The organism is Robertmurraya sp. GLU-23 (assembly GCF_052983275.1).
On the sequence record NZ_JBRKCV010000003.1, the window covers coordinates 230,687 to 288,357 of the forward strand.

Genomic DNA, 57,671 nt, shown 5'->3' on the forward strand with positions numbered 1-57,671 from the left:
GAAGCCGTTAAAATAATGATTAAGACATTGAGCATATGAGCTTTTCACATGCTTTTTTCATGTTGCCAATTTGGGTGGGGTTTCTAATTTCAACATAGTGATAACTCATATGACAAACTCTTTGAAAGAAAAAAGTTTTCGACGGATGTTTTAAAAGGAAGGTATTGGTAATGCTGTGTTTCCTAGTTGTATCTTCAAATTTCGACAAGCCCTCTGGAAATTTAATGGCTAGTCTTACTTGACCAAGAGACAGTTTATGTAGATAATAAATATTGAATTTTCATAAAATTTCAGAAAAGTAAAAATTGTTAACGCTTTCACATAAAAGGAGGCAAGAAATGATCTTTTTTGGCTTACTTCTCATCTCTGTCGTTTGTTTGTTTTTTGCATTTAAAAAGAAAAGACCCTTCTTCTTAGTCATTCCATTCCTATCCATTTTCGTCTACTTCATCGTACAAATCATCCTAGTTCCTATGCCATTCATTGATACCATCAAATTTATCTTCAGCTTAAGCTAGTACGGTTGTTGACTTTTTCTCGCATAACTGGCGGGTAAAAGTTCATATACATTTTTTCGAATAGAAAGGAGGATATGTTTTACAAAAAACAGTTCATCTAGACACGCACAGGAACATCATTTTTCATGGGGGTGTAAGTGTGAAGAAAATTGAGAAAGAAGTAGCCGATCGTTATTTCCGAGAAAGAACTCGCAATATTATTATTTATTTTATCGTCTGGTTTCTCGTTTCTTTTGGGGTGGTCTTTTTTGCTGAGCCACTAAGTCAGTATTCCATTAATGGATTTCCACTCCATTATTTCATGGGAGCTCAAGGGGCAGTGATTACGTTTATCATTTTACTATTTGTTAATGCGAAGCTTAGTGACAATGTGGATAAAAAATACGGAATTGATGAGAGCAAAAATGAACAAATCAGTTCTGGAAAAGTGTTCGAGCATTAAAGGGGAATGCTCGGGGTCTAAAATAGAAAAAGACGAAATCAATCAATAGGGGGGAATACATTTGGATACACAATTCTTGGTCTCATTAACGATCATTTTAGCGACGTTTGCCCTGTATATCGGGATTGCCATTTATAATAAGGCGAAGGCAACCTCTGATTTCTATGTAGCCGGACGCGGGGTACCGCCTATTTTTAACGGAATGGCCATTGGGGCGGACTGGATGAGTGCAGCTTCATTCATTGGTATGGCGGGTACGATCATGCTACTCGGATACGATGGGCTTGCTTATATCATGGGCTGGACGGGCGGTTACTTATTGCTGACGTTCTTGCTTGCTCCTCAGCTACGTAAGTACGGTCGCTACACGGTTCCTGAATTTATCGGTGACCGCTTTGACAGCCATACGGCTCGAGTGATTGCGGCTGTCATTACAATTATTATTTCTTTTACGTATTCGATCGGTCAGCTGTCAGGCTCTGGGGTAGTTATCGGACGATTGTTTGAAATCGATGCGAAGCTTGGAACGATGATCGGGGTTGTGTTAATTGCCTTCTATGCGGCGTTCGGAGGAATGAAAGGGATTACATGGACGCAGGTAGCTCAGTATATTATTTTAATTATTGCCTACTTGATTCCAGTTATCTTTATGAGTTTACAAATTACGGGCAACCCAATGCCATGGCTATCTTACGGGGAACTTGTTGGAAAGATGGGTGAACTTGACCGGGAGCTCGGCATATCAGAATACTTTGCACCATTTACAAATGGAACGAAGTGGCAGTTCCTTGCTCTTATGTTTACGCTTATGGCTGGTACTGCTGGACTTCCACACGTCATCGTTCGTTTCTATACGGTATCAACGATGAAAGCGGCTCGTTGGTCTGGAGCTTGGGCATTGCTTTTCATTGGTTTATTATACTTATCGGCACCTGCTTATGCGGCGTTTTCACGTTTTATTTTAATGACAAAAGTGGCTGGTAGTAAAATTTCTGAGCTTCCGGAATGGACAAAAACATGGGTCGACACTGGAAAGCTTCAGGTGGCGGATGCTAATGGTGATGGCATTCTTCAGTGGAGTGAGCTTGTCATTTCGAATGATATCGTCGTTATGGCGACACCTGAAATTGCCAACCTAGGGGTATTCGTCATCGGTTTGGTAGCTGCTGGTGCGATGGCTGCGGCTTTATCAACAGCAGGTGGATTGATGATTGCGATCTCCTCTTCCTTTGCACATGATATTTATTACCGTGTGTTGAAGCCAAATTCGACAGAAAAGAAACGTTTATCTGTTGCTCGTTGGTCGATCGTTATTGCGACTTTATTTGCTGGGCTTATCGCTCTTAACCCGCCAGGAGCCATCACACAAATTGTGGCTTGGGCGTTTGCATTGGCAACAGGAACGTTCTTCCCAGCACTTGTTCTTGGGGTATGGTGGAAGCGTTCGAATGCAAAAGGAGTAATCGCTGGATTATTAGTCGGCTTGGGTGTGACGTTAACGTATATCTTTGCCGCAAAATACGGTGGATTTACGATTTTAGGCATTATTGATACAGGAGCGGGAGTGTTTGGAGCAGCTGCAGCGTTCCTAACGAATATTATTGTTTCTTTATCAACGGAAGCTCCATCTCAGAAAATCCAGGAGGAAGTAATCGACTTACGCTATCCAGAGCAGATGGTGTATAAGAATGGCGAGGTTTGGATGAACGATGGAACCAAACAACTATAATGAAACCATTTTAGAGGCTGTACGGTTTCACCCCTTTTTTCAAGGGGTGGATGTCCGTACGGCCCTTTCCCTTATCGAGCTTTGCGAGCAACGGATGTTTGAAAAGCACGAAACGATGCTGAAAAAGGAGGCTCAGCGTGACGGATTGCTCCTCATCTTATCGGGGATGGCTGAAGTGTATATAAAAAATGAGCACGGGACGCAGGAGGAAGTGCTAGAGATTGTTCAAAAAGGGGAGTTGATTGGTTTTTCAAGCTTGGCTGATTTCCTAGGTGTCTCCAAACCAGGCAAGGAGGCAGCGACTCAAGTGGAGGTACGAGCGATCGAGCCTTGCAATGCCCTTTACATCCCTTTTACCGTCATTGCCAAGAGGTGGGATGACCCCAATGTTCATGATTATTTATTAGCCCAGGTGAGTGTGCGGCTTAAGGATATTTATGCCTCGTTAGCGGAGCAGGTTCAGCTTGCACGTGATTTTGGAGAAAGAGATGCGTTTATGCTGCGCGTTCAAGATTTGATGACGGAACAAGTAGTGAGTGTTTCCCCGACAACAACGGTTCAAGAGGCAGCCCTTCTGATGTTTAAAGAGCGCACAAGCTCTGTGCTTGTAACGGAAAATGGGAGACTTGAAGGAATCATTACTGAACGAGATATGGTTGAGCGGGTAATTGCGGCAGGACGATCTTTGGATTGTGTCGCGCGCGATGTCATGACACCCCATCCGGTTACGATCTCACGTTTCTCCTATTATTATGATGCGTTATCTTTAATTCTTTTAAGGGGAATCAAGCATTTGCCAGTCGTAGAAGGCGAAAAACTCCTCGGCGTGGTTACGTTATCGGACTTATTACGGAAAAAGAACGAAAATGTGATGAAGACGATTCAAAAGATCGAGCAATGCACAGAAGAGACGATTGTTTCTGTGAAAAAGGCGATTTATGACATACTTGAAACGCTTATTAAAGACAAGATTCCTATGTTAAAAACGTTAGAGATAGTGACTCAGCTGTACGATCGACTAGTAAAAAGAGCGGTGGAGCTTGCCGTCGATAAGCTAAGGGAAGAGGTTCCCTGTCACTATGCTTTCTATCAAATGGGAAGTGCGGGCCGTGGGGAGCAGTTTATGCTCACGGATCAGGATCATTTTCTTGTTTATGAGAAGGAAGAGTACAAGGAGTATTTTTCAAGATTAGGCATGGAGATGACAAACATGCTTGAAAAGGCGGGTTATGCTCGCTGTATTGGTTTGATGATGTGTAGTGAGACGAGTTGGCGGGGGACCATCTCTGAGTGGCAGGAAAGAGTCAGAGGGTGGATGCTGCAAGCGACGAATGACCATCTCTTACTAGCGCAAAACTTCTTTTCGTATCGGTTTTTAACAGGATCTCATACGTTGAATGAGAGTTTTGAAGAAGGAATACGAGAGCTATTACAGCGCTCCAAAATCTTTTTGTATCGATTGTCTCAAGTGGAGAGAGAGCATGTGATACCGACTCTAGATCAACCGATACGGTCATTATTCAAGCTTGAGCGAAAGCAACTTGATATGAAAAAGGAAGTGTTATTTCCTTATCATCATAGCTTGCAAATTCTCACTCTTTTACATGGGGGAGTGTCTGGGACGTCTATAGACAAGATCGTCTTTTTAAAAGAGAAAGGGGTTCTTTCGGACGTGTTTGCTAACGATTTGAAGCAGGCGGTGGAAGAGGTATTGCGCCTGTATGTCACTCAGCGCTGGCAGCAGCAAGGAAGGACCCATATCGAGTTTGCTAGATTATCAACACGTGAAAAAGAAGAGCTTATTCTCAGTTTAAAATCATTAAAAGAGCTGCAAAGCCAAGTGTTTGCTAATTTTACTGTATAGAAGGAGGAAAGAGATGTTCTTTCTACGAAAATCACTCACTTGCCCGCTTCTATATCAGGAAATACCGTTATCCACTCCACTAGAAGAGCTGAAATTTGTCGTTTTTGACACGGAAACGACAGGGTTCGAAATAGCAACATCAGACAGATTGATAGAAATTGGGGCGGTTCTAGTAGACGGTTTTAAGGTTTGTGAGGCTTCAAGCTTTCAAACCTATGTGAATCCATCTCGACAAATTTCTCGGGAAATAACGGAATTGACGTCTATTTCTAATGAACAAGTGGCTGTTGCACCCTATGCATTTGAGGCCATTTCTGATTTCTTTTCGTATGTGAGAGAGAAGGAAACGGTGAGTTTGGTTGGGCATTATGTAAGCTTTGACACGCTTGTGTTGAAAAATGAATTGAAACGAGAAAAGATCGGGCTAAAGGGGACTTTTACGATTGATACACTTGATCTGATTGGGTTTCTTGCTCCGTCCTATGATATGCGCGACCTCGAGCGATATGCGCGTGCGTTTGGAACAAGAATTTATGAGCGGCATCATGCAGTAGGTGATGCGAAGACAACGGCGTATTTATTTGTGGAGCTTATCCAGCAATTTCGCGATCGCGGCTATCGTACGTGGGGGGAGCTTGTGAAGGCGACAGAGAGTCAAGCTCGGTTCTTGCAGCTGTAAGAGCATGGGGAAAACCCCATGCTCTTACGTTTAATCCGGTTGTATAGATACTAACGCACCATTTTTATAGGAAAGAATGTACTCTTTTCCTGATAGCTTTTGATAAGCCTCAGCCGTTCCATAAGACACTTTTAAGGGCAGTGATCCAGTGGCTGTTTGGAACTCGACGGTAAACTTGTCAATCGCACCAACTACTTTGGCTCTTGTCGTAACGGGTGTATCGGTAATCAGCAATTTTTGTCCGATTAAGATCATTTCTGTATTTAGGCCATTTTGTCCTTTTAACACATCAATGGACGTACCAAAGCGCTTGGCTAAGCCATAGATGGTATCCCCAGGGGCAACGGTATAAAACTTCGCAAGCTGCTTTGCTTTTTGTGAGATTTCCTTTTCCTTACTTGGAATCAGTAAATTTTGTCCGATTTTGATTGTATTCGATGATAGTTTGTTTGCTTTTTTAAGTTCTGAAATTGTTGTTCCGTATTTGACGGAAATTCGATATAACGTATCTCCGGAAACCACTTTGTGTGATTGAAAGGAAATCTCTTCGTAGTCCTCTTCTTCCCCAAGGTGAGTAGGAACCTCAAGTTTTTGCCCGATATAGATTTTGTCGGAAGCGAGCTTATTTTCCTTCATCAGCTCGTTTACGCTTACATTGTATTGTTTGGCAATGCGTGTAAGGGTATCACCCTTTTGAACGGTGTAGATGCCAGCTTCTGTTTCTGCTTTTGCTGACTTCATACCAGATCCAAATAAGGATGAAGCTGTAATCGCTGCGATCATGGTCACACCAGCAAGTTTACGACGGTTTGCCTTTGAAGCAGCTATTCTTTCATTTTGAATCCTTGTTTTTCTTGAATAGTCCATAATATCTCCCCAAAATGTAGTAATAAAACCATATTTATGTATAAATTCACCTCATTCTACGTAATATGTCTTTGGGTAGACAATAGGGATAACCTCTCTAAAATTTCGACAAAGTTCTTCAAACCTTTCACCTATTTTTCAAGAAACTGTGAGGGTTTTTGGCGTAATACGACCTACGCTTTTGGGTGGTATTTCCAGAATTTACGGCAACAGGGTCAAATTGACCGGTAAATGATAGTTGCTTGTCCTTTATATCGAATGGTCCTTTTTCCTTGTTTTTGACGATTTTGTAACATTTATTACGAAAAAAATGTGTGAAGATAGATCGTTTTTGTCCGATTTTTCAAAAAATTTTCAATAAGCCTTGTCCCTATTGTGTTTTTCGTGCATATATTCTCAACCAAGCTAATAAAATGGTTACAAACCTACAAAGAGAGTGTATGAGGTGAGGAGTCGTTTGCAAATGCGCGAGATTTAGTTCCATACATGTTTATTCCTTGTAACGTTTAGAAAGTGTCACACTTTCTGCCGCACACAAATGCTCAGAAGAAATTGCTTTTTGAAAATAATAATGGATGTTGTGCGGGTAACAGTACACCAAAAGCGGAAGCGGGTCTCATTTCACACTTCTCACATCCAATTTAGGGAGGGCGAGTGGTGTGCACGATTACATCAAAGAGAGAACTATCAAGATTGGAAAGTATATCGTGGAGACGAGAAAAACAGTTCGCGTAATCGCGAAGGAGTTTGGCGTGTCCAAAAGTACAGTCCATAAAGATCTAACCGAAAGACTACCCGAGATAAACCCAGAACTGGCAAACGAAGTGAAAGACATATTAGATTACCATAAATCGATCCGCCACCTGCGCGGGGGAGAAGCGACAAAAATGAAGTATAAGAAAGAAGAACTAGAAGGCGAGCCTGTTCAGTGATTTTTAAAACCTTCCATGAATGTATGGAGGGTTTTTATTTTGTTTGTGATGATCCGACGAGTGGTGCAGATAATACGTGTATTGACCCTGTTTTACATAGAAAAGGATAGTGAACTTTCGTATTCAAAAGTTTTTTTGACATTTTGTCTGTCTTTTTGACAAATTATTATTGTAATTTACCAATTTGTGATAAAATACTCTATTAGAGACATTAGGTTCGTAATAGGTAAGTCTCTTTTCCTACACACCGAGTTTTTAATAAGAATTTAACCCATGATATATATGAGAAGAGCACGAATACGATTGTTACCTTTCAAGGAGGAAATGAAAAGGATGTTTGCGAGAGATATTGGAATCGATTTAGGAACAGCTAACGTACTGATCCATGTGAAAGGCCGCGGCATTGTGTTAAATGAACCATCCGTTGTGGCTATAGATAAGAATACGAATCGTGTGCTTGCCGTTGGTGAAGAAGCGAGAAAGATGGTTGGACGTACACCAGGGAATATCGTTGCGATTCGCCCGCTTAAGGATGGAGTAATCGCTGACTTCGACGTAACAGAAGCGATGCTTAAGCACTTTATTAATAAGTTAAATGTGAAAGGCTTTCTATCTAAGCCACGCATTTTGATTTGCTGCCCAACCAACATTACAAGTGTGGAGCAAAAGGCAATTAAAGAGGCGGCTGAGAAGAGCGGCGGGAAGAAGGTATACTTAGAAGAGGAGCCAAAGGTAGCAGCGATTGGCGCTGGGATGGATATTTTTATGCCAAGCGGAAATATGGTTGTTGATATCGGGGGCGGAACAACAGACGTTGCTGTTCTTTCTATGGGTGATATCGTTACTTCTTCTTCTATTAAGATGGCTGGAGATAAGTTTGATAACGAAATTCTTCATTATATTAAGCGTCAATACAAATTATTGATCGGTGAGCGTACGGCAGAGAATATCAAAATCAATATCGGGACGGTTTTCCCAGGTTCTCGTTCAGAGGAAATGGAAATTCGCGGCCGTGACATGGTATCAGGACTTCCACGCACGATTACGGTTCGTTCAGAAGAAATCGAAGGAGCACTTCGCGAATCAGTGGCTGTTATTGTACAAGCCGCAAAATCTGTTCTTGAGAGAACACCACCAGAATTATCTGCGGACATCATTGACCGTGGAGTGATTTTAACAGGTGGAGGAGCACTACTACACGGCATCGACATGCTTCTTGCTGAAGAGCTGAAGGTTCCTGTATTAGTAGCAGAAAACCCAATGGACTGCGTAGCGATCGGAACAGGCATCATGCTTGATAACATCGATCGCCTACCACGCAGAAGACTAGGCTAAAACCAAACAAAAGGCACTTCCGACCGGAAGTGCCTTTCGTTTGACGTCTTAAGGTGTCATCTTAGGGTGTCTGTCACCCTTCGTGGACAAAACAACCCAATTTTCCACCTCAGGCGGACAGTCTGATCAGTGTCCACCCCAGACGGACAAAAGTGACCAATCTGTCTTTCTGTGGTGACAGACACCCTCCGTGGACAAAATGGGGTGATTTGTCTTTTGGTGGTGTCTGTCACCGAGGTTTCGAATTTCCTGAAAAAACATAATGTGCTTTTCGACATTTTTTTTTATAATAGAAAGTAAGTGTGGTTTTGAAATATATTCTGATATTTATATAGATAATTGAAAATGAAGAGGTGACAGGATGTTTAGAGGGTTTTATACGGCTGCGTCAGGTATGATCTCCCAACAGAGAAGAACAGAGATGTTCTCTAATAATATGGCGAATGCGAATACTCCAGGATTTAAGGCAGACCAGGCATCCATGCGTGCGTTTCCTGAGATGCTATTAAAACGTTATGATTCGCTATCCATTCCGACTGAAAAAGGGTTAAACCTTACGACCGGAACGACAATTGGTGCAATAAATACGGGTGTATATATGCAGGAAGCTGTTCCGAAGTTCATTCAAGGAGATTTACAAGCAACAGAGCAACGTACGGATATTGCACTAGTTGATGTGTATATGCCGGCAAATGCGCAAAATGGCCTAGCAGGATCGGTTTTTTATAGCGTACAAGGTGCAGATGGAACGGTAAAATACACTCGTAATGGTGACTTTACATTAGATGGACAAGGGTTTTTGACGACTTCTAGTGGCAACCTAGTCCTAAATGATCAGGGACAACCGATCCAGCTTTCAAGCGATCAGTTCAAAGTAACTGAAGATGGCCGTATCACCGGTACAAATGGAGAAACAGCCCGCCTAGGAGTAGGATTTGCTGAAAATCCACAGCGTATGATTAAAGAAGGCGATGGGTTATACCGCACAGAAGATGGCAATCCACTTGTCAATGCCTTTGACACAGATGGTATTCAGTTTAAACTGCAGCAAGGGTATTTAGAACGCTCTAACGTCGACGTGAGCCGTACGATGACAGATATGCTAACGGCATATCGTGCTTTTGAAGCCAACCAAAAGGTGCTTCAAGCGTATGATAAGAGCATGGACAAGGCAGCGAATGAAATCGGAAGAATTGGATAAGGAAGGAGGCACTCATTCATGAATCGTACGATGATTACAGCGACAAATACTTTATCCCAGCTTCAAAAGCAAATGGATATTATCTCTAATAATATGGCAAACGTTGATACAAATGGCTATAAAAGAAGAGAAGCTACCTTCACCGATCTATTGGTTCAAGAGTTTAACAACCAAGAGCGTGCGAATAAAGAAGTGAACCGACTGACTCCCAATGGTATCCGTCAAGGAACAGGAGCAAAGCTTGGACAGGCTCAACTCGTTATGACTCAGGGAGCACTTAAACAAACGGATCGTTCACTAGATACGGCTTTTACAAAAGAAGGGCAACTTTTTAAAGTACTTGTTCAAACCAATGGAGTAAATGAAGTTCAGTATACGAGAAATGGTGCGCTTTATTTATCGCCTCTTTCCGATACAGAAGTGATGCTTGTGAATGGCGATGGATTGCCAGTACTTGACGAAAATAATAATCCGATTACAATAAATGGTGAAGCCAAGGATTATAACATCGATGCGAATGGCCAGTTAACGGTAACGAAAACGGCAGGAGCGACAGAAGTGTTTAACCTTGGAGTAGTTCGTGTGAACAAACCACAATTCTTAGAGCAACGTGGTGGAAACTTACTTGGTCTTCCAGCAAATGTGGCTGAAGATGAAGTATTAACAGAGCTAAATGGAGGGCTACGAGCAGAAATCAGCCTTCAACAGGGAGCGCTCGAACAATCGAATGTGGACCTTTCAAAAGAAATGACTGAGCTAATCAATGTTCAGCGTGCATATCAATTTCAATCTCGCTCCGTGACACTTGCAGATCAGATGATGGGACTTGTGAACGGAATTCGTTAAAAGGGGAATCAACCATGGCTGTAAACAATAGTAACCAGGAAGCTGTTTCCTTACGCGAGCAGCGAAAAAAGGAACGCAGAGAAGAAAAGGAGAAAGCGCTGAAGGAAGGCCGAAAGCGAATTCGCGTTCGTCTGATTCCGATCTGGCTTCGGGTTATCATCGTTGCCATTCTATTTGTTGTAAGTACCGTATCAGGTGCAATGGTCGGATACAGCGTCATGGGTAATGGCAAAGCCAAGGATGTGTTTGACAAATCAACGTGGACGCATATCGTTGAATTGGTGAATAGTGATAAATAAGCAGAAAGCAGTCAAAAGTTTGACTGCTTTTTTTGTTTGCTTTTCCTACTGGCTTTCCGATACAATAGTATATATAAAACCTAGTATTAGTAGGAGGTACTAAATCTCATGTTGAATATAGAACAAATTAAAGAAATCATTCCGCACCGATACCCATTCTTGCTAGTGGATCGCATTTTAGAGCTTGAAGAAGGAAAGCGTGCAATCGGTATAAAAAATGTGACAGCGAACGAAGAGTTTTTCAACGGACATTTTCCTGAGTTTCCAGTTATGCCTGGGGTTCTCATTGTAGAAGCTCTTGCACAGGTGGGAGCGGTTGCGATGCTCGTTAAAGAAGAAAATAAAGGTCGTCTGGCATTTTTTGCAGGAATTGATAACTGTCGCTTTAAGCGCCAAGTTGTACCTGGTGATCAGCTTCGTTTAGAAGTCGAAATGACAAGAGTACGCGGCACCTTTGGAAAAGGCAAAGCGGTTGCTACGGTTGAGGGCGAACTTGTATGTGAAGTGGAAATTATGTTTGGTCTTGGTGATAAAAAGGAATAGATTAAATGAGGCCGAATCATAGGATTTGGTCTATTTTTTTGGAGGATATATGAAAAAGCTTTTGATCGTTTTAATGGTACTCTTAGCGGTGAGTTATTCTTTATTTCAAGTATCCAAATCTCGAAGCTTTCAATTTTTTGGAGGCATAGTCGAAAAAGTAGAGACGGAAGAAAAAGTCGTCGCATTAACCTTTGATGATGGGCCAGGGGTTCATACTGATGAGATTCTGTCCATTTTAGAAGAAGAAGGGATAAAAGCGACCTTTTATTTAACAGGAATAGAAATTGAAGAAAATATGGAAGAGGCAAAAAAGATTGTGCGGGACGGGCACGAAATAGGCAACCATACCTATTCTCACGAGCGAATGGTATTAAAATCACCAAGCTTTATAAAAAAAGAAATCGAATCGACGGATGAGTGGATTCGGGCAGCTGGGTACGAAGGCGAGATTACGTTTCGACCTCCTTTTGGGAAAAAGCTATTGTTCCTTCCCTATTATTTGAATAAACATGATCGACCAACAATTATGTGGAATAGGGAGCCAGAGAATGATCCAGACATTGCCGCCAATTCTGAAAAAATAACCGATGATATTGTGACGCATATGGAGCCTGGTTCGATTATTTTACTGCATGTGATGTACGAAAGTCGGAAAGAAAGCTTGAATTCGGTGGGGCCAACTATTGAAGCTTTGAAAAAGAAAGGATACACGTTTGTGACGGTTTCTGAGCTTTTACAGTATGAATGAAAAACTTCGATATTAGGAAACTCTAAGGAAAAAAGGAGTTTCTGATCATGAATTTGAGACAGCAATGGACAGTTAATGTGATCATGGTGATTGTCTCTTGGGCCACTTTGTTCTTTTTAGGAAAACAAAATATTAAGAGATTTATGCCTGCATCGATCTTTGCTTTAGCCTTTGAAGCCATTAATGTGTTATATGCAAAAAAGAAAAAATAGTGGGTCTTTTATAATAAACCTAAATCGTATGTAACTGGAGAAATGTCTTTTAATATTGGTCCGTTTATCGTGGCTTCTATGTGATATTAAGGTGGACATATGGAAATCTGGGAAAGTTTTTATTACTGAATGCAGGGATCAACGCCTTTTTTGCCTTTATTGTGATCCGGGTTTTAGACCGCTTAATGTAGCTAGGTTGAGAAAAATCAGTCAACCCCAATTTTTTCTTTACTTCTTTTTCAAATCGTTCTTTTTATATGGATTTCAATTTATGGTGGATAAGGTAAGGAAGTAAATGAAACGTCAACAAGCAATGCTCGTTGACGTTTTCTTATGAAGTAGAAGTTAATTTAGGTTTGGTCATCATTTTTTCACGGAATTCGCTTAATAGCTCTTCCCCGCTTAATCCTTGGTTAATCAGATCACTTAGCAGTAGCTCTGCGTAATTTTTCGATCTTTTTAAAAAGCCTTCAAATAAAACAGAAAGACGACCATCGATTTTTTTCACAGAAAGAACCCTAGTGGTGAAACTGGCAGGATCGTTTTCCTTTTTGGATATGACAACTTGCGCTGGTGTTTCTTTTTCCGATTCTAGAAGTTTCGTAAAAAAATCATGATAGTTAGCACCTACATACGCTTCAATTAACCATCTGTTTCTTTCGTCCTCTTTGTTGATAATTAGTCCGTCATGGAGAGTAATATCTAGTGCTTCACTGTCGTCAATGATTTGTAAAGAAATCAATTTGAACGTTTTCATTTTGATACCTCCCGAACAAGCTTTCCTAAATTATAACATATGCAGTGATGAAAGCGAATTCTGCTCCCTTTTGAAAAAATCTATGCGAAATGGTCAAGGAAAAACTCTATGAATAAGATATTAGCATGAGCGTATTTTTGAGGTGATTTCTTTGTATTTAGAGGGTGAAGAATTAAATGTGGTCGGGGCCAATTTATTGGCGATAGGGGCTTTCATTTCGGCCGTTGGGGAAACGGGGGCTCATCCAGTGGAAGAAATCAATAAGAAGCTCATACGTGACGGCAATGCGGTACAAGCGGTTGGAAATACCTTGCAAGGAGTTGGCCGGTTAAAGCTGATGGATGAGCCGGAGGAAGAGAAGAATGTCTTTGGGATGGTTGGTACTTTTGTTCAGGCAAGTGGAAATACGATTAATAGTTTGGCAACCAATATGGAAATAGAAAGTCCCTCACAAGAGAATACAAGGTTCAATTCATTAGGAAGCACGATTCAATCGATGGGGGCGGCGCTAGAAGCAACTGGTGTTGCTCAAGTCGGAGAAGGAACGGCACCAAACCTAGAGTTGGCTGGATTGAGTCTGATTACGTTAGGTACGATCCTCGATTCAATCGGTGTACTAACTCCGGAGGAAAAGGAGAAACAAAAACGATTCCTTCTTTTTACAGGAGGGTGGGTGGAATTTGTGGGTACAGTCCTTATTGCCTATGCGTTGAACAAATAGCTTTGTCGAAAAAAACTTTTGAAAAGGTGAAAATCGTAATTTGGAGGGGTATTTAGAGGATAAATTTACATTTTTGTCTAAGGAAATGACGAAAAGTTCATGGGAAATAAATAGGAAAATTGAACCATGACTATTTTACATAGGCATCCTTTTCCAATTATGATTAGAGCATCAATTGGAGAGGAGATGACAGATGATTAATCAAGTGACGTTGGTAGGGAGGTTGACGAAAGATCCAGATTTGAGAGTGACCCCAGAAGGAGTATATGTGTGCAATATCATCCTCGCAGTAAACCGACAATATCGAAACCAAAAAGGAGAGGTGGACACAGACTTTGTTCATTGTACCTTATGGCGAAAAACCGCCGAAAACACATCTGCCTTTTGTAAAAAAGGCTCCCTCATTGGCATTACCGGCAGAATCCAGACACGTAGCTATGATCAACAGGGGAAAAGAACGTATGTAACCGAAGTGGTCGCTGAAAACGTTCGATTTATCGGTCCGAGAAGAGAAGACGACCGGGCCGCAAAAATTCCACTTCCAACTCCTCCACCAGAAAGAGAGGTTGTTGCTCCTTGAAACAAATGAACGAACATGTAGTGGAACAGCTGATTGAACTCGTGGGTAAATCCCATGAACATATCTCTTTGTTACAAATGAGAATCGCTCAGTTAGAATGTGCGATACGAGAAACGCACTTAAGATACTAAAATAATCCTCATATTTTCTCCCTTAGATAGAATCAATGACCACCCCACTCCCCCTCACTTTTTCGAGCAGCTTTAATGGCTGCTCGGTTTTTTGTGTGTTGTCGATTCTGCATTCCAATCGACCCCCCTGTAATGGTTTCTATAGTAAAATAAAGATAGTCTTTTAAATAAGGTGGCGGATCAACAATATGTATGTAACAAAGGTGATTTTTCAGATTGGTATTTTGTATGGTTTATTTTATATAGGCAGTTTCCTTAAAGACTTCCTCCATATCCCTCTTCCTGGGAGTATTATTGGCTTGCTATTATTATTGATTTTATTATTTTTAAAAATTATCCCCATCCATTGGATTCAAGATGGTGCGAGTGTTCTTATCACTTTTCTTCCACTGTTACTAGTACCAGCAACGGTCAGTGTGATGAATGAACCATCCCTTTTTTCAGGGAAAGGGGTAATATTATTCGGGATTATCATGGTAAGTACCATCGTGACGATGATTTCAGCTGGGTGGTGTAGTCAGCTCTTAGAAAGAATGGCACAAAAAAGGAAGGAGGAAATTCAGTGCAACAATTCCTTGTCTCAATAATAATTGTGGTATTAACGGTTGGCATGTATCTTTTGATGAACCGGTTGTACTTGAAGTATTCCTTCGCGTTTCTTCTTCCCTTACTGACAACCACCATTGCGATTATAGTGATATTAAGTGTGTTTCAACTATCCTATGAAACGTATATGATCGGTGGAGAATGGATCAACCAGTTGCTGGGACCTGCAGTTGTTGCTCTTGCTCTTCCCTTGTATAAGCAGAGAAAAACGTTAATAGGTCAGCTTGTTCCGATTGTGGGAGGGGTGCTTATGGGGTTAGTGGTAGGAATGATCAGTGGAGTGTTGCTCGCAGAGATTTTAGGAGTTTCTCAAGACCTCATCCTCTCTATTATTCCTAAATCGATTACCACGCCCGTTGCGATTCAGGTGGCATCGGCGATCGGGGGAATTCCTTCTATGACCATTGTGTTTGTGTTGCTAGCAGGTCTTACGGGAGCGGTTTTGGGACCTACAATATTTAAATGGTTCCGAATTACAAGCCCATTAGGAAGAGGAATGGCCTTTGGAAGTGCCTCTCACGCGATTGGAACCTCAAAGGCGAAGGAGTTTGATGAATTAACGGTTTCGATTAGCTCGGTTTCTATGACGTTAAGTGCGATTTTAGGTTCTAGTTTTGGGACGATGGTTGTTTGGTTGTTTTATATGTAAAAAAGAAATTGTCGAACACTTTTTATAAAATTGGATAATTTTTCTGTTATTCTGTTTTCATAAAGGGAGGTTTGTCTTTATGAGGGCAGAAAGGCGTAAGAAAAAGCGGAGATGGGTCAGGGTAACAGGAATCGTCCTGCTGCTGCTTTTTCTTGGAGCAGGTGCATATGCATATTCCGTGTATCACTCGCTGAGTAAAGCAGTGGAGACGATGCATGATCCAACGAGTCGGAAGGTTTCCGACAAGAGGGCACAGGAAGTTTCACTTGAGGCGCAGGAGCCGTTCTCGGTGTTGATGCTTGGTGTGGATGAGAGAGAAGGAGACAAAGGCCGATCAGATACGATGATTGTATTGACGGTGAATCCGGAATTAGAGACAGTGAAGATGTTAAGCATTCCTCGTGATACGAGGGTGGAGATCGTTGGTCGTGGTACCGAGGATAAGATTAATCATGCGTATGCCTTCGGGAATGAAGAAATGGCGATGGCAACCGTTGAAAACTTTCTCGACATCCCGATTGACTATTATATAAAGGTGAATATGGAAGGCTTTCAAGATATTGTGGATGCAGTAGGCGGAATTACAGTAAACAACTCGTTTGAGTTTTCTAACGGGGGCGTTACTTTTAAAGAAGGCGATATCGGTTTAACGGGTAAGGAAGCTCTTTCGTATGTGCAAATGAGATACGACGACCCACAAGGTGATTTCGGAAGACAGCAGCGCCAGCGCCAAATTATTCGAGGAGTTATCCGCGAAGGGGCAAGCTTTAGCTCACTAACCAATTTCGGTGATATTTTCTCCGCACTCGGAGAAAATGTACGGACGAACCTAACTTGGGATCAAATGGTCGATATCCAGAAAAATTATCGGAAATCGGGGAGGATGATTGACCAACTCACGATTCAAGGTGAAGGCGGGTACATAGGGAAAATATGGTACCTCTTTGTCTCCGACGAGGAAAAAGAACGAGTGCAACAAGAACTAAAAGGACACTTAGCAGTATAAAGGAAAAGACCCAGCCATCGTGGCTGGGTCTTTCTACGTCCCGCTTGCGGTGACCGCTTCTGGTGACAGACACCCTTCGTGGACACTTTTATCGGTTTTGTCCACCTGAGACGGACAGTAGACAGAGTGTAAAGTGTCCACCCAGGGAGGACAAAATGCCCTAATCTGTCTTTCTGTGGTGACAGACACCTTATTACTAGGAGAGTAGGATTAAGTCGCGGAGCTCGTCGGTGGAGAGCTCGGTGATCCAGTTGTCGCTTTGGATGATTGCATCGTTTAGCGTTTGTTTTTTCTCTAGCATGGCGTCGATTTTTTCTTCGAGTGTGCCTGTGCTGATGAATTTATGAACGTGGACGAATCGCTTTTGCCCGATTCGGTACGCACGGTCGGTTGCTTGGTTTTCAACGGCTGGATTCCACCAGCGATCGTAGTGGATGACGTGATTTGCCGCTGTTAGATTTAGCCCAGTTCCCCCGGCTTTCAAGCTTAGCAGGAACACAGGGAACTCGCGGTTTTGGAATCGTGTGATCATTTCATCACGCTTGGCTTTTGGCACACTTCCGTTTAAGAAAGGAACTTCAATGCCGTACTTCTTATTTAACACACGTCGGATGATTTCACCCATTTCGATGTATTGGGTGAAAATCAAGCCGCTTTCCTCGCGCTCGAGTACAGCTTCAATGAGCTCGGTTAATTTTTCAAGTTTAACTGAACGTTCAAGAAGCTGTAACGGATTTTCTTCCTTCAAGTAAAGGGCAGGGTGGTTGCATAGCTGCTTTAAGCGGCTCAACAATTGTAAAATAAGTCCCTTTCGCTCGAGGCCAGTAAGCGTTTCGATCTGAGCAAATGTATCTTGAACGAGTTGCTCGTAAAGTGATGCCTGCTCGGCGGTGAGCGGACAGTATTCCTTTTGTTCCTGCTTATCCGGTAGATTGAGAGCAACCTCTTCATCTTTTTTCGTCCGTCTGAGTAAGAATGGTCGAATCAATGCTTGAAGCTCACTGATTTTTTCCTTCTCGTTGTCTTTTTCAATCGGCAAGACGAACTTTTTCTGGAAATTCCCTAAGCTTCCTAAGTACCCGTGATTCGTAAAATCAAAAATGCTCCAAAGTTCGGTCAAACGATTTTCCATCGGTGTTCCCGTTAGTGCGATGTGGTGCTTACCGTTTAGCTTTCGCACGGCACGGGATTGCTTTGTTCCGGCATTTTTAATGTTTTGCGCTTCGTCGATCGCGACCGAGCTCCATGTAATGGGCTCGAACTCGGCTGTGTCGATATGAGTGAGTCCATAGGAGGTTAACACTACGTCCGACTCCAACACTTTCTCGTTGAACTTCTCCTCTTTCAAACGATTCGAACCGTAATGGAGGTAGACATTCATATTTGGAGCAAAGCGTTCGATCTCCTTTTGCCAGTTGCCAAGTACAGAGGTTGGACAAACAATCAAAGCCGGTGCCGGATTTTTGTCCTCTTTTTTCACTTGTAAAAGGTAACTGATCAGCTGAATCGTTTTTCCAAGTCCCATATCATCAGCTAAAATCGCACCAAATCCATACTTACGCAAGAACAATAGCCAGCTCATGCCTTGTTTTTGATATGGTCTTAGTTCACCAAGGAAACTTGCGGGCACTTCAACCTCTGGAATTGAACGAACGTCCTGAAGCTGGTTGATCATTTGCTTCCACTGACGGTTCAGCTCTATTTGTATTTTGGCAAACGCACGTGGATCATCCAACGATTGAGAAGGATCTTCGTCATCTCCACCTAAAAGCTCCTGCTGAATGAGGTCTCTTACGTGTAAGCCTTCTTTTTCCGCTTTTTTCATCAGATCTTGAATCGTGCGAATAAATCCTGGGTCGAGCTTAATCCACCTGCCACGAATAAACACGAGGCGTCTTTTTTCCTCTACCAGCTGATGGAACTCATCTTCACTCAGCTCTACTCCGTTCATCGAGAAGCGCCAGTTATAATCGAGCATCGCCTGGAGGCCAACAAATGACTGGCCGCGTGAGCCAGTTCCCTTGAGCTTGGCTTTGACCTTCAAGTTCGCGTTCTTCATCGCTTGCCACCAAGAAGGGAGGAGAATTTCGACTCCTAATGCTAGCAAGGTTTCACTCGCATCAGACAAGAACATCCAAGCATCGTTTTCCGTTAACTGACTGGTGACTCCACGTCTTCCTTCCAGCCATGGAAAAAGTTCCACCCAGCGCTGTTGCTCACGTTCAATATATGAATCGTACGCCTGCCAGCTTTTAGGCATATTGCTGTCATCTTTGGCATCTACAATCAGATCTGGTTGATTTTTTCCACGTAAAAAGACTTGCAGTTCCCATGTTCCATCAAGATCAGCTGGTTCTTCTAAGCGCAAACCTAATGAAAACGGTACTTGAGACTCTTTCAGTCCAATCCATTCGCTCCATGTTTCTTCATCAAAATAGGTAGCCAATGCGCGTGGAGACAGGGCTTGGTTTTTCAAAGCATCAAGCTTTACTCCGACTTTTTCGTGCCATTCCTGATTTCTGTCGAAAAAGGCGCTAAGGGAGGAATCGAACCATTTTTCTATAAAAAGTTGAACGGTTTCTTCCTCAGAAATTTGTTGCTCGAAAAAAGACGGATCAAATTCCTGCTTGACCCGCTCAGGAAGGGCCCAGCGGAATTCGTCTTGTTCCCACGCTGAAAAGTCAGGAAGCCAATCTTTTTCCGAAATCGCTTCGTGCAGCGAATGGGCAGAAGCTAGGCAGATTTGCGCCGTTTCATCCCAATCCCACTCGATAAGCTGATTGAATTGCTCTTGTGCCAAAAGTGACACAAGCTGCCAAGCGTCGATGGACACGCCGGGATGTTGGTCAATCGTTTCTTCATCGACAAAGGTACCGTAATACGATTCCTTGTGGCGGTTAAATAGAAGTGATTTCCACTGTGACGGTTGGACGTCGTCGTTATGGTCATTGGTTGCCCAAATAAAGTAGCGGTTGTTTTCTATATGACGAATGTGTATGTGTACGAGTCTCGTTTTAAGCATGAATCAGCTTACCCCTTTGACATTCCTCGTGAAACGCTCGAAGCCGTTTCGTGCGCTCAAGTAATAGGTCGAAAAATTGCTCAAATTCGTCTTGGCGCTTGAGTTTTTTGTATAGTGTTCGAAGCTTTTTTAGCTCACGAACGGCTTGTCGATAGTTGCCACGATTTTTCAAATCAATATTTTTCTGAATCGATTGATGGTAGAGTGGCAATAGGACGGCTGGGTCCTCTTTTTGAAGCTCTTTGATTTTGTCGGTCGAGATGGAGGTCATGTCATAGCCGATATAGGCTTGCAGGTCACTCCATTTTTCGAATTGCTTTTCTATATATAAGTATTGCTCGTATTCACGGTAGCTATAGGGAAGAAGCTGCATGAGAATTTTTTCATACAGATCAATCCGATTGGTTTCAGCACAATAGGATTGCAGCACTCTAGTTGCATACCGTGTGAAGTCAAAGCACGCGTAGCTGTTCGGTAAACTGAGTAAATAAGGGCGTAAATAGCCTATAAATGCCTCGACGAAGGGTCCCATGCGTTTCCAGTCACGCTGTGATTTAAAGTCCTCCAACCATATGAGAAGAAAAGGACTAATGTCTGCTTCGTGTTGAGTGATAAAAGATAGAGCTTTTTCGTCTCGTTTTAACAATAAGTTGAGATGAATGTAGCCGATGGATAGGGCGTAAGAGCCATTGATTTTCCCAAGGTTCGCTAGTTTATCTAGCTCTTCTTCACGCCAATGCTTCTTTTTAAAAAGAGAACTCCAAAGCAGCTGATAAAGCTGGATTCGTTCAAACTCTAAAGCAACTTCGTCAATGAGAAGGTCGGTTACATCATCTTTGAGTCGGGCGATGAACTCATCAAAGGCGAAAGGAAGGGCGTGTACGCTTAGGCGGTTGATGAGCACTTCGGTTTCGTCAATGAGTGAGAAAAATAGCTGCTGATAGTTGCGTTCAATGTCATACGAGCTATGACCGGATTCCTGACTTAAGTTGAGTAACTGGCGGAACGAATAAATATTTCCGATCAATTGGTACAGATTCTTCCATTCTAATTCAACCGGTGCGGTGGCACGCAGTCGTCTCGTATAGGCCTGGTACAGTTCTGGGATGAGGTAGGGCTTTGGTGTTCCTTGGCCATTCATGATGGATTGAAAGCTATTTTGAAAGGTTTGAACCCAATGATCGTAATCGGGTTTGATCGAGCCTGATCCCTTCATTAAATCCTTGGCCTTCATGAGTCCGAGCTGTTGCGCCGTTTTTTTCTCATGAAGAGGGGTGCGCCATTCCTCGACCCAGTCAGCCACACTGCCGACTTGGGAAAATGCGTAAAGGAAGGTAGCGACGATATGACGGCAAATTCCATCAGCTGGGCAGGAACAGGAGCTTGTTTGGAAGAAGTTCAACTCCACCTGAACAAAAACCGGTGTAACATCCTGAACCGTTGATGTAACAGAGCCATCCTCGTAACGGACCTTTGTAACGAGTCCTTGCCTATATATAAGAAGTCCTTTTTGCATCAGCTTCGCATCCAGTTCATAACCCGGACTCAGGAGCTTCGAAACATCTGCGGCAGTCGCTTCAATTAATTCTTTGTAAACCTCAGGGATATGTGACATCCGTCCGACCCTCCCGTTATCAAAAATAGTCTATCCTCCATTATACCACCGAATGCGGTGACAGACACCCCTCGCGGACAAATGAGCGGAAAGTGTCTTTTTGTGGTGTCTGACACCCTTCGTGGACAGAATGTAGGGAAGTGTCTTTTTAGGGTGTCTGTCACCGCGCGTGGACAGATATACCCTTTTTGTCCGTCTGGGGTGGACAGTGAGCGTGAACAACTAAAAACTGACCCAACTTAGTTGGGTCAGTCAGTGATTATTATGTTTTGCTACTTATTTCTTAAGCTTCTGCCAAGTTGCGTCGAAGGCTTTCATTGTGTCTTCCTTAGATGCTTGGCCGCCAACGTATGCTTGAAGAGCTGCACCGAATTCTTGACCAGCACCGTCTGGGTACTTCATGAACTGCCAAGAGTATGTTTTGCCTTCTTGAGAGTACTTCAGAAGGTCAGCGCCTAGAGGGCCGATGTCATCAGCTGATGCTTCAACAGACTTGAATGCAGGGATGTACTTGAATTCTTTTGTTAATGCTGTTTTACCAGCTTCAGAGGTAACCATCCAGTTTAAGAAGTCTTTTGCTACTTCTTTTTCTTCATCCGTTGAACCGTTGTGAACCACCCAGTTACTTGGAACGTCAACCATTAGCTTATCTGTTTGAGCTTCGTCATCTGTAAGTGGCATTGGAATAAATCCAACTTCAATTTCAGGGTTGATCTTGTCTAACATTGGTTGAATCCAGTTTCCTTGTTGCGTCATTGCAGCTTCGCCAGTAGCGAATAGCGTTACTTGTGTGTTGTAGTCTGTTGTTAATGGATTTTTGTTACCGTACTTGATTGTTAAGTCGATGAGATCAAAGTACTTGCTTACGAATTCGTTGCCTTCAATTTTACCAGAACCGTCATTTAAGCCAGTGAAGAACGCGTCAGTGTCTTCTTGGTAAGCAAATGGAACGTTTAAGCCGTGGTTTGCTAATACCCACCACTCGCCATAACCGATCGAGAATGGAGTGATGCCAGCATCTTGAAGCTTCTTAGCTGCTGCTTCTAATTCAGAGAATGTCGTAGGAAGCTCCGTGATACCTGCTTTTTCAAATAATTCTTTGTTATAAGCAAACCCGTAACCTTCCATGTTTAAAGGCATACCGTAGATTTTCCCGTCAGATGTCATTCCATCTAAAGTACCTTCGAATGCGTCAGCTACCCAAGGTTGATCAGATAAATCTTCTAACTTATCCTGCCAAACCAATAATTGTGCATCTCCGTCATTTGTGAAAATATCAGGTGCTTTATTAGAAGCAAATTTTGCTTTTAGTGCAGCCGCACCGTCCGCACCGCCACCAACTGTTTCAATATTAAAAGTCACATCAGGATGTTCTTTTGTATACTCATCTGTTAACGCTTTCAATTGATCAGCAATTTCAACCTTCCCTTGGAAAATATCAATTACTACTTTATCACTGTTGCTTGCACCTTCTTTGTCGCCAGAAGTGCTATCGCTTGAACAAGCTCCTAAAAGAAGTGACGCAGACAATACACCTGCTAAAACCGAATACTTTTTCAACTTTAAAGCCATTTTTGTTTTCCCCCTTGGAAAAAGATCTTTAAAATTTTTATATTTGATTCCACAGCCTGAGCTTTTTCAGACCGTGGAGGTAAAACCCTTACTTAATTGAACCGCTAGTAATTCCCTTAATGATGTGTTTTTGCATCGAGAAGAAGAAAATCAATAACGGAATGATACCAAGTACCAATGCAGCAAGTGCTAAATCCCACTGCTTCGTATATTGACCGAAGAAGAAGAAAGTCGCAAGTGGAATCGTTCTTAGCTCCGGGTCTTGAAGAACAAGAGACGGCAATAAGAAGTCATTCCAAATCCATAAGCTGTTTAAAATCACAATCGTCACCGTAATCGGTTTTAATAGTGGAAAAACAATTCTCCAGAAAACCCCGAATCGTGAACAACCATCAATGATCGCAGCTTCTTCCAGTTCAACCGGAATTCCTTTAATAAACCCGTGGTACAAGAAGATCGTCATTCCAGATCCGAAGCCTAAATACATAATCACCAGGCCCCACATGCTGTTCAGTAATCCAAAATTTCCAGCTGTTTTAATCAGCGGAATCATAATCGATTGGAACGGAATAATCATCGCAGCAACGAAGGTCATAAAGATGATATTACTAATCTTCTTTTTCGTACGAACGAGCATATACGCCGCCATCGAGCAAAAGAGCACTAAAACTACATTACTAGCAATTGTGATAATCAACGAATTTTTAAAAACGTTAAAGAAATCAAGCATTTCAAAGGCTCGTACATAGTTTTCAAACTGAAACACTTTCGGTAATGCCGAAGTATTCGTTAAAATCTCGGCAAAAGGCTTCAAGGAATTTGACACCACATAATAGAAAGGGACTAGGAACAAAAGTCCGAGCACAATCGCAAAGATCTCAACACTGAAGGTTCTCCATGAATACTTGTGACCCATCACGATTCAACCTCCCTTTTCTTAGAAATTGTCACTTGTAGTACGGTAATCGCAGCTACGACAAGGAAGAAAATCAATGCCTTTGCTTCACCAATTCCGTAACGGTTATTAACGAAAGCCTCTGTGTAAATATTAAGCGCTAACATCTCAGTTGATTTAAATGGTCCACCATTTGTTAGCGATAGGTTCGCATCAAAGATCTTAAAAGAGGATGCCGTTGTTAAGAATAAACAGATCGTTACAGCTGGTGCAACTAATGGCATCGTGATGTGACGGAGAATTTGAAATCTGTTAGCACCGTCAATTCTTGCTGCTTCAATTAATTCTTGTGGAACATTTTGCAGTGCCGCGATATAGATGATCATGATGTAACCTGCACCTTGCCACACACTGACAATCACAATTCCCCAAAAGGCTGTGCTTGCATCGCCTAACCAAGCTAGTTCAAAAAGTGGAATTCCTGTGATCTCGCCGATAGAAGCGAATCCTTTTACAAAAATGAACTGCCAAATGAAGCCTAGTAAAAGACCACCAAGTAGATTCGGCATAAAGAATACTGTTCGTAAAATATTTCTCGTTTTCAGCATTTGTGTCACGATAATCGCTAATCCAAACCCGATCACGTTTGTTAGCAAGATGGCTACAATCGTATATTTCGTCGTTAGAAGGAAGGAAGCGTGAAACTGTTTATCTTCAAAAATCAAATACTTAAAATTATCAAGTCCAACCCACTGGACCGACCCTGTGATCCCGTTCCAATCCGTAAATGCATAATAAACACCCGAAAAGAAAGGAATTAAAACAATTAAGGTAAATGCTAAGAATACAGGTCCAACGAATAAGGTGAACAATCCTGCATCTTTCAGCTTCTTTTTACTAAACAAAGGAGTGGACACAGCTTTTTGCGTGCGTTTCTCACTAACAACAACTGCCCCGTCAACTTCTTTTACATTACTTTGACTATTCATCCCCTGCACCTCCATAGTCCTATTTTCAACTATTTTAAAAAACTATGAAACGGCTTACATTGACCAACAGGGTGGAAAATATTGAACGGTTTCATTTTTTACACCCTCTGTTGAAGTCCAGGAAAATTGTGCTACAATGAGTGGGATTTCGTGTCCAGAGGAGGAGCAGGGAGCTATGAAGTGGGGAATTCGAAAAAAGTTAATCATCTTTTTAATGCTGGCAACCATCCTTCCATTTGGTACAGCGATTGGAATCACCTATTACCAAACAACCAACTCTATTAATGATCAGTTTGTTTCCACGAATCATGACCTTATCACAAAAGGGGAGCAGGAGCTGACGGTTTATCTGGAAGATATTGCACAAATGTCAACGGTGCTCTATCGCTATGACCCGCTAATGAGCGTGATGAGAGAAGGAATATCGGGAGACATTGGGAGTAACCAAGAAGAAATCCGACGCGCGCTAGCGTATTTATTTAATACACGTCCTGAAATTGAACAAATGCATCTGTATATTGATAAGGAGAAGGACTCGTTTACGAACTATCATTCTACGATTAGTGGCAGGGGTGAATACGAGAATATCATGTTACATCCTTATTATGCGCAGCTGCCCGATCATGATGATTTTTATTTAATTGAACCGCCACATGAAATATCCAGCTACAACAATATGGCCTTTATACCCAAATCACAGAGTACAAAGGTCCTCAGCTTTCATAGCATCATTCGCGACGTACCAGCGGAAGATATATTAGGTTTTCTTTCGATTGATATTAATTTATCAAGAATCGGAGCGGTAGCGGATCGATTATATACGAAGGACACCGAAGAGCTTTTTATTGTAAATGACCAAGGAATCGTGGTGTATTCCTCTAATGAAGAGATGATTGGAGAACCGATGACCGAGAGTTGGTACGAACCAATCAAGGAGCAACCATCATCCACCAAGAGCCTTGAGTGGGACGAAGGGGTAATCGTGTTTGACCAATTTTCAGGACCAGTGGAAAATTGGTATATTGCTAAGCGAATTCCGTATGATGTGTTGTACCAAATCGCTCGTCAGACAGCCTTCACCAACATTCTAATCGGAATTGTGACCATGGTGGTCGTGCTAGTCGCCACAATGTTTGTTTCTTTTAAAATTACAGCCCCCATAAAAGTGCTGATCACCAATATGAAAAAGGTAGAAAAAGGGGAGTTCAAGGCAGATTTTGAGTCATTAGGAAATGACGAAATTGGTATGTTAGGAAAACATTTTAAGAGCATGATTGAAAAAATAAATGAACTGATTGAACGCGAATACCGGTTGGATATTGAAAATAAAGCATCCCAGCTTCGCGTTTTGCGCTCGCAAATTAACCCGCATTTTTTATATAACTCACTTCAATCGATTGGTACGTTGGCACTCAAAGCTAACGGGACAAAGGTGTATACACTGTTAACGTCACTTGCTGGAATCATGCGGTATAGCATGAATATGAAAGAAGATATCGTTCCGCTATCACACGAAATACGGCATGTCAAATCGTATTTGCAATTGCAGAAACAACGATTTGATGATCAATTTAATTTTCACTTGGTTATTCAAAAGGAAACAGAGGGAATTTTGGTTCCGAAGATGATTCTGCAGCCGATTGTTGAAAATTGCTTTAAGCATGGCTTTGATCAGCATACAGACAAACAATCGATCATCATTTCTGCGGCTGTCCAGGAGAATGGGATGCTTAAAATCTCCGTGAAGGACAATGGAGCAGGAGTAACCGACGAGCAATTAAGCGATATTCGTCACGAATTATATAGTGGCACCGAGAAGTCATCGGCATCGATCGGCTTGAAAAATATTTATGATCGATTAGTGATTTATTATCGAAATCAAGCGGATTTTTCTATTTATAAAAATGGAGAAGAAGGCTTTGTTGTAAGCATAAGCATTCCTGTTGAAATGCCGAAGGAGGGGAACTAACCGTGATCGTATTAATTGTTGATGATGAAACGCATGTACGTGAAGGAATCAAACTTTTAGGGGATTGGGAAAAGCACGGAATCACCACGATCTATGAAGCGAGCAATGGAGAAGAAGCAACGAACCTCATTGAGAAACACCGTCCAGAGATTATTTTTTCCGATATGAAAATGCCGAAAATGGACGGCACGAAGCTACTCGAATGGATCAAAGGAAATCACCCCTCTAGCAAGGTGATCGTCGTCACTGGGTACGATGACTATCATTATATGAGAAAAGCAATTCACTTCGGAAGCACGGATTATTTGCTGAAGCCGGTGGATCCGGAAATATTGAATCAAACGTTAGAAACGGCAGTGAATGAATGGAAAAAGGAAGAAGAGGAGCGGAAAAAAGAAGAAACGAGCGGGCAGTTGATGAATATGATGAAGCCCGTCTACCGCGACCGAAAGTTCACGCAGCTCATGAATAGTGACGAGGGTGTGGACGAGGGATTGTTCGAGGAATTAGGGTTTCAGTCATCACGAAGTTACACGGTAGGGATTATTCGGGTGAACCGAAGAACGATTGAAGCTTTTGGTGGAGATCGTGATTTAGCCTATTTTACAGTACTAAATGTGGTAAACGAAATGTTACTAGAAAAAGAGTGCGGAATCGGATTTCGATATTTATCAAACAAAGGTGAGGTTGTTATCATCTTTTGGGATCGATTTGATGAGTTGAAGGAAATTCTCACTGGCATTTACAAATCGTTGCAAGCGGCTATGAATATCGCTTGTCCAATCGCTGTAGGGAAAATGGTCGAGGAAAGCTCACAGCTGAAGGAATCGTACCGGGAAGCGAGGAAGGTACTCGTGGGCAGAAATCTGTTGGAGCCAAAAGCATGTAAGGTGTATGTGGAACATGTAATGCCGGACAAACCGTTGAAGAGCCTTATGGATTACTCCTCAAGCATAGACCTCGCGATTCAAGCAGGGGAAATCGAAGCATTCGATGAGCTCATTGAGCAGATGCGGATCGATTTTACCGAACAGAACTACTTATCGGTTAGACAAGTAGTGCAGTTTGAAAATGAGTACTTGCTATTGAGCAATCGCTGGTATAAAGCCAATAAGCTTGAGGTGAAGGTATCTGAAGATGTCGAGGGCCGAGTGGATTCGTACTTTGATGAAGATGGGAACTTTATGCTGGACGACTATGTAGCTGCGAAAAGGCGCGAGATCATTGTGTTTTTGAGAAAGCTGAAGAAACAGGTCAGTAGAAAAACAACTAATATCATTGAAGATATTGAAGCGTATTTGCAGGCAAACTTCGATCGCGACGTGAAGCTTCAAGAGATTTCTGAGCATTTTTACATTAGCCGGGAGTATATCTCACGAAAGTTCAAGCAGGAATTTAACGTGAATATATCTGATTACATTGTGAACATCCGTATGAAAAAGGCAAAATCATTGTTGAAAAATAGCCAGCTGAAGATATATGAAATTGCGAATATGATTGGCTACCAGGATGATAAGTATTTTCGCAAGGTGTTTAAGAAGGTTGTGGGGATTACGCCGAATGAGTATCGGGCGGGTTTGGTTGGTAAGAAATAGAGTTGTTAGGAGACTACTTTGAGGTGGTCTCTTTTATTTGTATGGGGAAATTTGTAGGTGGTTGGAAAGGAGAGGGCGAGTTGACGGGGGTGTCAGTGCCTGTTTATGAGGAAAATAGGGGTTGGTGGTCACTGAAAGGGTGATTGAGTTCCCGTAGGAGGGAGGAGAGCGGGGTTAGCGGTAACCAAAAGAGCAGTTAGGTTCCTATGAGGGCAGGAAAAATAAGTTAACGGTAACCAAAAGGGTAGTTAGGTTCCCGCGAAGGCAGGAAAACTAAGCTAATGGTAACCAAAAGGGTAGTTAGGTTCCCGCGAAGGCAGGAAAACTAAGCTAATGGTAACCAAAAGGGTAGTTAGGTTCCCGTGAAGGCAGGAAACCAAGTCTAGTGGTAATCAAAAGGGCGCTTAGGTTCCCATGAGGGCAGGAAAACTAAGCTATCGGTAACCAAACATCCAGTTAGATTCCCATGAAAGCAATAAAATGAAACCTGTGGTAAGGGTTTCTAAGTCCCCATGTAGCAGAATATATGATAGTAATCTGATTACTTTCGAATCCGGTGAGGTCAATATTTTCCACCCTACTCGTCAATGTAAGCAGTTTCATAAAATCTATGAATCTCTAAAATAGGGAGTAAGATAATGTAAAAGGAGTGGTTTGACGTGGTGAAGGTAACAGTATGGAATGAGAATCGACATGAGCAGAAGAATCCAGTGGTAAGGGATATTTATCCGGAGGGTATTCACGGGGCGATTGCGTCGTTTTTAACTTCAGCAGGTTACGAAGCGAAGACAGCGACTCTTGATGAGCCGGAGCATGGATTAACAGATGAAGTGTTAGCAAATACAGATGTACTTGTTTGGTGGGGGCATCTTGCTCATAACGAAGTGTCAGACAATGTCGTACAAAAGGTGCAGCAGCGCGTTCTTGATGGAATGGGCTTAATTGTGCTACATTCTGGTCATTTTTCGAAAATCTTTAAAACTTTAATGGGAACGAGCTGTGATTTGAAGTGGCGTGAAGCAGATGAGAAAGAGCGCCTATGGGTAGTGAGCCCGAGTCACCCGATCGCAGAAGGAATCCCTGAATATATTGAGTTACCGCAGGAAGAAATGTACGGTGAGCATTTTGATATTCCACAGCCAGACGAGCTTGTTTTTACTAGTTGGTTTGAGGGTGGAGAAGTGTTCCGAAGCGGTTGTACATATACGCGCGGAAACGGGAAGGTGTTCTACTTCCGTCCAGGACATGAAACGTACCCAACTTACCATAATGAACAAATTCAAAAGGTCATCACAAACGCTGTCAAATGGGCACAGCCAGTGAAGAGAGAGCGTCCAGTATACGGAAATGCAAAACCGTTAGAAACGATCAAAGGGGGAAATTAGCATGAAAAAATTACGTGTAGGTGTAATTGGCTGCGGAAGTATCGCGCGCCATCGCCATTTACCTGAATATGCAGCAAATCCAAATGTGGAGCTTGTGGCAGTTTGTGACAATAACGCAGAGAGAGCACTTGAAATCGGTGAAAAGTACGGAGTTCCATCGTACACAAGCTTTGTGGAACTTTTAAGAAATGCGGAAGTGGATGCGGTGAGCGTATGTACACCGAACTATCTTCATGCACCAATCTCCAATGCCGCGCTGCTTGCAGGCGTTCATGTGCTATGTGAAAAGCCAATGGCGACTTCTGAAGAGGAAGCAAAGTCGATGATTGAGACAGCAAAAAATAGTGGCAAAAAGCTGATGATCGCGCACAACCAACGTTTTGTGGCCTCTCACCAAAAAGCTCGTCAACTGATTCAGAGCGGTGAAGTTGGGAAGATTTATAGCTTCCGTACGGCTTTCGGACACGGTGGACCAGAAGGCTGGAGCGTGGAAGGCAAGGAAGGTTGGTTTTTCCAAAAAGACAAAGCGTTCGTTGGTGCGATGGGCGATTTAGGCGTTCATAAAACAGACCTTCTACGTTATATACTAGGAGAAGAAATCGTTGAAGTGGGTGCATTTGTTGAGACGAGTGCGAAGGAATTTGCTACAGTCGATGACACGGCAGTTTGTGTGTTGAAAACAGAAAGCGGTATCATTGGGACGCTTGCGGCGAGCTGGTCGTATGTGAGCAAGGAAGATAACTCAACGATTATTTATGGAGAAAACGCAATTCTTCGTTTAGAGGACGATCCAACCAATTCGTTAGTTGTTCAATACAAGAATGGTGACGTGGTGAATTACCAGCTTGGAAAAATTCAGTCCAATGATGAGGGTGGCCAAAGTAGCTCGCATGTAATTGATCTATTTGTGGATGCTGTGCTAAATGATAGAGAAGTGGCTGTGAGCGGAGAAGAGGGAATGAAGTCTCTTGGAGTAATCTTAGCAGCTCTTGAGTCAAATGAAACAAAACAGATTGTGAGAGTAAAAGAATAATGGAAAAGCTACGAATCGGGATTATCGGGGTTGGCGGGATTGCACAGGCCCGCCATATCCCGGCTTTTCTTGCTTTAGGCGATAAATGCACGATTACGGCCGTTAGTGACGTGAATGGTGATCGAGCTCGTGAGGCGGCAGAAAAGTTCAATATCCCACATGTGTTCCAGGACTATAAAGAACTTTTTCAAGAGGTAGATGCGGTTTGTATATGTACTCCGAATAAATTTCACGCAGAAATTACGATTGCTGCGTTTGAAGCGGGAGTTCACGTGCTTTGTGAAAAACCGATGGCGTTAAGTGCTGCCGAGTGTGAGGCGATGATTGACGCTTCAAAAAAGGCAAACAAGGTACTCGCGATCGCGTATCACTACCGTTTTATGAAGGAAGCCATCGTGGCTAAGAAGTCGATGGAAGACGTTGGGGAGGCACTGGTTGTCCGGGTTCAAGCCCTCAGACGTCGCAAGGTTCCAGGCTGGGGTGTTTTTACAAACAAAGACCTTCAAGGTGGCGGGAGTTTAATCGACTTTGGCTGCCATTTACTAGATTTGGCCCTATGGCTGATGGGCAATCCGAAGCAAACAAGCGTTACGGGTCGCGCGTACAATACGTTGAGTAGGGTGCCTGGTCAAGTGAACCAATGGGGAGAGTTTGACCATCAGACGTTTGAAGTGGACGATCATGTAACGGCTTACATGACGTTTGAAAACGGGGCATCAATGCTGTTTGAAACGTCTTGGGCTGCGAATATAAAGGAAGATGTTGCGAATGTCAGCATTTCGGGTGTTGAAGGCGGAATAAATGTATTCCCATTTGAACTCTACACAACGAAAAATGGCATGCTTTTTAACACGCAAGCGGATTGGCTGCCAGGGGAAGAGGAACCAGATGTGCCACAGGCAAGGAATTTTGTCGCGGCTTGTTTGGGTGAAGCGGACCTTGTGGTAAAACCAGAAGAAGCGCTACAAGTATCACAGATTATTGACAAGATATACGAGAGCAGTGAAAGGGAGGAAGGTTCACGATGAAACTAGGTGTATTTACAGTACTTTTTGCAGAGAAATCATTTGAGGAAATGCTTGATACGGTAAAAAATGCAGGCTTACATGCGGTGGAAATTGGTACGGGGTGCTATCCAGGGAATAACCATTGTGATCTGGACAGTCTTTTGGCTAGTGAAGAAGCAAGAGTGGAGTATCTTCGTAAAGTGGAAGAGCGCGGCTTGATTATTAGTGCGTTCAGCTGTCATGGAAATCCGATTTCGCCGGATAAGGCATTTGCGGAAGAGTCCCATGATACGTTGTTGAAGACGATCAAGTTGGCGTCACTTTTAAACGTACCAGTAGTGAACTGTTTCTCTGGTACAGCTGGTGATTCCGAGGATGCGAAACAGCCGAACTGGCCGGTGGCACCTTGGCCGAATGAGTATGGCGATGTGTTGAAATGGCAGTGGGAAGAGAAGTTGATTCCTTACTGGCGTGAAGTTGGACAATACGCGAAAGATCATAATGTAAAAATTGGTCTAGAGTTACATGGCGGATTTTTAGTTCACACACCATATACTTTGTTAAAGCTACGCGAGGAAACTTGTGACGCAATTGGGGCGAACCTAGATCCAAGTCACTTATGGTGGCAGGGAATTGATCCGGTGGCTGCGATTAAAATTTTAGGAAAAGAAAATGCGATTCATCATTTTCATGCGAAGGATACGTATATTGACCAAGACAATGTCAATATGTACGGATTGACCGATATGCAGCCGTATGGGGAGATCCGAACTCGTGCGTGGAACTTCCGCAGTGTGGGTTGTGGACACAGCTTGAAAGAATGGTCCGATATGATGAGTGCGTTACGAACTTACGGCTACGATTATGTTGTGAGCATTGAACATGAAGATCCAATTATGTCGATTGAAGAAGGCTTCACTCGTGCAGTGGTGAATTTAAAGTCCGTGTTAATTGAACAGCCGGTATCACAAATGTGGTGGGTGTAAGCAGAAATAGAGGTGCGAACGTGAACAAGAAGTGGTGGAAGGAAAGCGTCGCTTATCAGGTGTATCCGAGAAGCTTTATGGATAGCAATGGAGACGGGATTGGCGACTTAAAAGGGTTAACTTCGAAGCTAGATTATTTAAAGGATTTGGGCATTGATGTGATTTGGCTTTCACCGATGTACAAATCGCCAAACGACGATAACGGCTATGATATTTCCGATTATCATGACATCATGGATGAGTTTGGCACGATGGCGGATTTTGATGAGCTATTGGCGGGCGTTCATGAGCGTGGGATGAGGATTATTTTGGATTTGGTGATCAATCATACGAGCGATGAGCATCCTTGGTTCATTGAGTCACGGTCGAGCAAGGATAACCCGAAGCGTGATTGGTATATTTGGGCTGACGGGAAGGATGGCAAGGAGCCGAATAACTGGGAGTCCATTTTTAGTGGTCCGGCTTGGAAGTACGACGAGGCGACCGACCAGTATTTCATGCATATCTTCTCGACACGTCAGCCTGATTTAAACTGGGAAAATCCAGAGGTGCGTGAGTCGTTGGAGAACATGGTGAACTGGTGGCTTGATAAGGGCATTGATGGATTCCGTGTGGATGCCATTTCTCATATTAAAAAGAAGCCAGGATTCCCAGATATGCCGAATCCCAATGGGCTAGATGTGGTTCCTTGCTTTCCTTATATGATGAATGTGGAAGGAATCGATGAGTGGCTGGCTGACTTTTCACAGAGGACCTTTAAAAAGTACGATGTGATGACCGTTGGGGAGGCTAATGGGGTTAAGATTGCTGACGCGGATCGCTGGGTTGGCGAAGAGAACGGCTATTTTAATATGATTTTTCAGTTTGAGTTTTTGGACCTGTGGGATAAGAACTCGGATGATAGTCGTGTGGATGTGCGCGCGTTGAAAAAGGCGCTAACAAAGTGGCAAACGGGATTGGAAGGAAGAGGCTGGAATGCGCTCTTCATCGAAAATCACGACCAGCCGCGCCGTGTGTCGAGCTGGGGAAATGACAAGGAGTACTGGAAGGAAAGCGCGAAAATGCTGGCTGCGCTGTACTTCCTGATGAAAGGAACTCCGTTCATTTACCAAGGCCAAGAAATTGGAATGACAAACGTGCAATTCCCGAGGATTGAGGATTACAACGATGTGGGAATGGTGAATTATTACCGGGTGGAACGCGAAAAGGGTCGCTCGCACGAGGAGCTCATGAAGCTTATCTGGAAGCAATGCCGAGACAATTCGCGCACGCCGATGCAGTGGAATGCTTCATCGGATAAAGCTGGATTCACAAGTGGAGATTCAACTTGGCTTGGGGTGAACCCGAATTATGTGGATATTAATGTGGAGGCACAGCTGGACGATCCGGATTCGATCTTGAGCTTTTATAAGCAGTTGATCCGGTTGAGAAAGGACCAGCCGGTATTCGTGTACGGTACGTATGAGTTATTGCTAGCGAATCATCCGAAGCTGTTTGCGTATATACGCAAATGGGGCAAAAAGATGGCGCTTGTGGTCAATAACTTCAGCGAAGACGTGACAAGATTCAGAGTGCCGGGAAGTTCTGTTGTTAGTGCTGGAGGAAAACTAGGAGACTTTGAACTAGTGTTGGCAAACTATGAAGTAGAAGATCAAAAGCTTCGCAAAGAATTCTCCCTACAACCGTATGAAACGAGAGTGTACATCTTACGGTGACAGACACCCTCCGTGGACAAATAGGGCCAATCTGTCTTTTTAGGGTGTCTGTCACCCTTCGTGGACAGATTTGGTCTTTTTGTCTTTCTGGAGTGGACAGTTGGTAGAGGAGGGGAGTAGTATAATACAAGCCTCCGCTTTCCCAAAGCAATAACCCCCAATATTGTTAATGAATATTGGGGGTTAAGAGGTATTATCTTTTCTTTCCACATAATACACATTCACTTGTATAGTAGCTGTATTTATGATATCTCCTGATTAAACACAGGATAGCTTTTATTTTGGACATATGAAATAACTCCTCTATTGTTAAATACCCTAGGACAATAATAGAGGAATGTTATTATAGACTGGTTACAATTTGATTAAGAATTATAACATTGCTATTACAATATAGAGACAGGGGGATAATTTAGTCCTCGTTTTTATTTTTAAGTTGAAGGTGAGGGTAAGGTGATTGTTCATATAGTTGATGCCACATCTTGCGGTGACAGACACCCTCGGTGGACAAATATGGGCAATCTGTCTTTTTAGGGTGTCTGTCACCCTTCGTGGACAGATTTGGCCCTTTTGTCTTTCTAGAATGGACAGTTTGGAGGGAAGAGAGATTGTTACGTTTATTATGATTTATATGAGGTAAACTGTTGACTCTATTTATTGGTGGGTGAGAGAGTAGTATAATACAAGAAACCCCGCTACCCCGTTTTTTAAAACTACCAAGTTCTCCACAAAAAACACCATTCTAATTAAAGGAGGTTCACGCATGGCAAGACGTGCACGTACTTGGTTTCCGGGTGCGAAGTATCATATCACAAGTAGAGGAATCAGGAAGCAACCCTTGTTTTACGATGATCCTGATCGAAGGAAATACTTAGGAATATTATTTGAAACTAAAGAAAGATACGATTTTAATATCCACACCTACTGCCTTATGTCCAATCATATTCATCTTCAGCTTGAAACCACGAAAATTCCTCCAGGCCCGATCATCAAATACCTTCATAGCAAATACGCCAGGTATTTTAACCTCAAATATGACTTCTCCGGACATGTATTCGAAAAGAGATATTTCCACGATATAATCGATTCCCCTGAACATGAGTTAGACCTTAGCCGTTATATTCACAGAAACCCCTTATCTGCAGGTATGGTTGAATCCGTAGAAACTTACCCTTGGAGCAGTTACCGAGCCTACATCTTCAACGAACATAATCCCCTTGTAACAAAAGAACAAATCCTTTCCTATTTTCCCGAACCAATGCGAGAACACTATCTAGAGTTTTTGATGCAAAAAGAGAATTATGGATCAAAGGAAATGGAGCGGTTGTATGGCCTCGAGTGTTTATAGTTTTGCTTTGCTGGGGATTGATGGGCAGGTGGTTGAAGTGGAAACAGATACAATGGTGGGGCTGAGTTCTGTATCCATTGTTGGGTTAGGTGATAAGGCAGTGAAAGAGGCACGAGAAAGACTCGAAGCAGCAATGTTATCATCAGGCTTTGTTTTTCCTGTATTCAAAGTGGTTTTTAACCTTGCCCCTTCTGATATGAAGAAAACGGGAACTCATTACGACTTAGCTATGGCAATAGGGTTACTTTTAAGAAGCAATCAAATACCAGAACCAAGAGATTTGAATCAAACCGCATTTATTGGAGAACTTTCATTGAACGCTAACATTCGTGGAAGCAGTGGAATCCTTCCCATGGTTTTAAAAGCGCAAGAGGTTGGAATTAAGAAAATTCTCCTTCCAATAGAAAATGTACAGGAAGCGAAATTAGTAAAAGGAGTAGAAATCTTTGGATGTAGAGATTTAAGAGAGGCTGTTGAAATTTTGGGAGGGAAGGTTCCAGACGAATTATTACTAAATGAAAAAGGTATTCCAGAACAACAAACCAAATTGGATTTTATTGATGTTAAGGGCCAGGAAACCATCCTTAATTACATGATAATAGCGGCAGCTGGAGGACATAATCTCCTCATATTATGATACATAGTCAAGGTTAGTTAATTTTGATGTATGAGTGATTATTGAGTAATAGAATTATTAAATGTATAATCTGATGAAGTGGTGAAAAAAGTAGATTTATTGTTCCACATAGTTATCATATCAACTGTAAATGTATAGAAAAGGTGATTGTTTGAAGAACAAAAAAGATTCACTAAAACCAAAGTTTTACTTCAAGGAAAGTGCTTTAGTTGATATAAACAAAATAAAATATCCAATCACACAAGAAGGTATGCAAAGCTTTAAGCAAAACTTTCACCCAAATTACTCGGAGTTTTATGAAGATGAGTTAATTGGACACTTTTCAAAGATAAATCATAACTTAACAATATTAGGCGAAATAAGAAATTTATCAGAACAGTTTCCTTATCTTTACAAGGTGATAAAGAGAAACATGATGTACTTAACCGACTTTATTCACTATTCTATTGATAAATTGATTAGTCCATTAAGCAGGATTCATAGAAGTAAAAAACAAAAATCTTATTCATATTATTTCTATGCAAGGTCTAGAGATTTGCCAATTGTATTCAATTATGGACAATATAACACTTGGAATAGAAATATAAATATTTTTTGTACGGTTGGTTTAATTAAAAAAGTACCGATTGAAAAAATCGAAAATCAAATGGTAATAGAGCGAGCAATTGTTGAAAAAAACAAATTAGCTAAAAGACTTGGAATACCTGCTGTAGCACTAAAAGAGGTTACTTTTTATACCATCCCATTTTACGATGATGAATTACTTTCACAAGCGGAATCTATTGCCAAAGTATTATTAGAAAATAACTTTAGGTCAAATGGATTCTCCAAGACTTACTTGATAAAGGTTTTTGGACAAGAGTTTGCGAACAATGTTTTTCAAGACGAGCGATTTATTACAGAGTACAGCAATTATGTCACAAATGAAATTGAATCCTTTATCATAAAAAGAATAGATGAAAAAGGATATACTACAAAGGATGACATAATAAACAACTTACAAATCAATCTTTCTAAAATTAATGTGACAGAATACGGATTTAATAAAGGAAGTAAAAAGAACATCATCGAAAGGGAATTTAATAGAAGTATTACCCAGATATTGATTAAAAATGGATTGGAATACAGAAAAGCAAATAAAACAATTAAGGAGATGTATTGTTTAGATGGTTACAAAAATATAATATTATCATCTGAAACTGAGGCTTTATCGTCTAAGGTTTAGTTTTTTATGTGTTTTGCTAAAATGTAAACTTTTTACCCCATTAGTAATTTAGCCTTAAATACACATCCTTCAACAAACATAGAAAACTTTCTACGAACGAATGAACAAATTTTGCTGAATCCATGCATATAATAACTTATAGATGTATTAATTAAGAAGTAGAAAAGGCAAAATTGAACTTAAAAAAAGTTAATTTTGCCTATAACTTATAAAATAATTGTATTTATAAATTTAATTAAATACCAAAACGAAATTAATATGCACTTGTTCTTTTAACATATGCCATCTTACCTTGTCCCTTTTCATACATATATTCAGGAATTTCAGCAGAAACTCTTAAATCTATATTTCTTTCTAATAAAAGGTCGTATACACCATCAAATGAATCTCTATCAAAATATAAATACCATGAATCTGAATAGCCTCCATCAAATGGAGTTAATTGTCCGCAAAAATAATCTTCTTCATATGTAAATCCATAATTGTAATAATCACAAAGTTCTATTGTTCCTTCTAAATAAAATTCCTTGTCTAAGTTGTTGGGCATATTATATTGAACCTCATCAGCAGTAACACTGATATTAGTTGTTGCTATAAAATCCTTTTTCTTACTCTCCATCTGCTCCTTATCTTTTTCTTCACTTGCCATTTCCAATGTTTGTACAAAATCCGTATCTAAATTTTCCGCAGATAAATTTGATTTTCCAAAAATCTCTTCTAAGTTTTTATATGATTCTTCATATTCCGTTTGGATTTCTTTATCAACATCACCAAAAAACAATGAAATACCAACCTTTGCAGAATTTCCTACTAAATCACTTATTTTATCAGAAATTTCTTCTTCTTTCTTAGATAGTTCTTTTTCCTCTTCCCATGCCCTCATTCTATCGAACACACCTTCAGAAGATGGCTTCTCATTCTTAACCGATTCATTAATTGCAATAGTCATCTGAATGCCATCATCCCATACTTCTTGTCGAACATCTTCGGGTTTGCTTTTTCCTCCAATGGAACATCCAACTAATACAATAGTAATTATAAATAATAGCAATAATAACTTTCGCATATCTAATACCCCCTCCAACTTTCTGTATTTAAATAATGTTATAGGAAGAATTACCCACTGTAAATAGAGTGGGAAAAAATGTTGGAAAAAATTAAAAAGGGGTTCTAGAATGAATGTAACAAAATAATAATTTTGTTACATTGGTAATGGTAAAGAAATGCTGTTATATCAGTGTTTTAAGACGGTTGGTCAAAAATATTGTCTTTTATTATTCATTATGTTACATTGTAAGTAACATAATGAATGTAAAGGTGGTTAAAAATATGGAAACTGTTCAGCCGATTAGGAGTAAAAAAATGATAGAGGAAATGAAAGAGGTTCTTATCCAGCAATCTTATCGAGATTATTTTCTATTTGTATTCGGTATCAATTCAGCTTTACGTATTAGTGACATACTTCAATTGAAGGTTATGGATGTAAGGGACAAGGATTACATTACTATAAGAGAAAAGAAAACAAATAAAGCAAAGCGTTTTAAAATCAACATAACATTACGTAAAGTTATAGACGAGTATACAAGGCGAATGGGAGACGATGAATGGCTTTTTCCGAGCCGGAAGGGCGATAAGCCTATTACAAGAGTACAAGCCTACAGAGTGCTAAATAAAGCTTCTGACAAGGTGGGGTTGGAAGAGATAGGGACGCATACTTTAAGAAAAACATTTGGTTATCACTTTTATCAAAAATCAAAGGATGTAGCATTGTTACAGAATATATTTAATCATTCAGCACCAAGTGTAACATTACGCTATATAGGGATTAATCAAGATATGATGGACGAAGCAATTGATGACTTCGGATTGTAAGGAACGATTCATTATTCTTTTTATTATGTGGGGGTACATTTATAGTAAATGTACTCCTTTCCTTTTATGTGGGTGGGTTAATACATCCTCAGCCCTACTTTGTACTAGATTTATACGATTGAAAATAAACGATGATAATGTAATATTATATATATAATGAAACATTATCAAGGTGGTGTTAGATTTGAGTAAGATTAGTGTCTGTGCTTATTGTAGGGTATCAACAGATTCAAAAGACCAAGAAAACAGTTTTGAAAATCAGAAATCCTACTTTAAACGTGAAATTAACAAGAATGAAAACTATAAACTTTATAAGATTTATGCAGACAAAGGGATTACAGGTACATCTTTAAGTAAACGAGAACAATTTAATCAAATGCTATTTGACGGAGGATTAAATATTATTGATGTACAAGGAGAACCAACATTTAGGATTGATAAGGATAGAAAACCTTTATTTAATCGAATAATTGTAAAAAACACTAGTAGATTTGCACGAAATGTAGAAGCGATTCAAATTATTAGAAAATTAAGGGGAAACGGGGTGTTTATTGATTTTCTTGATATAGATTTAACTACTGAACAAGAAGACTTCGAGTTTGTACTTAATTTGTTTTTAAATTTTGACCAACAAGATTCTATTGATAAGAGCAAGAAGGTTCGATTCGGTCAGTTTGAAGGTGCAAAGAAAGGCAATATTTTCGTTAATACAAAGTTATTCGGATATCAATACAATGTAGATTCAAAGGAATTAGAGATTATTGAGAAGGAAGCGGAAATAATCAAAATTATTTTTGGATTGTATGTAAATGCTAATTTAGGCATACGAAAAATTATAGACTATCTTGATGAAAATGGATTTAAGACTAGAGAAGGAAATTCTTTTGCAAAAAGTACCATAAAGAAAATCCTATCAAATGAAAAATATTGTGGTGTTTTAGTACGAAACAAGTTTGATACTGGAACAATATTTAATAAGAAAAAAACGCCAAAATTAAGACCTGAACACGAGTGGATTGTTCATGAAGATAGAGTACCTGCAATTATTGATAAAGAATTATTTCAAAATGCTCAAAAAATGCGGAAGTCAAAAGCAGGTAAACAAAGGGGAATTAATCACGGGAATAGTGAATTTGCAGGATTAATTAAATGTACCCAATGTGGAGCAAGCTATACAAGGAACAATGATAAAGGTAGGGTATTCTACAATTGCTCCACTAAAAAAACAAAAGGGACGAAAGACTGTGACAATGTAAATGTCCAAGAATACAGCATTGAAGAAATCATTTTCGGTCTTGCAAATGGTGGACTTTTCCATGTTTTTTTAAGTAATAAAGATGTACAAATTAAACAGCTAAAAGAAATTAAGGAAAGAATGAAACAAAGCATAGATAAAGACAGTGTAAACGAAGTTCTGAACAAGAGAGATGAGTTAGAACGATTGGAAAAACAAAAAAGTAAATTACTCGACTTGTATTTAGAAGATACATTTGATAAGAAACAACTTTCCAATAAAAGCGGAGAAATAGACGAAAGGATTGGAAAAATAAATTTTGAGATTAAAGAACTATCTAAGGAGCAAAGCGAGATTTTTGATGACATTGAAGAGGTAAATCAAATCATTCTTAAAATTGAATCAGAAGGCATTAAAGAAGCTTTTACTAGAGAAGAGATAATTGACAGTATCAAAACAATAAATGTTGAAAGAAGTGCGGAGGATAGTAAAAAGCCTACTCTTAGACTTCAACTTAAAGCCTTTGATGTAATAAATAAATATGTTGGCAAATATGAGGATTTAAAGCTAGGAAAGAGAACGGATACTGTCCAGTTAATGTACCTCAAGGAATGAGTATTATTAACTGGATTATGTATCACAATGTACTTATGATTGGTCCACCCGGTTGTGGCAAATCAATGATTGCTAAAAGAATTCCTACGATCCTTCCTGAGATGAGTGAAAAGGAGTCATTAGAAGTAACCAAGATTTATAGCATAGCAAGTATGTTACATGAAAAAGGAACCTTAATAACACAGAGACCGTTTCGTGCACCCCATCATAATGCTTCAACAAACTCACTCATTGGCGGTGGACCATTTGCGAAGCCAGGAGAGATTTCTTTTGCACATAATGGGGTTCTTTTTCTTGATGAGATCGCTGAGTTCAGTAGGAAAACTCTTGATGCTCTAAGGCAGCCTCTTGAGGATCAGATGGTCACAATCACGAGAGTGTGGGGTTCAAACTCCTATCCTGCTAATTTTATGCTAGTTGGTGCGATGAATCCTTGTCCTTGTGGTTATTTTGGGAATGAAAAATGTAGATGCACAGACTACGAAATTATTAAATATCGGCAAAGATTATCGGGTCCTATCATGGATCGAATGGATATTCAGAAATACGTTAATAACGTAAATTTCTTTTCAGATGTTCTTCCATCAAAAAGTTCGGCTGAATTAAAAGCGCGGGTGGACAATGCAAGAAAGATCCAGGAAAAACGGTACAAAAATATATCAGGAATAAGCTCAAATGCTCAACTAACGGCATCCTTAATCACGCAATTTTGTCCTTTAGATTCTGAAACTACTTCATTGCTTCAAAAGGCATACGATCGTTTTAAGTATAGTGGTAGGAGTCTTCATAAATTTATAAAAGTGGCGCGGACCATCGCTGATCTAGAAGGTGAAGAGAAAATAAATTCAAATAACATGAGAGTAAGTTTACAAAGTAGAGACTTGGATAAAGACGCATTTCATTTGTTTGGAGGAGGCCATGGATAAGTATTGGATTTGGCTATCAACATTAAAATATATTGGTCCAGTTATGCAGAAGAATCTCTATTCATATTTTAATGGTGATCTTAAGAGGATTTACGAATCAACACAAACGGAATTGAGTGGAGTTCCTGGTATCACTACACGAATGATTCAACAAATAATTGATAACAAGAGTTTTGAAAAAGTTGATTCAATTAGTAGAACCATTGAAGAAAAGGGTATAGGTTTGTTACACATTACAGATGAAAGGTATCCTGAAATCGCAAAGACATGTAGTGAGTCGCCAATCCTTCTTTATTATAAGGGTAGGTTACAGAAGTTTGAACGATCAATTGGAGTCGTTGGTGCAAGACGTTGTACTGAGTATGGGAAAAAGGTTGCCAGGGACATAGGAAAAGGACTTGCTAAAAGGGATGTAGTCTTAGTAAGTGGTTTTGCGAAAGGTATCGATTCGTATTCGCAAGCTGCCTGTATGAAGGAGGGGGGTAAAACGATTTCCTTCTTAGGAAGTGGAGTAGGCATATGTTACCCCGCTGAACAACGAAAACTTTATGATGAACTGATTGAATCAGGAAGTGTATTTTTATCTAAATATCCGCCTGGAACACCAGTTAAACAGCAGCATTTTGTCGAAAGAAACGCCTTAATTAGTGCTTGGTCAAACGAAGTCATTATAGTTGAGGCTGGTGTCAAAAGTGGGGCACTCTGGACCGCGAAGTTTGCTGAAAGGCAGAAACGGGAGGTATATGCAGTCCCGCATCCTATTTATTCATTAGAAGGCCAAGGGTGTAATCAATTATTGGTAAAAGGAAAGAGACCATATATTGGAGTGGAGTCAGTATTTCACGAAAATGTGAGTATGGATTCTATAGCTGCTACTAAACTAGATACAAATTTAGTTTTATTGGAGAAAATACCACAGTCTAGCTCAATCAGCAAATTAAAACAGGTGTTAGGGTCGGAACATAGAGATCTAGAAGAGCAACTATTTTCATTGGAATTAGAAGGAAGGATTATAATAAGAGGAGATCAAGTAGTTAGAATATAACGATTAAGGGTTGGCTCACAAAGAGCCAACCCTATTTTTGTGAAAAAGTGTCCACTCCACACGTACAAACTGGGTGGAACTGTCCACGAAGGGTGACAGACACCCTCCGTGGACAAAGCAAGACAATTTGTCTTTTAGTGGTGTCTGACACCGCAGCACTATTACATATTCACTGTTTTATCCGTAGATGAAATATTCGTAGCGGCACCTTTCTCTTCGGCTAGCTTCTGGGTATCCCACATTTTAAAGAATGGGAAGTAAATAAAGAAGGTAACGACTATAATGGCCATTTGTAGGATGGCACCTGAAATACTACCAGTAATAATGTAACCACCTAAAATAGGAGGCATCGTGAACGGTGTAACAACTCCGATTGGTTTTGCGACAAGTCCCCAATCCATTGACAAATAAGTCATAGTAACTGCAACAACTGGTGCTAAAATAAATGGAAGCATCATGATAGGATTTAACACAATCGGCATACCAAAGGTGATTGGTTCGTTAATATTGAAGATTCCTGGTCCAATACCTAGTCGTCCTAATTGCTTCATCTGTTGGCTCTTAGCAAAGAATAGCATCGCTAGTACTAGGGAAAGAGTGGTTCCAGATCCTCCAATGAATACAAGGTCATTGAACTCGTTTGTTACGATATTCTTAATAGGTTCCCCATTTTCAAATGACAAGGCATTTTCCGTAGTTAATGTTAACCAAATTGGTGTCATAACTGCTCCAACAATGTTTGCACCATGTAAACCGAGGCACCATAACATTTGTATTAGAATAAAAACAATAATAGTTCCAACCAAGCTAGTTCCAATGCTTGTTAAAGGCTCTTGTAAAAGGACAGCAACAACATTGTGAATGCTACCGAAGTCCCCAATGTTTTCAACAAGCAAACGTAAGCACCATGCAGCTACAACTGCTACAAAGGCAGGAATGAGTGCAGTAAAAGATCTAGCAACTGCTGGTGGAACACCATCTGGTAACTTAATGACAATATTCTTTTTTATAATAAAACGATAAATTTCAGTTGATAGGATTGCAATAATCATCCCAACAAATAAACCTTTGCTAGTGAAAAGTCCGGTATTATAGGCATTTTCCATAATATTAGCGCCAGTTTTAGGGTCCTGTCCAACCACATAGCTTGTAAACGGTGAAACAACAAAGTATGCGGCAAGTGAAATCGCTCCCCCAGCTAATGCATCAAGCTTGTAACTTTCAGCTAACCGATAAGCAACACCAAAGGTAGCAACAAGTCCCATAATCTCAAATGTTCCACGGTATGGATATAAAAGACTGTTTTTAATGTTAGGGTGTTCGGCTAAAAAGTTTGTCCATGCGGAAATTGGGAAGTTAGCAAAAATTAAGAAAAGAGAACCAATGATAATCAGTGGCATGGCTAGGATAATACCGTCTCGTAGTGCACCAAGATGTCGCTGGGCAGCCAATCTACCTGCCACAGGCATTACTTTTGTTTCTAAGAAGCTATTAAATTTACTCATCCTCTTTCCCCCTATGTTCGTCTTTAACTCATGTCCTAAGATCGATCTATAAATATTTAATAAGTGAAAACTCTTCTGTTTTTCTGGATGCGATAAATAAATACCTCATATGTTCGAATGTCCCTGAATATCAAAATAACTGAAGATTCAGATACTTAAATATGTAGGTGTTGGTGATATTTTACAAGTACTTGTAAGCAACATTGTAATCGCTTACAAGAGGTAAGGTAAATAAACAAAGTGTTTATAGGGATATTTACCATCCTTTGGAATTTATTTCTTTTAAGAAACACTATGTATTCCTTTAGGCTTACTAAATAAACACTTTAGAATTAGTTAGGAAATAGACTGTCCGCCCCACGCGTACAAAAACACCAAAATTGTCCACGAGCGGTGACAGACACCGCTCGTGGACAAATTGTACGATTTTGTCTTTTTGTGGTGACAGACACCATAGGGGGGTGATATTATTAGGTTAGTAGTTTGTGAAAGCGCTTGCGCAACTTGTTGCACAGGGCGTCAACTGAACTATTATCTCTTTTTTTATCATTTGTGCAATCGATTGCACAAAAACCTGCACCCCATTGCAACATGAAGCTACATAAAGCACCACATTTTTCAACAAACATCACCAAGGTTCACAGCTAGTCAGCACCACCCGTAAAACAGAATAGGAGGAGAAGCGATTGAGTAGGAAGAACATGAGGGCGTTCTCGATAGTGATGGTTATAGCTCTTCTACTTCAGCTAGTTTCAGGAAGTGGATTGTATACGAGAGCAAATGCCGAGACCACACCAGCGAGCCCGATCATCCATGAAGACAACAGCGTTACCTTTAACTATGTAAGTACCGGGGAAACCGCCGCGTATGTCATTGGTACCCATAACAACTGGATGCTTGAGACAGCGACCCCAATGACATTAGAAAACGGCGTGTTTACCGCCACACTACCAACCCTAGCGGAAGGAAACTATGAATATAAGTTTCTACTAAACAACAAAAGCTGGGATCAAAGCACGGCGGACCCATTAAACACGAACCCGAAGGCGGGGGATAATTCAACTTTCCTTATCGGACCGCCACCAGCGACAGCCTCAAGCCCAATCATCAACGATGATGGCACGGTTACGTTCCAGTACTTAGGTGAGGCTGACCGTGTGCGTGTCGCAGGCAGCTTTACGAGCTGGGCAGACAACGCAAAGGAAATGACGAAAAACACCGAAGGCGTGTGGGAGCATACCACCGAGCTTGCTCCAGGAACGTACGAGTACAAATTTATTATTGGAGAAAGCGACTGGATCACGGACCCAAGCAACCCGAACCAAGCGAATGGAAATTCCGTCGTACATGCACCAGGCCTAATCATCAACGCACCAGCTACAACGAAAAAAGGCCAAACGGTCACTCTCTCTGCGAAAGCACTTAACGAAAAGGGAGAACAGTCTGATGTGACTCCACAATGGAGCCTGAAGGACGGAAGAGACGGAATCACACTAGCGAACAACAGCTTAACGATCGCTGACACGTACTCCGTTCAACCAAACGACAGCATCACCGTCCAAGCAACCCACGACGGAAAAACAGCAGAAAAAACAGTTCAAATCCTAAGCACTACTTATTCTTATACAATCAATTACTACCGCTTTGACGGTGCCCAAAATAATTGGGATATGTGGATTTGGGAGGACGGAAAAGACGGAGCAGCTTATCCATTCACCACAACGGTCGACGGATTTGCGCAAGCAACGTACGAATTCTCATCCAGCTCCATTAACATCATCACAAGACCAGGAGACTGGACAACACAAGATGTTCAAAGAAAAATCGAAATCAAAGAAGGCAATTCTGTAGAAGTTTGGCTCACCCAAGACCAAGCCGAAGTAAGCTACACGAAGCCTGACTTAACAGCAGCTGTTCAAGCGGCATTAATGGACGCAAAAAACAGCATCACCGTGTCCGTAAACAAGAAGCTGGCGGATGACACCACATTTACACTAACGGATGTCGCTGCCAACCAGGACATTGCAACAACCGTAACTAAGCTTAGCGACACAAAAGTGAAGCTAACCATCACAGACCCATCACAAATCGACGTAAGGAAACAATATCAAGTGAACGCAACTGGTTACCAAGGAACCCAAGTAACGATGCGTAATGTTCTGAACGATGACCAATTTTACTATGATGGAAAAGACTTGGGCTACACATACTCACCATCACAAACAACGTTCAAACTATGGGCACCAACGGCTCAAAAAGTAAGCGTTGCCATCTACAACGATCAAGGTACTTACGAAGGTGCATTTGTCACCGATCACACAAACGGGACAGAAACCGTCATGACTCGGGCCTCAAACGGAGTTTGGTCTCTAACTCTAAATGGCGATCACAAAGACAAATATTATATGTACAAAGTAGAGTTCGCGGACGGCACCACCAACTATGCGGTTGACCCGTATGCCCGCTCCACTTCGCCAAACGGACAACGGACCGCGATCATCAACTTGGATGATACGGACCCAACCGGGTTTAATCCGGAAGCCAAACCAGCGTTTGTGTCGCCAACCGATGCGATTCTATACGAGCTGCACGTGCGCGATTTTTCCATAGATGAAAATTCAGGCATGACCAATAAAGGGAAGTACAAGGCATTCACCGAGTCGAACACGACGGGGCCAAATGGCATCAAGACTGGCTTAGACTCACTAAAAGAATTGGGAGTGACTCATGTCCAACTTCTACCAGTCTATGACTTCGGTTCCGTGAACGAAAAAACGGTCGATGACCCGAACTCCACTGATCCAAAGTTCAACTGGGGCTATGATCCGATCCACTTCAACGTACCAGAAGGATCGTACGCCACCGACCCAGCCGACCCAACATCACGTGTGACCGAGTTCAAGGAAATGGTTCAAGCGATGCACAACAAAGGCATTCGCGTCGTCATGGACGTGGTGTACAACCACACGTATATCCCTGAAGCGACCCAGCTTTCTGGCGGTTCTCCGTTTGATAAAATCGTTCCGGGCTACTATTACCGTACGGACGATGCGGGGAAAATTACGAACGGTTCGGGCACAGGAAACGAAGTCGCGTCCGAAAGACCGATGATTCGTAAGTATATCAAGGACTCCGTGAAATATTGGGCTACCGAATACGGAGTGGACGGCTTCCGCTTTGACTTGATGGGCTTAATCGACCGTCAAACGATGAGCGAATTAACGAAGGAACTGAAGGAAGAGGTTGATCCGAGCATTCTGATTTATGGGGAGCCATGGACTGGCGGATCCACAAGCTTAGATGCTTCCTTACAAAACTTCAAAGGAACGCAAAAAGACCAAGGCTACGCGGTATTTAACGACAATATCCGTGGCGCCATTAAAGGTGGAAGCGATGACGCATCCACTGGTTTCGCGACAGGCGCAACCGGGAAGGAAGCAGACATTGCCAAAGGTGTCATCGGTTCGATCACAGACTTTGCGAACCGTCCATCGGAAAGCATCAACTATGTGACCGCGCATGACAACCTAAACCTGTGGGATAAAATGATGAAGGTCGCGAATCAAGATATCACGACCGATCCGCATGCGATCATCACCGAGGATAATGCGCTGCAAAACGAATGGGTCAAACGCAGCCTACTAGCAAATGGCATCGTGCTAACCTCACAAGGGATTCCTTTCCTCCATGCAGGGGAAGAAATGCTGAGAAGTAAATACGGTAACCACAATAGCTATAAGAGCCCTGACAGCATCAACCAAATTCGTTGGGAGCTGAAGGACCAATACAAGCCAGTATTCGATTATTACCAAGGCTTGATCGAGCTACGAAAAGCGCACCCAGCGTTTAAAATGAACACAAAAACAGCGATTGAGCAAAATCTTCAAGTGTACAAAACGGATGACAATATCGTCGCATTCCAGTTAAAAAACTATGCGAACAACGATTCTTGGAAAAACATTGTTGTTATTTACAATGCAAACAACGCAGCGAAGGAAGTTAGCCTCCCATCCAGCACGTCCTGGAATGTGGTAGTCGACGACCAAGCAGCCGGTGTCGAAACGCTTCGCACGATCAATGGGGCTCAAGCAACCGTCGCTCCATTATCGATGATGGTGCTGTACGATGAGGCGGAAGGTGAATACACACCAACGGCCACAAGCATCGAAACAAGCACAACCAGCTTTGCGATCAACCCAGGCACAACGAAAACAATTACGGCTTATGTGAAAGACCAAAAGGGCCGCATCATGCTCGACCAAAACATCACATGGACATCTTCCAATCCAGAAGTAGCAAAGGTGGATGGCGGGAAAGTCTCCTCTGTGAAAAATGGGACAGCAACGATTGTTGCCGCAGTTGGTGAAGCGAAGGCGGAAATTGAAGTCACGGTGGCTACACTCGCACCGAAGACGATCACAATCTCAGGTGATAAATCCGTCTATGAAACCTACACGGCTCAGCTATCCGCGCTCGTTCGTGACCAGTTCAACCAAGAAATGCTTGGGGCAAAGGTTACATGGACATCGTCTGATGAAGCAATAGCCATCGTGGATGGAACGGGCAAGGTGTCAGGCTTAAAGCCAGGAATCGCAACGATCAAAGCAAAAGCAGGCGACGCAGAAGCAACCCTTGCATTAACGGTAAAGAAAAACGTGAAACGCTATGTTCGCGTGAAATATGTGAGACCAGATAAGGACTTCACGGACTCGAATATCTGGGTATGGAATACAGGCGTGAAGAACGATCAAATCGACTTTACGGAAATCAATGATGACACAGCGATTGCGAATATCGAAATCGCACCAACAACCGAATCGATCGGCTTCTTAATCCGAAAAGGAACCGACTGGGCAACGGCGAAGATTGCACCGGACAGCGATGACCATGTGGTAAAAATTGACCGTGATGAGGTCATCACAAAGGTAACCGTCGTCACAGGTGTAGCGGGCCAAACCGTTGTACCAGCAGTAAAAGGACCAGTTTTAGAAGATGGAAATGTAACGTTCTACTATCGTGATGAAGAGTTGTACCAAAACGACGCGATGCACACGATTGAAGGCGTGAAGGTGAAAGTCGGAGCTCAGGAATATGCGATGACATATGACGAGAAGAATGAGTACTTTTACTACACGTTGAAAAACCTGGACCCAGGCACCTACGAGTACAGCTTCCTTGTAACAAAGGACGGCGAAACAACCGAGGTGACCGACCCGAAAAACACGGTTGATGGCAAATCGGTGATTGTATATACCGTGCCAAAGGTGACCATAGAAGGTCAGGTGTCACCAGGGAAAATACAGCATAACGAAAATGCCGTTTTAAAAATCAATGTGACAACCGAAGAAGAGGTTACTTTTAAAGAAATATATGTGGATGCAACGCCATTGGGTGGAAAATCCAAGCTCATGATTGACCCGCAGCTTCAAGCAGTCACAATCGGAGTGAAGGATTCGGTTGCCGCAGGAATCAAGAACCTGACGGTAACAGCGGTGGACGAATTCGGAAACCGACACAATCAAACGGTAGCGGTGGAAGTTGCACCACGCACATACCAAGGAGATCTTGACTTTGATTGGGATGAAGCACGAATTTACTTCATGCTAACCGACCGTTTCAAGGATGGAGACACTAGTAACAACCCGGTTGGATACGACCCAGAACATAGTGAGGCGTACCATGGCGGGGACTTCCAAGGTATCATTGATAATCTAGATTACTTGGATGACCTAGGCATCAACACGATCTGGATCTCACCAATTGTTGATAATATCGACTTCAATAAAGGTGTCGATTTTAAAACGAGCGAAGGCCTTGAAGCAAAGCAATACGCTTACCATGGCTACTGGGCAAAGGACTTCACGTCTTTAGATGAAAGCCTCGGTGACATGGAAACATTCAAAAAGCTAATCGAAAAAGCGCACGACAAAGGTATTAAAATTATGGTAGACGTCGTGTTAAACCACGCTGGCTACGGAATGGATTCCATTGAACCGAACTGGCAAGGTCAAGCAGGCCTGCCAACAGCGGAAGAGCAAGCGGCATTGAAGGATATGCTACGTACCACAATGGAGGACCCAACCGTTCGCGGAGAACTAGACGGACTTCCTGACTTCAAAACCGAAGATCCTGCCGTTCGTGCCAAAATCATTGAATGGCAAACCGCTTGGTTGGAAAAAGCAAGAACCGATAGCGGAGAAACGATTGACTATTTCCGTGTCGACACCGTCAAGCACGTCGAAGAAACCACTTGGATGGCGTTCAAAAATGCGCTAACCGAAATCAGCCCGAGCTTCAAAATGATCGGCGAGTATTGGGGAGCAAGCGTCACGAATGACGGTGGCTACCTACGCTCTGGACAAATGGACTCGTTGCTTGACTTTGATTTTAAAGAAAAAGCAAAGAACTTTGTAAATGGAGACATTAGCGGGGTTGAGTCGTATTTAATCGAGCGCGATGCTCATATCGACAACACGTCAACGCTTGGACAATTCTTAAGCTCGCATGACCAAGACGGCTTTTTGTCCGAGTATGTGGGTGGCGATGTTGGCAAGCTAATGGTCGCAGCAGCCCTGCAAATTACATCTAAAGGTCAACCAGTGATTTACTACGGAGAAGAGCTTGGCAACTCCGGCAAATCAAGCTGGGAATCTAGCAATGGCGTCGTATCAGCATTTGCACAAAACCGTGACGGAATGCCATGGGAAAAGCTTGAAAGTGGAGACGAAACAGCGGTTAAGCTGCATGACCATTATGCGAAGCTATTAAACATTCGTGGTGACTACTCAAAAATCTTCTCTAAGGGTACCCGAATGATGGTGGCTGGTGGAAATGAAGAGAAGTACTCTATCACGAAGCGTGAGTACCTTGGAAAGAAGGTATATGTTGGACTAAACACTGCAACGGAAGCCACGAAGGTCACGTTTGCGGTGGACTTTGAGCCAGGCACAGTGCTGGTGGATGAGTATAGTGGAGTGAGCTATACGGTTTCTAGTGCGAAGGAAGTAGAGGTTGATCTTGCGTCTCGTGATGCGGGTGGAACGTTTATTTTAGCTGAGGCTGGTTCTGCTGGGGAGCCGGGGGATGGCGACGGTGAAAATCCAGGGGACCCTGATGATGGTCAGAATCCGGGTAACGGAGGAAATAATCCAGGTAACCCAGGAAATGGAGGAAGCAATCCAGGAACACCGGGTAACCCAGGAAATGGCGGAAACAATCCAGGAAATCCGAATAACCCAGGTAACCCAAATGTTCCTGGCAACCCTGGAAAGCCAAACAAACCAGGGCAAAACAACGTAGTAACAAAGCCAACTGTGAAAAATGGAGTAGCAACCATTACAGATACTGAAGTTACACAAGTGATTCAAAACGGTACAATCACTGTTGAAGTGAAAGAAAAGAATGCAACAGTAAGCTTTACTGCTGAGCAAATTAAAGAGCTCAAGGAAAAAGGAGCAAAGATCGTGTTTGCGAACGGGGAAGCCTTGCTAACCATCCCAGCTTCCATTCTTCCAAACGGAGCAGTAAAGATCGAAATGAAGCAAATGAAAAAGGTGTATGGTGCGGTAAGTGAAGTGTACGACTTTAACATTTACGATGAAAAGGGCAAAAAGTACACGAAGTTCAGCTCACCAATCACAATTACCTTTAATGTAGGAAATCAGTCTAACCCAGAAGGTCTAGAAGTCTACTATTATAATGAAGAGGCGGATAGATGGGAGCTTGTTCCTGGAGCCGAGTACAAAAACGGGCAGGTAAGTGTACCAACAACCCACTTTAGTACGTTTGCCGTTTTTAATAAGGATGTAACTAAGGTAGCGGCAGCGCCGAAAGCAGGAAAGGCATTGCCTAACACAGCAACCAATCTGTTTAACGTATTGTTGCTTGGAGTGGCGCTACTCTTTATGGGATTGACCCTGTTGGGAATAAGCAAAAGAGGTAGATTGAGAAGGAACTAGATTTTTAGAATAAGGGAGTCCCTCGTGTGGAGGGATTCCCTTTCACTTAAGTGGGATGCTAGAGAATACTCGGGCTTGGTTAAGAGAAGAAAAGTTGGGCACCTTGTTGCTTTGTTATTTAACATCAGAAATTTTAGCAAAAATTAATGCTTATGTGATACGCTTTCATATAAGAGCTATGTGTCAAAAAACACAAGATCAGGAGGAATAGTATGTTAGCTGCTATTGAAGCCGGAGGAACTAAGTTTGTTTGTGCTGTAGGAGATGAGAAAGGGAATATTGTCGAGAGAATTCAAATTCCCACCACAGTTCCAGAGGAAACCATCTCTAGGGTTGTAAAGTTTTTCCGAAAATATCAGGTGGATGCAATAGGAATTGGCTCGTTCGGTCCGATTGATGTCAACCAGGACAGTCCAACCTATGGTTATATTACATCTACACCTAAAACGGGTTGGAGAAATTACCCGTTTGTCCAAGCCTTGAAGGATGCTTTCGATGTTCCTGTCGGATTTAATACTGATGTCAATGCTGCTGCTTTAGGGGAGGCAACTTTTGGTGCGGCAAAAGGGCTGGATAGCTGTTTGTACATAACGGTCGGGACAGGCATTGGTGCTGGGGCGATTGTTCAGGGTCAACTGTTGCAGGGGCTTTCTCATCCTGAAATGGGGCATATTCTGGTGCGACGCCATCCGAATGACTCGTATCAAGGGAAGTGTCCGTATCATCACGATTGTTTGGAGGGTCTTGCATCCGGTCCGGCAATAGAAGAGCGATGGGGGGCAAAAGGTGCCGAGTTGGTTGAGCGGACTGAAGTATGGGATTTGGAAGGGTATTATCTGGCCCAATCGATTATGCAATACATTTTTATTCTTTCTCCGAAGAAAATTATCCTTGGAGGAGGCGTAAGTCATCAAGAACAAGTATACACTTCCATCTATAAATATTTACCAGAGCTTATAAATGGTTATGTTTCATTACCGGACCTTACAAGCTACATTGTTCGGCCAGGTCTCGGGGATGATGCAGGGATTGTTGGAGCACTTATGCTGTCACATCAGGCATTATAAATACCACTATAAGATGGAGATCTCTAATTGAGAGATTTCCCTTTTTTTTCAATAGGTTGCTATAATGAAGTTGAAATTCATTAAGGGGGATTGGGCAGAATTAAATATATCATTTATCTTTTCATTCTCTTAGGGCTAGGGATCACTGGATATGCAGGTTTTCAGATTTGGCAATCGAATATACAAGCAGAGAAATCGTTGGAAGAAGCTAAAGGAATAGTGGAAAAAGCCTCATCAGAAAAAATTGACAATGAAAACTTCAACCCAATTACTGGGGTAGTAATAGGATTACTCTCGCTTCCAAAAATAGAATCTGAGTTAGCGATTGTTGAGGGGACAGATCCGGACGAGCTTGAAAAAGGTGTTGGCCACTATAAGGGCTCATTTTTCCCAGAGCAAGGTGGACAAATCGTCTTATCCGGCCATCGTGATACCGTCTTCAAGCGTGTAGGGGAGCTCGAGCTTGGTGATGAGCTTGTTATGAAAATGCCCTATGGAGAAGCGTCGTATGAAATTGTAAATACAAAGATCGTGGATGCTGATGACACGAGCATTATTACGTTACAAGATCAGGAAGAGGAGCTTATTCTCACTACCTGCTATCCATTTGGATATATTGGTGATGCGCCTGAACGCTATATTATATATGCCAAAAAGAAATGAACGGAGGGTCTAACTCTTCGTTTTTATTTAAAAAACATTTACAAAAATCAGGAAAAACCATAATATTTAGACTTGATAATAGAAACCAAATAATACCTATTTCGTCTAATGTTATGAGGTGTCGAAATGATGAGATTTATAGTCTTCATATTATTGTTCTTAAGTTTAACTGCTTGTTCAAGTCCGGAGGAAGTATATTTGGAGGGGTACGTTACTGATCGAGATAAAAAAAGCGTAGATGTTGAACTTGTCGGGGCAACCAGCCACAATTCAAAAAACATTACAGTAAAGGTAAACAATAGCGATATGCTGTCCCATGTAGATGAGGGCGAAAATATATTGGTGAAATGTAATGGAATTAATTGGTGGTCCAATCCTCCCGAGGCAGTGGCAATCACTTTGGAAACTATTAGTTTTGATGAATGAGTTTTATAAATGATTTAGCCCGCGACAATGGAGTAGGGCTTCTTTCTATTATTGAACATGTCAACTGGTATACCTTCTCTCTTTTAATGTTTCTTGAATTCAATTACAATAATACACAGTGAATAAATAAGAAAGAGAGTGTAAATCCATTGAATTTTTTACGTGTCTTAATTTCCTTAACTATATTGATCTCACTTCTTCCAATAAATAAAACAGAGGCATCTAGTAATTTAGATGTTACTCCTATCAATTGGAGTTCTTTTACTAATGGCAATCCTACTGATGAAAACTCTCAACGAATCAAACAAATCTTGTTAAATACCAATAAGTATGGGTTAACGACCTGGTGGAATACCGCTAAGAATTTTGATGAGCAAACGGGGGCTTATTTAAACTTCGGAGGAAAATCAGAGAATGAGATTCGACATCCAGCTGCTATGTCACTTGGATTAGCAACTTCATTAGCATTTGATCTTTATGATTCAGGGGTTACCAACATTTCTGAAACAGAAGCACAAGGGAAAACAATAAAATTAGTAGCATCCCTTGCCTATCGACATAAAGCGAATTCATCTGGGGGGTGGGGTGACGAGTGGCAGTCGGCACACTGGGCTTATTTTTCAGGTTTTTCTGCATGGCTCATTTGGGATAAGCTATCAGGTACTGACCGTGAATATGTTCGGAAAATGGTTGAATATGAGGCGAATCGTTTTAATGACTATGTGGTTCCTTATATGAATACAATCGATGGAATCATCTTATCTCCAGGGGATACGAAAGCGGAAGAAAATGCGTGGAATGCCCAAATTTTGCAATTGGCCACAGCTATGATGCCCAATCATCCCAACTGGAATATCTGGATGAATAAAAATATTGAGTTGATGGTTACTTCAGCTACCACACCGTTAGATAGTAATAATAACAGGCTCATAAATGGTAAGGCCGTGAAAGACTGGGTAAAAGGAAGCAATATAAATGAAGATGGTACCGTGATAAATCATGGATTTATACATCCTGATTATATGGAGTTTATCGCATTTAACAATACTTCAGCCTTACAATATACTTTAGCTAATATGGCTACACCTGAAGCTGCTTTTTATAACTCTGATTTAGTGTATAAAGGTCTTGTAGAAAAGAATTTCTCAAGTCCTCCATATGAAATACCAGGAGGAACAATTTATAGAGAAGGTTCTTCCGATATCTATTTCCCTCAAGGTAATGATTGGGGTACTGGACGCAGAATGAACTTTGCTACATTGGATATTTTCGCTAATGTATTTGGTTATGATGATTCGTTAAACAAAGGTGGAGACTATTGGGAGCCTCTACATGCACAAAAAGTATTAGAAATGCAAAGTCGTCATTCAGACGGACACACGTATAGTAATAACAGCGAGGACAACTATCAAGGGAAAGAAGAGTGGATTGCTCACCATGCAGCTTGGGCATGGATGGCGAAATGGGTGGCTCATTCAGGTAAGTTTACTGAGACTAACGAGGCATTTCTTCCTAGCTATACAAGATTAGGTGGTGCTACTCGCTATGAAACAGCTGAAAGAATCTCGAAAGAAGGTTGGTTAGTGGCAAAAACAGTCTATCTTGCTCGTGGAGATGCATTCCCTGATGCATTAGCAGGTTCAACTTTAGCTTATCAGAGCAACTCACCGATCTTACTTACCCAAAAGAGTCAGCTTTCCGATGCCACCAAGAGGGAGATTCAACGACTAAAAGCTGAAAAAGTAGTTATATTAGGTGGGACAGAAGCTGTTGGAAAGGCAGTAGAGGATCAACTAATTAAAATGGGACTTAAGGTGGAGAGAATTGAAGGAAGTACGAGATATGAAACAGCTCGTAAAATTGCTGAGAAAGTAAATAATCCATCCCAAACAGCCATGATCGTGTACGGTTATAACTTTCCAGATGCTTTGTCTGCTGCTACGATTGCAGCCAAAAATGGTTATCCTATTCTTTTAACCGATACAAATTCATTACCCGGTGATACGAGACAAGCTCTAAATGGCATAACCAAAACGTATGTAATAGGTGGAAAAAGCGTAATTTCGGATAGTGTATCTAATAGTTTATCTTCCTCAAAACGAATTGGTGGAGAAACTAGGTATGAAACAGCTGTGAGTTTAATTAAAGAGTTTAATTTACAACCAAAAGAAATTTTTGTAACGGACGGTTGGGCATATCCAGATGCACTAACAGGTTCTGTGTTGGCGGCAAAGAAAAATGCTAATTTGCTTTTGATTGAAAAAAATAAAGTACCAACGGCTACACACACTTTAATTGATCAATATAATATTCAGCGCTTTACGATTCTTGGTGGAAACCAAGCTGTATCAGATGCTGTGGTTCAATCATTATTGAAATAAGGAAGAAAGAGGAGTCCAAATGAGATCTCCTCTTTCTTTTGCAAATTTTAGTTATTAATATACTTCTCAAACACATCACCAAAGTCCTTCTCATGATACTGCTCACGAATTGAAGTTAGCCAATTAAAGCCAAACTCAGTTAATTCCTTGTACTGTTCAGATAGCTTTAGTTCCTCGGTACGAGAGTTTTGCAGAATAGCAACAGCCTTCTCCAGACTTTCGTTCGCCAGGCTTGTAACAACTGAATTCTCATAAGTAGTCTCAGAAATTCGTAATAACGCCTTATATAAATCCTTAAGCTTTTCAATTTGATCCTTTTGA

Annotated in this window: 49 protein-coding genes (2 of these 49 running past the window's edge); 39 read left to right on the plus strand and 10 right to left on the minus strand. The window is 41.5% G+C overall.

Annotated elements, in window-relative coordinates:
• From ACVBAX_RS08615 to ACVBAX_RS08640, 6 genes are all read left to right on the plus strand, one after another.
• Positions 1–39: the 3' end of a pyroglutamyl-peptidase I gene (locus ACVBAX_RS08615; protein ID WP_447116648.1), read on the plus strand. Its footprint begins 570 nt before the window's first position; only the last 39 of its 609 coding nucleotides appear in the window; the start codon falls outside the window, past its left edge; its stop codon occupies positions 37–39.
• A 299-nt stretch (positions 40–338) separates the two neighbouring features.
• Positions 339–518, plus strand: a complete 180-nt coding sequence (locus ACVBAX_RS08620; RefSeq protein ID WP_430774511.1) for a hypothetical protein — start codon at positions 339–341, stop codon at positions 516–518.
• 139 nt (positions 519–657) lie between these two features.
• Positions 658–960 (plus strand): DUF4212 domain-containing protein, encoded by a 303-nt coding sequence (locus tag ACVBAX_RS08625; RefSeq protein WP_447116649.1) that lies wholly within the window; start codon positions 658–660, stop codon positions 958–960.
• A gap of 61 nt (positions 961–1,021) precedes the next feature.
• Positions 1,022–2,689, plus strand: a complete 1,668-nt coding sequence (locus ACVBAX_RS08630) for a sodium:solute symporter family protein (protein WP_447116650.1) — start codon at positions 1,022–1,024, stop codon at positions 2,687–2,689.
• Positions 2,670–4,553, plus strand: coding sequence for a DUF294 nucleotidyltransferase-like domain-containing protein (locus ACVBAX_RS08635; protein WP_447116651.1), 1,884 nt, complete (start codon positions 2,670–2,672; stop codon positions 4,551–4,553). The genes ACVBAX_RS08630 and ACVBAX_RS08635 overlap by 20 nt, the downstream gene beginning before the upstream one ends.
• Positions 4,554–4,566: 13 nt before the next feature.
• Positions 4,567–5,232, plus strand: coding sequence for a 3'-5' exonuclease (locus ACVBAX_RS08640; protein ID WP_447116652.1), 666 nt, complete (start codon positions 4,567–4,569; stop codon positions 5,230–5,232).
• Between the two features lie 30 nt (positions 5,233–5,262).
• On the opposite strand, the gene ACVBAX_RS08645 is transcribed toward ACVBAX_RS08640, so the two are convergent.
• On the minus strand, positions 5,263–6,099 hold the full coding sequence (locus ACVBAX_RS08645) for a LysM peptidoglycan-binding domain-containing protein (RefSeq protein WP_447116653.1): 837 nt from the start codon (positions 6,097–6,099) through the stop codon (positions 5,263–5,265).
• A gap of 659 nt (positions 6,100–6,758) precedes the next feature.
• Between ACVBAX_RS08645 and spoIIID the strand changes: the two genes are divergently transcribed.
• The 8 genes from spoIIID (at position 6,759) to ACVBAX_RS08685 (ending at position 12,215) form a co-directional block, all read left to right on the plus strand.
• The gene (spoIIID, locus tag ACVBAX_RS08650; RefSeq protein ID WP_119710225.1) at positions 6,759–7,031 is read left to right on the plus strand and encodes a sporulation transcriptional regulator SpoIIID; all 273 of its coding nucleotides are present in this window, start codon (positions 6,759–6,761) and stop codon (positions 7,029–7,031) included.
• Between the two features lie 333 nt (positions 7,032–7,364).
• On the plus strand, positions 7,365–8,366 hold the full coding sequence (mreB, locus tag ACVBAX_RS08655) for a rod shape-determining protein (RefSeq protein ID WP_160545970.1): 1,002 nt from the start codon (positions 7,365–7,367) through the stop codon (positions 8,364–8,366).
• 361 nt (positions 8,367–8,727) lie between these two features.
• On the plus strand, positions 8,728–9,567 hold the full coding sequence (locus tag ACVBAX_RS08660) for a flagellar hook-basal body protein (protein WP_447116654.1): 840 nt from the start codon (positions 8,728–8,730) through the stop codon (positions 9,565–9,567).
• An 18-nt stretch (positions 9,568–9,585) separates the two neighbouring features.
• Complete coding sequence (locus ACVBAX_RS08665) at positions 9,586–10,413, plus strand: flagellar hook-basal body protein (protein ID WP_447116655.1); 828 nt, start codon at positions 9,586–9,588, stop codon at positions 10,411–10,413.
• Positions 10,414–10,427: 14 nt separating this feature from the next.
• The gene (locus ACVBAX_RS08670) at positions 10,428–10,712 is read left to right on the plus strand and encodes a DNA-directed RNA polymerase subunit beta (RefSeq protein ID WP_447116656.1); all 285 of its coding nucleotides are present in this window, start codon (positions 10,428–10,430) and stop codon (positions 10,710–10,712) included.
• Positions 10,713–10,820: 108 nt separating this feature from the next.
• On the plus strand, positions 10,821–11,255 hold the full coding sequence (gene fabZ, locus ACVBAX_RS08675; protein ID WP_119710220.1) for a 3-hydroxyacyl-ACP dehydratase FabZ: 435 nt from the start codon (positions 10,821–10,823) through the stop codon (positions 11,253–11,255).
• A 49-nt stretch (positions 11,256–11,304) separates the two neighbouring features.
• The gene (locus ACVBAX_RS08680; protein WP_447116657.1) at positions 11,305–12,003 is read left to right on the plus strand and encodes a polysaccharide deacetylase family protein; all 699 of its coding nucleotides are present in this window, start codon (positions 11,305–11,307) and stop codon (positions 12,001–12,003) included.
• Positions 12,004–12,050: 47 nt separating this feature from the next.
• Positions 12,051–12,215 carry a hypothetical protein gene (locus ACVBAX_RS08685; RefSeq protein ID WP_447116658.1) on the plus strand — a complete coding sequence of 55 codons (165 nt, stop codon included), beginning with the start codon at positions 12,051–12,053 and terminating at the stop codon, positions 12,213–12,215.
• Positions 12,216–12,546: 331 nt separating this feature from the next.
• On the opposite strand, the gene ACVBAX_RS08690 is transcribed toward ACVBAX_RS08685, so the two are convergent.
• Positions 12,547–12,972, minus strand: coding sequence for a YwpF-like family protein (locus ACVBAX_RS08690; protein ID WP_447116659.1), 426 nt, complete (start codon positions 12,970–12,972; stop codon positions 12,547–12,549).
• Between the two features lie 151 nt (positions 12,973–13,123).
• Between ACVBAX_RS08690 and ACVBAX_RS08695 the strand changes: the two genes are divergently transcribed.
• The 6 genes from ACVBAX_RS08695 (at position 13,124) to ACVBAX_RS08720 (ending at position 16,665) form a co-directional block, all read left to right on the plus strand.
• A complete protein-coding gene (locus ACVBAX_RS08695) occupies positions 13,124–13,693 on the plus strand; it encodes a DUF6944 family repetitive protein (protein WP_447116660.1) in 570 nt (189 codons plus the stop codon).
• Positions 13,694–13,886: 193 nt separating this feature from the next.
• Positions 13,887–14,273, plus strand: a complete 387-nt coding sequence (gene ssb, locus ACVBAX_RS08700) for a single-stranded DNA-binding protein (RefSeq protein ID WP_430774523.1) — start codon at positions 13,887–13,889, stop codon at positions 14,271–14,273.
• Entirely contained in the window at positions 14,270–14,404 is a 135-nt protein-coding gene (locus ACVBAX_RS08705) for a hypothetical protein (protein ID WP_447116661.1), read from the plus strand. The genes ssb and ACVBAX_RS08705 overlap by 4 nt, the downstream gene beginning before the upstream one ends.
• Positions 14,405–14,592: 188 nt before the next feature.
• Entirely contained in the window at positions 14,593–14,991 is a 399-nt protein-coding gene (locus ACVBAX_RS08710; protein WP_447116662.1) for a CidA/LrgA family protein, read from the plus strand.
• Positions 14,967–15,659, plus strand: coding sequence for an LrgB family protein (locus tag ACVBAX_RS08715; RefSeq protein WP_447116663.1), 693 nt, complete (start codon positions 14,967–14,969; stop codon positions 15,657–15,659). The genes ACVBAX_RS08710 and ACVBAX_RS08715 overlap by 25 nt, the downstream gene beginning before the upstream one ends.
• Before the next feature lie 79 nt (positions 15,660–15,738).
• Entirely contained in the window at positions 15,739–16,665 is a 927-nt protein-coding gene (locus tag ACVBAX_RS08720) for an LCP family glycopolymer transferase (RefSeq protein WP_447116664.1), read from the plus strand.
• Between the two features lie 196 nt (positions 16,666–16,861).
• Here ACVBAX_RS08720 and ACVBAX_RS08725 read toward each other — a convergent pair whose 3' ends face one another.
• The 5 genes from ACVBAX_RS08725 to ACVBAX_RS08745 all read right to left on the minus strand — a co-directional run bounded on the left by ACVBAX_RS08725 (position 16,862) and on the right by ACVBAX_RS08745 (position 24,758).
• The gene (locus ACVBAX_RS08725) at positions 16,862–19,687 is read right to left on the minus strand and encodes a DEAD/DEAH box helicase (protein ID WP_447116665.1); all 2,826 of its coding nucleotides are present in this window, start codon (positions 19,685–19,687) and stop codon (positions 16,862–16,864) included.
• A complete protein-coding gene (locus ACVBAX_RS08730) occupies positions 19,680–21,302 on the minus strand; it encodes an SWIM zinc finger family protein (protein ID WP_447116666.1) in 1,623 nt (540 codons plus the stop codon). Before ACVBAX_RS08730 ends, ACVBAX_RS08725 begins: the two co-directional genes overlap by 8 nt.
• A 276-nt stretch (positions 21,303–21,578) precedes the next feature.
• Positions 21,579–22,874: an ABC transporter substrate-binding protein gene (locus ACVBAX_RS08735; RefSeq protein ID WP_119710210.1), complete on the minus strand. Its 1,296-nt coding sequence runs from the start codon at positions 22,872–22,874 to the stop codon at positions 21,579–21,581.
• An 88-nt stretch (positions 22,875–22,962) separates the two neighbouring features.
• On the minus strand, positions 22,963–23,790 hold the full coding sequence (locus ACVBAX_RS08740) for a carbohydrate ABC transporter permease (protein WP_430774659.1): 828 nt from the start codon (positions 23,788–23,790) through the stop codon (positions 22,963–22,965).
• Positions 23,790–24,758 (minus strand): carbohydrate ABC transporter permease, encoded by a 969-nt coding sequence (locus ACVBAX_RS08745; protein WP_447116667.1) that lies wholly within the window; start codon positions 24,756–24,758, stop codon positions 23,790–23,792. The genes ACVBAX_RS08740 and ACVBAX_RS08745 overlap by 1 nt, the downstream gene beginning before the upstream one ends.
• 175 nt (positions 24,759–24,933) lie before the next feature.
• Between ACVBAX_RS08745 and ACVBAX_RS08750 the strand changes: the two genes are divergently transcribed.
• From ACVBAX_RS08750 to ACVBAX_RS08795, 10 genes are all read left to right on the plus strand, one after another.
• On the plus strand, positions 24,934–26,727 hold the full coding sequence (locus ACVBAX_RS08750; RefSeq protein ID WP_447116668.1) for a cache domain-containing sensor histidine kinase: 1,794 nt from the start codon (positions 24,934–24,936) through the stop codon (positions 26,725–26,727).
• A gap of 2 nt (positions 26,728–26,729) precedes the next feature.
• Complete coding sequence (locus tag ACVBAX_RS08755) at positions 26,730–28,322, plus strand: response regulator (protein WP_447116669.1); 1,593 nt, start codon at positions 26,730–26,732, stop codon at positions 28,320–28,322.
• Between the two features lie 659 nt (positions 28,323–28,981).
• Positions 28,982–29,707 carry a ThuA domain-containing protein gene (locus tag ACVBAX_RS08760; RefSeq protein WP_447116670.1) on the plus strand — a complete coding sequence of 242 codons (726 nt, stop codon included), beginning with the start codon at positions 28,982–28,984 and terminating at the stop codon, positions 29,705–29,707.
• A gap of 1 nt (position 29,708) precedes the next feature.
• Positions 29,709–30,740, plus strand: a complete 1,032-nt coding sequence (locus ACVBAX_RS08765; RefSeq protein WP_447116671.1) for a Gfo/Idh/MocA family protein — start codon at positions 29,709–29,711, stop codon at positions 30,738–30,740.
• Positions 30,740–31,768 carry a Gfo/Idh/MocA family protein gene (locus ACVBAX_RS08770; RefSeq protein ID WP_447116672.1) on the plus strand — a complete coding sequence of 343 codons (1,029 nt, stop codon included), beginning with the start codon at positions 30,740–30,742 and terminating at the stop codon, positions 31,766–31,768. Before ACVBAX_RS08765 ends, ACVBAX_RS08770 begins: the two co-directional genes overlap by 1 nt.
• On the plus strand, positions 31,765–32,733 hold the full coding sequence (locus ACVBAX_RS08775) for a sugar phosphate isomerase/epimerase family protein (RefSeq protein ID WP_447116673.1): 969 nt from the start codon (positions 31,765–31,767) through the stop codon (positions 32,731–32,733). Before ACVBAX_RS08770 ends, ACVBAX_RS08775 begins: the two co-directional genes overlap by 4 nt.
• A 20-nt stretch (positions 32,734–32,753) precedes the next feature.
• Entirely contained in the window at positions 32,754–34,448 is a 1,695-nt protein-coding gene (locus tag ACVBAX_RS08780) for a glycoside hydrolase family 13 protein (protein ID WP_447116674.1), read from the plus strand.
• A gap of 763 nt (positions 34,449–35,211) precedes the next feature.
• Positions 35,212–35,796 carry a transposase gene (locus ACVBAX_RS08785; RefSeq protein ID WP_447116675.1) on the plus strand — a complete coding sequence of 195 codons (585 nt, stop codon included), beginning with the start codon at positions 35,212–35,214 and terminating at the stop codon, positions 35,794–35,796.
• Positions 35,777–36,433 (plus strand): magnesium chelatase domain-containing protein, encoded by a 657-nt coding sequence (locus ACVBAX_RS08790; RefSeq protein ID WP_447116676.1) that lies wholly within the window; start codon positions 35,777–35,779, stop codon positions 36,431–36,433. Before ACVBAX_RS08785 ends, ACVBAX_RS08790 begins: the two co-directional genes overlap by 20 nt.
• A gap of 151 nt (positions 36,434–36,584) precedes the next feature.
• A complete protein-coding gene (locus ACVBAX_RS08795; RefSeq protein WP_447116677.1) occupies positions 36,585–37,658 on the plus strand; it encodes a hypothetical protein in 1,074 nt (357 codons plus the stop codon).
• 253 nt (positions 37,659–37,911) lie between these two features.
• On the opposite strand, the gene ACVBAX_RS08800 is transcribed toward ACVBAX_RS08795, so the two are convergent.
• On the minus strand, positions 37,912–38,724 hold the full coding sequence (locus ACVBAX_RS08800) for a hypothetical protein (protein WP_447116678.1): 813 nt from the start codon (positions 38,722–38,724) through the stop codon (positions 37,912–37,914).
• 263 nt (positions 38,725–38,987) lie between these two features.
• Here ACVBAX_RS08800 and ACVBAX_RS08805 point away from each other — a divergent pair, with 263 nt between their 5' ends.
• The 4 genes from ACVBAX_RS08805 to dprA all read left to right on the plus strand — a co-directional run bounded on the left by ACVBAX_RS08805 (position 38,988) and on the right by dprA (position 43,350).
• Positions 38,988–39,530 (plus strand): site-specific integrase, encoded by a 543-nt coding sequence (locus ACVBAX_RS08805; protein ID WP_447116679.1) that lies wholly within the window; start codon positions 38,988–38,990, stop codon positions 39,528–39,530.
• 184 nt (positions 39,531–39,714) lie between these two features.
• The gene (locus ACVBAX_RS08810) at positions 39,715–41,379 is read left to right on the plus strand and encodes a recombinase family protein (protein ID WP_447116680.1); all 1,665 of its coding nucleotides are present in this window, start codon (positions 39,715–39,717) and stop codon (positions 41,377–41,379) included.
• A complete protein-coding gene (locus ACVBAX_RS08815) occupies positions 41,376–42,305 on the plus strand; it encodes a YifB family Mg chelatase-like AAA ATPase (RefSeq protein ID WP_447116681.1) in 930 nt (309 codons plus the stop codon). The genes ACVBAX_RS08810 and ACVBAX_RS08815 overlap by 4 nt, the downstream gene beginning before the upstream one ends.
• Positions 42,298–43,350, plus strand: a complete 1,053-nt coding sequence (gene dprA / locus ACVBAX_RS08820; protein WP_447116682.1) for a DNA-processing protein DprA — start codon at positions 42,298–42,300, stop codon at positions 43,348–43,350. The genes ACVBAX_RS08815 and dprA overlap by 8 nt, the downstream gene beginning before the upstream one ends.
• 161 nt (positions 43,351–43,511) lie before the next feature.
• Here the strand turns inward: dprA and celB are convergent, their stop codons facing one another.
• A complete protein-coding gene (gene celB, locus ACVBAX_RS08825) occupies positions 43,512–44,855 on the minus strand; it encodes a PTS cellobiose transporter subunit IIC (protein ID WP_447116683.1) in 1,344 nt (447 codons plus the stop codon).
• Positions 44,856–45,541: 686 nt separating this feature from the next.
• Here celB and pulA point away from each other — a divergent pair.
• From pulA to ACVBAX_RS08850, 5 genes are all read left to right on the plus strand, one after another.
• Positions 45,542–52,813, plus strand: a complete 7,272-nt coding sequence (pulA, locus tag ACVBAX_RS08830) for a type I pullulanase (RefSeq protein ID WP_447116684.1) — start codon at positions 45,542–45,544, stop codon at positions 52,811–52,813.
• A 212-nt stretch (positions 52,814–53,025) separates the two neighbouring features.
• On the plus strand, positions 53,026–53,880 hold the full coding sequence (locus tag ACVBAX_RS08835) for an ROK family protein (protein ID WP_447116685.1): 855 nt from the start codon (positions 53,026–53,028) through the stop codon (positions 53,878–53,880).
• A gap of 99 nt (positions 53,881–53,979) precedes the next feature.
• Complete coding sequence (locus ACVBAX_RS08840) at positions 53,980–54,543, plus strand: class D sortase (RefSeq protein WP_447116738.1); 564 nt, start codon at positions 53,980–53,982, stop codon at positions 54,541–54,543.
• Positions 54,544–54,669: 126 nt separating this feature from the next.
• A complete protein-coding gene (locus ACVBAX_RS08845; RefSeq protein WP_447116686.1) occupies positions 54,670–54,969 on the plus strand; it encodes a hypothetical protein in 300 nt (99 codons plus the stop codon).
• A gap of 149 nt (positions 54,970–55,118) precedes the next feature.
• Entirely contained in the window at positions 55,119–57,350 is a 2,232-nt protein-coding gene (locus tag ACVBAX_RS08850) for a cell wall-binding repeat-containing protein (protein ID WP_447116687.1), read from the plus strand.
• A gap of 47 nt (positions 57,351–57,397) precedes the next feature.
• Here the strand turns inward: ACVBAX_RS08850 and ACVBAX_RS08855 are convergent, their stop codons facing one another.
• On the minus strand, positions 57,398–57,671 hold the 3' end of the coding sequence (locus tag ACVBAX_RS08855; RefSeq protein ID WP_447116688.1) for a PH domain-containing protein. It continues 341 nt past the right edge of the window; 274 of the gene's 615 nt are visible here — the last part of the coding sequence; its start codon lies off the right edge, out of view; it ends in the stop codon at positions 57,398–57,400.

What these genes read in the sequence shown, in the direction of transcription:
- ACVBAX_RS08735 (WP_119710210.1), bottom strand. Translation starts at nt 22,874, where the DNA reads ATGGCTTTAAAGTTGAAAAAGTATTCGGTTTTAGCAGGTGTATTGTCT.
- ACVBAX_RS08710 (WP_447116662.1), top strand. Translation starts at nt 14,593, where the DNA reads ATGTATGTAACAAAGGTGATTTTTCAGATTGGTATTTTGTATGGTTTA.
- ACVBAX_RS08805 (WP_447116679.1), top strand. Translation starts at nt 38,988, where the DNA reads ATGGAAACTGTTCAGCCGATTAGGAGTAAAAAAATGATAGAGGAAATG.
- ACVBAX_RS08775 (WP_447116673.1), top strand. Translation starts at nt 31,765, where the DNA reads ATGAAACTAGGTGTATTTACAGTACTTTTTGCAGAGAAATCATTTGAG.
- ACVBAX_RS08645 (WP_447116653.1), bottom strand. Translation starts at nt 6,099, where the DNA reads ATGGACTATTCAAGAAAAACAAGGATTCAAAATGAAAGAATAGCTGCT.
- ACVBAX_RS08660 (WP_447116654.1), top strand. Translation starts at nt 8,728, where the DNA reads ATGTTTAGAGGGTTTTATACGGCTGCGTCAGGTATGATCTCCCAACAG.
- ACVBAX_RS08690 (WP_447116659.1), bottom strand. Translation starts at nt 12,972, where the DNA reads ATGAAAACGTTCAAATTGATTTCTTTACAAATCATTGACGACAGTGAA.
- ACVBAX_RS08635 (WP_447116651.1), top strand. Translation starts at nt 2,670, where the DNA reads ATGGAACCAAACAACTATAATGAAACCATTTTAGAGGCTGTACGGTTT.
- ACVBAX_RS08725 (WP_447116665.1), bottom strand. Translation starts at nt 19,687, where the DNA reads ATGCTTAAAACGAGACTCGTACACATACACATTCGTCATATAGAAAAC.
- ACVBAX_RS08665 (WP_447116655.1), top strand. Translation starts at nt 9,586, where the DNA reads ATGAATCGTACGATGATTACAGCGACAAATACTTTATCCCAGCTTCAA.
- ACVBAX_RS08685 (WP_447116658.1), top strand. Translation starts at nt 12,051, where the DNA reads ATGAATTTGAGACAGCAATGGACAGTTAATGTGATCATGGTGATTGTC.
- ACVBAX_RS08845 (WP_447116686.1), top strand. Translation starts at nt 54,670, where the DNA reads ATGATGAGATTTATAGTCTTCATATTATTGTTCTTAAGTTTAACTGCT.
- ACVBAX_RS08670 (WP_447116656.1), top strand. Translation starts at nt 10,428, where the DNA reads ATGGCTGTAAACAATAGTAACCAGGAAGCTGTTTCCTTACGCGAGCAG.
- ACVBAX_RS08745 (WP_447116667.1), bottom strand. Translation starts at nt 24,758, where the DNA reads ATGAATAGTCAAAGTAATGTAAAAGAAGTTGACGGGGCAGTTGTTGTT.
- ACVBAX_RS08800 (WP_447116678.1), bottom strand. Translation starts at nt 38,724, where the DNA reads ATGCGAAAGTTATTATTGCTATTATTTATAATTACTATTGTATTAGTT.
- ACVBAX_RS08720 (WP_447116664.1), top strand. Translation starts at nt 15,739, where the DNA reads ATGAGGGCAGAAAGGCGTAAGAAAAAGCGGAGATGGGTCAGGGTAACA.
- ACVBAX_RS08835 (WP_447116685.1), top strand. Translation starts at nt 53,026, where the DNA reads ATGTTAGCTGCTATTGAAGCCGGAGGAACTAAGTTTGTTTGTGCTGTA.
- ACVBAX_RS08640 (WP_447116652.1), top strand. Translation starts at nt 4,567, where the DNA reads ATGTTCTTTCTACGAAAATCACTCACTTGCCCGCTTCTATATCAGGAA.
- dprA (WP_447116682.1), top strand. Translation starts at nt 42,298, where the DNA reads ATGGATAAGTATTGGATTTGGCTATCAACATTAAAATATATTGGTCCA.
- ACVBAX_RS08770 (WP_447116672.1), top strand. Translation starts at nt 30,740, where the DNA reads ATGGAAAAGCTACGAATCGGGATTATCGGGGTTGGCGGGATTGCACAG.
- ACVBAX_RS08790 (WP_447116676.1), top strand. Translation starts at nt 35,777, where the DNA reads ATGGCCTCGAGTGTTTATAGTTTTGCTTTGCTGGGGATTGATGGGCAG.
- ACVBAX_RS08680 (WP_447116657.1), top strand. Translation starts at nt 11,305, where the DNA reads ATGAAAAAGCTTTTGATCGTTTTAATGGTACTCTTAGCGGTGAGTTAT.
- ACVBAX_RS08815 (WP_447116681.1), top strand. Translation starts at nt 41,376, where the DNA reads ATGAGTATTATTAACTGGATTATGTATCACAATGTACTTATGATTGGT.
- mreB (WP_160545970.1), top strand. Translation starts at nt 7,365, where the DNA reads ATGTTTGCGAGAGATATTGGAATCGATTTAGGAACAGCTAACGTACTG.
- ACVBAX_RS08750 (WP_447116668.1), top strand. Translation starts at nt 24,934, where the DNA reads ATGAAGTGGGGAATTCGAAAAAAGTTAATCATCTTTTTAATGCTGGCA.
- fabZ (WP_119710220.1), top strand. Translation starts at nt 10,821, where the DNA reads ATGTTGAATATAGAACAAATTAAAGAAATCATTCCGCACCGATACCCA.
- ACVBAX_RS08765 (WP_447116671.1), top strand. Translation starts at nt 29,709, where the DNA reads ATGAAAAAATTACGTGTAGGTGTAATTGGCTGCGGAAGTATCGCGCGC.
- celB (WP_447116683.1), bottom strand. Translation starts at nt 44,855, where the DNA reads ATGAGTAAATTTAATAGCTTCTTAGAAACAAAAGTAATGCCTGTGGCA.
- ACVBAX_RS08730 (WP_447116666.1), bottom strand. Translation starts at nt 21,302, where the DNA reads ATGTCACATATCCCTGAGGTTTACAAAGAATTAATTGAAGCGACTGCC.
- ACVBAX_RS08785 (WP_447116675.1), top strand. Translation starts at nt 35,212, where the DNA reads ATGGCAAGACGTGCACGTACTTGGTTTCCGGGTGCGAAGTATCATATC.
- ssb (WP_430774523.1), top strand. Translation starts at nt 13,887, where the DNA reads ATGATTAATCAAGTGACGTTGGTAGGGAGGTTGACGAAAGATCCAGAT.
- ACVBAX_RS08620 (WP_430774511.1), top strand. Translation starts at nt 339, where the DNA reads ATGATCTTTTTTGGCTTACTTCTCATCTCTGTCGTTTGTTTGTTTTTT.
- ACVBAX_RS08740 (WP_430774659.1), bottom strand. Translation starts at nt 23,790, where the DNA reads ATGGGTCACAAGTATTCATGGAGAACCTTCAGTGTTGAGATCTTTGCG.